Source organism: Pseudoalteromonas sp. L1 (genome assembly GCF_021728095.1).
GTDB lineage: Bacteria > Pseudomonadota > Gammaproteobacteria > Enterobacterales > Alteromonadaceae > Pseudoalteromonas.
Window position 1 is genome coordinate 1268771 of the sequence record NZ_JAKKCT010000001.1, and the last position, 57671, is coordinate 1326441.

Below are 57671 nucleotides of genomic sequence, written 5' to 3' on the forward strand. Positions count from 1 at the left end.
CCAATGGCTGGAAAACATTTGGCGGAGCACTTATCGGTGGAGTGGTCGGCAATCAATTTGGCGGCGGTAGTGGCCGTACAGTAGCGACTATTTTGGGCTCAATGATTGGTGGCTCTATCGCTCACAATCAACAACAATCAAGTCGTTATGTTCAATACCAACTGGTTGAATTGATGATCCAAGTAGAAAATGGTGAGCAATTTATGGTTGTACAAGATAAAGACAGCAGAATGCTCTTTAATCAAGGAGATAAGGTCCGCTTAGTCTACCTATCTGACAATACGGTGCGTATTGATAAAGCATATTGATTGGTAAAGAAATCAAAAAGCGAGCCGAAGCTCGCTTTTTTAAGTTTGCCTGTAGTCTGCAAAAAAACGCTGCATTTTACTCATTGCTTGTGTTAAATCATCTTTGTTAGGTAAAAACACCAATCTAAAATGATCAGGATCTGGCCAATTAAAAGCGCGGCCATGCACTAATAAGATTTTCTCAGCTTTGAGTAAATCTAAAATCATGCGCTCATCGTTTTTGATATTAAAGTGTGCCGTATCCACTTTCGCGAATGCATAGAGCGCCCCTTTTGGCTTTTTACAGCTAATACCATCAATAGCATTTAAACCACGCCATGCTATATCACGTTGCACATATAATCGTCCACCTGGGTTAATCAGGTTATCAATTGATTGTACCCCACCTAAGGCTTGTTGAATTGCATATTGTGCAGGCACATTGGCACATAAGCGCATAGATGCCAACATATCAAGACCACGGCTCAAATCTTCCATCATACTGGTGCGGCCGCTTAATACCATCCAACCCATACGAAGCCCCGCAGCACGGTATGTTTTAGCCAAACCATTAAATGTAATGATGGGAACATCATCACACAGCGCCCCAATAGAGCTATGGGTAACACCATCGTACAAAATTTTCTCGTAAATTTCGTCGCTCAATAACAGTAGCTTATGTTCACGAGCGATATTGATAAGCTCCAGTAAGAGATCGTCGCTGTATACGGCCCCTGTTGGGTTATTTGGATTAATTAACACCAATGCCTTTGTTTTTGACGTAATCTTACTTTTTATATCCGCAATATCAGGAAACCAATCTTGCTCTTCATCACAAAGATAATGCACGGGGTTGCCCCCTGCTAACTTAACTGATGCCGTCCATAGCGGATAATCCGGTGCCGGAATAAGCACTTCGTCGTCATTATCAAGTAATGCTTGCGTGGTCATTTGAATCAATTCGCTGACCCCATTGCCGATATAAATATTATCGACATCAAGATTAAACAAACCGCGTTGTTGATAGTGTTGATAAACAGCCACACGGGCTGAGTAGAGGCCTTTAGAGTCACAGTAGCCTTGGGCTGAATACAAATTACGGATGATGTCTTTATGCATATCCTCAGGCATATCAAAGCCAAAGGCAGCAGGGTTGCCAATGTTAAGCTTTAATACTTTTTGCCCTTCTTCTTCCATTTTTCGAGCTTGTGCAAGCACAGGCCCACGTATGTCATAACAGACACCGTTTAGTTTGTGACTCTTTTTTATTTGTGACATGGTTACCTCTACTAATTAATCTTTAGACTAACCTAGTAAAGGGCAACCATGCTAGTGGATTTTTGAGGTTATAACTGAAATAAATTCAAGTTTTTAGCGAGCAGCAAACCAAGCTTGTAATTTTTCTTGTGAGCCTTCAACTTGCGCTTGTAAGTTTTGTGAATTTGCTTTTGCTTTGCTCACTTGCCCCTCATTGAGATCATGCTCTATTTCACGGGCAAGTTCTGATAAACTCATAGCGCCAAATTGAGCAGCATTAGATTTTAAGCTATGTGCATGACGTGCCGCTGATTCGTTATCAACATCAATACAAGCGAGTGCCTCATTGCTCAGCCGTTGAAACTCACTGCAGCAAAAGGTCAAGGTGTCGGCAAATTGATCACCTAAAAGCGATTCCATACCTTCAAGTGCACTTTCGTCTATTGTGATCGTCGTCATCTTTTTCCCTTAATTAAAAACATAATCCTCTCTAGTCGCAACTTTAGTTGCTTACATCAAAAAAGCAAACTACTTCTTACTGATGTATACTAGGCAAAATTAGTAATTTACCTAAGTTTATATGGCTAGAGAACTCTGCCCACATTGTGGCTTTTCGATAAGAACATGTCTATGCGATGCGATAAACATAATTAATAATAAACTAAAAATCATTATATTACGTCATCCAAGTGAAGAAAAAGTCACTAAAAACACAGCGAGACTTTTGCTACTAGGGCTGAATAACTGTGAAATTATCCAAGGTGAGTCTGAGAATGATTTCTCTATACTGGCCAGTCTCCCTAAAACAACAACAGCCGTTTTATACCCAAGTGATGACTCTTTAAAGCTTGATGATTCAAGTCAAGCAATGCGCGACTTTAAAAGCTCATTGACTCATTTAATCGTGATTGACGGGACATGGAAAAAAGCATTTAAAATATTAAAACTCACCCCAACCCTAGAGACATTTAAAGCTGTCAGCTTCAACCGCTTACCTGCTAATAAGTACACAATACGTAAGGCACCTCGCGCTGATAGCTTATCAACTTTAGAAGCCGTAGCACATAGCTTGGCTTTAATTGAAAACTGTGATGTATCACTTTTATATCAACTACTTAACGCACTTATAGATAAACAAACTCAACATATGCCAGAACATGTAAAGGCACGTTACTTGTAATGCGAGTGTCTAAACGATTGAGTGCGGGCTTTTTCCGTCATGGCCCTAATTATCGATTTGATGATCAAGTCGACTTTGATGAAATTCGTGATACCTTTGGTTTTCGAACCATGGTTGTGGGTAACTGGGTTAACAAACAAGAGCGATTGTTAGCAGCTAACCTCATCTATGACGCACTTGCAGACCTTGCGCAAATTCTGCAATTACCGCCAGAAGCGATTGGACTGCGCAAAAAACTAAATTTTGCATTTGGTTATGGTGGTCAAAAAGGCGTACAAGCTCACTATAATGCTCATAGTCAAACTCTCGCTCTTGCTAAAAATGCAGGTGGTGGAGCACTTGCTCATGAGTGGTTTCATGCATTTGACCACCATATTTGTCAGCACATGTTTCCACAACGGCAAAGCATGCAGTTTTGCTCTGCTCTATGGTTGCAACAAACACCAGACTTATCTCATCAGTTAAATCGCTACTTAGATCAATTTTTCCATCATATTTTTTTAGATATTGATGGAAAAAATCCAAATGACTATGTAAACCAATCCATCAAGTTTGATAAAGCGATGCAGCAAATGTATATGAGCATGCCTGAAGAGCTAGCAGCACGTTGTTTTGAAAAATGTATTTCAACACATTCTAGGATAACTAACACCTTCTTAGTCAGTGGCTTGAATGATAGTGGTTTAATATACCCAAGTGATACGCATACAATACAATGTACTGAGATGATGCAGTTGTACTTTAATCAACTAGGTGCGCTTTTACATCGAGGCTGATATCGATTGATTTGAAATTTTGGATCCAACTCACATAGTCATCTGCAGACATTGGCTTTGCAAAATAATATCCCTGACCAACTTGGCAGCCATAACTTTTTAAAATAGCCAAACTCTGCTCATCCTCAATCCCTTCAGCAACCACCTCCGCACCAAGTGTCGTTGCAATATCGCACGTTGCTTTACAGATACTTTTATCATTATTAGAAAACTGCAGATTAAGTACAAACTGCTTATCTATTTTCACTTCATCAAAGCCTAGTTGGCTTAAATATGCCAAAGAAGAATAGCCAGTGCCAAAATCATCAATAGCCAATTTAACACCGATGAGTCTGTAGTCATTAAGTAATACTTTAATTTTTTTACTTTCTTCCAAAGTGGCAGATTCAGTCAGCTCAAGCATCACACTGCTTGGCTCAACACCTTGCTCATTCAACTTAGTGATAAATAACACTGGTAAATCTTTATTGAGCAGGTCCTTCGCCGATATATTAATAGAGATAACATGATTTGGGATGTGCTTAGTAAATATTGCTTGCCATTCAATTCCCCGTGTTACCACCCACTCAGTTAACTGATTAATAACCCCAGATGATTCAGCAATAGGAATAAACACTTCTGGACTAATCGCTCCTAAAGCGGGATGCTGCCAACGCAGTAACGCTTCACAACCGACAACATTCCCCGTTTTTAAGCAAACTTGTGGTTGAAAATACAGTGCAAGTTGGTCTTCCTCAATAGCACTCTTTAATGAGGCTGCAATGAGCAAACGCTGCTCAGACAAACGCGCACTCTCTAAGTCGAACATTCGCCAACGCTCCCCCTGCACCTGCTTTTCACTCATAGCTTGAATAGCACATTGCAGGATTTGTTTGGCGGTATTGCCATGCATTGGATAGTACGAAACACCAATATCAACCGAATCAACTAACTTAATATTATTATGCGAAATCCCCTCTTCAAACACCCCATGTATAACACAAGCAAACTGTTCAATGTGGCTGAGCTCAAGCTCCCCTAAAATGACACACGCGAAAATACTGTCATCGATCCGCGCAATCCACACACCTTCTTCCGAGCGCGTTTCTAATTTTAGGGCGTTAATTGACTGAAGCTGTTGAGTGAGGGCATTAAGCGTCGTATTTATACACTGGTTAGCATGGTCGTAACCAAATGTTGCTCGTGCATTGGTTAACACATGTGGTCTAAACAACATGATTGCAAAATGCTGCTTTTGTGAAACTTTTTTAACCATTTCATCGAGTAACAGTTGCTTGTTAGGTAATTGAGTATCAGCATCATGGGTGAGACTATAGTTAAATGACGCTATGCGATGTCTGTCTTTAAGCAATAAAACCGTACAAATTGACAGTGAACTGATCAACAACACAACATCTTGTATTATATGTTTTCCAACACCAAAGCCATTCCAAATAAGTAAGCTCACAACCTGACATGAAAGTATTATCAGCATACATTGACGCAGCAAGCTCGGATGGTTTTTCTGCTTGTGTAATATAACTGCCGTCGCAACCGACAACACAATAAAGCAGCTACAGCTGACAATATAAACCCAGCTTAAATTAAATGCAGGTAAAAATGATGTCATCAATGCAATAGCAAAAAACATAGCTATTGCCACTAACCATGTTTGATTCAGACCATTGCGGCTGTTTTTTATACTCAAAAATTCGTATAAAAAATAACTTACAAAGCCAAGGGAAAACTCATGAAAAGGCCACTTAGCAGACCAATCAAGACCTGCAACAAGATAGCCGCTTAAGCCGTTATCAATTAAAAAACTAATACTAACTAAAGTAAAATACATCCCTAGAAATAAGTACTTCACCCGTTTAGATACAACATAGTAGACAAGACAAACAAATATACTAATAAGTAGTACACCAATAATTGCACCGTAACTCAGTATTGTTTTATGTAAGTTAATTTCAAACTGTTCGGAATTTACGACCCCTAATTGTAAGTTCATGTCCCTATCGTGTTGAAAGTTTACCAATGCCCAACGGTTTTCAGGCCTATGCTCAATAAGCCAGTGGGGCCTTATATTTGATAAACTTGGTAAGGGGATTAACCGCGCATCATTTTTCGCTGTTGAGGCACTGTCTAAAATATAAAACTTCTTCCACATTAAATTAGGTTCAGCTAGATACGCAACATAAGTTTGCGCATGTGGTAGTTGATGTAAATCGATTACCATCCAATATGATTGGTTGGCTTTAATACGAAGAGTATCGGTATTGTTCGCGGGTAATTTTCTTTGTGTAATCAGCTTTTCATCAAGTTTATCTGCCAAAACACTCAGTGGCTGATTTGACTGAAACAACCACACAGGCAGTTGAGAGGAAAAACTTGAGAAGGATAAAACACACAGCAAGATAGCACATATCGCACAAGCTAGTTGTTTATAAAACCTGACTACGCGCATGTTATATGAATGCATCTTAGCTCCGTGCCACCAAACATAGATAAAAGTATGGGATCTAAGCGCTTAAATTGCCAATTTTATAGGAACTAATTATACAAATGAGGAGGGATTTGCGGCGGTCAAATAAACCACCGCATTAGACTTTACTTGCTATCGTCACTAATACGACTTGCTACAGCTGAGTTTTGATCTTTATATTTTGCATCTTTACGCGTGTTATATGGGTTCTCAGAAGGACTCGTCATTGTTTCAAAACTCATCGCCCCTATCTTCATCATTGGACGCAGTGCAAGTGGTAATTTACCAGAATTATAAAACTCGAGCACAATATTGCCAGACCAACCAGGATCAATACGGTGTGCTGTCACGTGCACCATCAAGCCAAGTCGCGCCAAAGATGAACGCCCATCAAGCCAACCAACAATATCAGCAGGTAGAGTCACTTTTTCGTAAGTAATTGCGAGTGCTAGTTCACCTGGGTGTAGGAAAAAAGCTTCATCCTCATTCAACACGATCTCATCACTCATTATTGATTCCATCGCTTTATTTAGCTGATCTTTTGGTCCACTCAAGTCGACATAGGCAGCGGTGTGATCCTGAAAAACACGAAACTTATTACCCAAGCGTAAATCGACTGTGACTCCTGAAATCATTTCCTTACTTGGCGAGGGCTCAATAACAATACGGCCATCATTAATGTATTGTTGAATATGGGTATCTGATAATCTCATTTATTAATCATCCGTTATAACAATCTCAACAGCGCTTTTCGCCTGCTGGTAATATAAACTGCTCGCGAGAACGCGTGCCGCTGTTTTGTATGTTTCGCTAATAGTTTCTGCGTTATTTTGCGCAATCAAGTGACCTTGCTCAGAGCTTTCACGAATTTCTGTCGCTAATGGAATTGTCGCAAGTACAGGCACCCCATGACGATGAGCTAAAGTAACTGCACCATCTTTACCAAACACATGGTTCGGCTGTCCACAGTGACCACACAAAAAGTAACTCATATTTTCGATGAGACCCAATACAGGCACATTTACTTTATTAAACATTGCGATACCTTTTTGTGCATCTGCTAATGCTAAATCTTGAGGTGTTGTGATGATCACAGTGCCGCTGGCTGGCACTTTTTGGCTCATAGTCAATTGAATATCGCCAGTGCCCGGGGGCATATCGACAATTAAATAATCTAGCTCTCCCCAATCGGTTTCATTTAACAACTGGTTAAGCGCCCCCGAAGCCATGGGGCCACGCCATACGGTCGCATCATCACTCGGAACTAAAAAACCTATTGATTGAGCTTTGAGGTTATGTGCTTCAAAAGGCAGTAGATGTTTATTGTCTGCTGTTTTTGGCTCAGCGCCCTGCAAGCCAAGCAACAGTGGAATAGATGGGCCATATATATCTGCATCCAATATCCCCACTTTAGCGCCTTCTTGCTGAAGTGCCGCTGCTAAATTGACCGCAGTCGTCGATTTACCAACTCCACCTTTACCGGAAGCTACGAGTATAATATGTTTAATCTGCTTAAACTTACTCGCTTCTGAGAGTTTAACTTGGGCTTCAATAGTTACCTCACAAGCCAACTTTTGGTTAATGAATGATTCAATATCATGAATTTCACCCAGCCCTGCAAAAGGTAAAACAAGCTTAACATGCCAACTTTTGTCATCATTTTGCTGGATATCTTTCACCCAGCTTTGTTCTATACCTATCGCAAAAGCACTACTTCGATAAGCAGCTAATGCCTCAAGCATAGGTGCTTTTTCAGTCGATTTTCCAGAGAATATTTTTGACAGTCCAAACATAGCAATAAAATAGCGTTTCTTTGATGAAAAGTGCCACGGAATTATGTAACATTCAAAGCATTAAAACCAGACAATTAATAAATATCATCTGCATGTTAGGCCTTAGCTGACAAATAGGTGGTTAAAATATGATAATCGCGTATTTTAAAGGCGGTTATCCTCAATTCGGAATGATTATGGCACAGCGAAAGATCCTCATAACTAGCGCATTACCTTATGCCAATGGCCCGACTCACTTAGGTCATTTATTAGAATATATACAAACTGATATTTGGGCACGTTTTCAGAAACAACAAGGTCATGAGACCTACTATGTTTGTGCAGACGATGCTCACGGCACTCCAATTATGCTTAATGCGCAAAAGCAAGGGATCACGCCTGAAGAGATGGTTAAAAATGTCAGCATCGAACGTCAACGCGACTTTGCTGATTTTAATATCGAATTTGATAATTATCACAGTACCCACAGTGACGAGAATAAAGCGCTTAGTGAACTTATCTATAACCGCTTAAATGACGCAGGTCACATCAAAAAGCACACTATTTCACAGCTTTTTGACCCGGAGAAAGGTATTTTCTTACCTGACCGATTTGTAACAGGTACATGCCCTACATGTAAATCTGAAGACCAAAATGGCGACAGCTGTGATGCATGTGGCGCAACCTATAGCCCTACAGAGCTTATTAATCCGCGTTCGGTAATGTCGGGCGCAGAGCCAGTATTAAAAGACTCTGAACACTACTTCTTTGACCTACCAGCATTTGAGGGCATGTTAAAAGAATGGTTGCATTCTGGTTCTATCCAACAAGAAATGGCCAATAAATTGGACGAATGGTTTGCTGATGGCCTGCAACAATGGGACATTAGCCGTGATGCGCCTTACTTTGGTTTTGAAATTCCAGGTGCGCCAGGCAAGTATTTCTATGTTTGGTTAGATGCACCAATTGGTTACATGGCGAGTTTCAAAAACTTATGTGATAAAAAAGGTATCGATTTTGATGCATTTTGGGCTGAAGATTCAGATGCTGAGCTTTACCACTTTATTGGCAAAGATATCATTTATTTCCATAGCTTGTTCTGGCCTGCAATGCTTGATGGCGCAAAATTTAGAAAACCAACAAACGTTTTCGCTCATGGTTTTGTGACTGTAAATGGCGCGAAAATGTCAAAATCTAAAGGCACTTTTGTTAAAGCTCGCACTTACCTTGATAACCTAGATCCAGAGTACTTACGTTACTACTATGCTGCAAAACTTAACGGTGGCATTACTGATCTTGATTTAAACCTTGAAGATTTCGCACTGCGTGTAAACTCAGATTTAGTAGGTAAAGTTGTTAATATCGCAAGCCGTTGTGCCAGCTTTATCACCAAGAAGTTTGACGGTAAATTAAGCGACACGGTTATGGACGAAGCATTACTAGGCGAATTCCAAAATGCCGCTGACAGTATCGCTAATCACTACGAAAATCGTGAATACAGCCGTGCTATTCGTGAAATTATGGCGCTTGCAGATAAAGCCAATCAGTTTATTGATGCTAAAGCTCCATGGGTGTTAATTAAAGACGAAACTAAACAACAAGAAGCGCATGATGTGTGCTCACTTGGTTTAAATATGTTCCGTGTACTTATCACTTACTTAAAACCTGTTCTGCCAGGTATGGCTGCTAATGTTGAAGCCTTCTTAAATGACGATTTAGCATGGCAAGGCGCTAAAACGGCACTTAAAGGTCACGCAATCAATAAATTTAAACCGTTAATGCAACGTGTAGAAATGGATAAAGTAAACAAAATGATTGAAGAATCTAAAGAAAGCCTTGTGGCTGAAAAAGATAAAATCGACCCAAACAGCCCATTGGCAAAAGAGCCAATTAGCCCAGAGATTGAGTTTGATGACTTTGCGAAAGTTGATTTACGCGTAGCGAAAATTGCCAAAGCAGAACACGTTGAAGGCGCAGATAAGTTATTAAAACTGACTTTAGATTTAGGTGGCGAAACTCGCCAAGTATTCGCAGGTATTAAATCTGCGTATGCACCAGAAGACATTGAAGGAAAGCTCACGGTAATGGTAGCAAACCTTAAGCCTCGTAAGATGCGCTTTGGTATGTCTGAGGGCATGGTATTAGCAGCAGGCCCTGGCGGTAAAGAAATTTATATTCTTAACCCTGATGAAGGCTCAGAGCCTGGCATGCGCGTAATGTAATCTTATCGCTCTTAATAAAACCGTTGTGTTTTTAGACACAACGGTTTTATTTTGTCTGAAAACTTTTACTGAAACTAAGGCGCTGAGTACAAATCCTTTAAAACACGTTCTTTGCGTGGTAAATAATTATTATCATAATCAAGTGATACTATGACTTTATTGGCTTTACCAAGTAGCTCATCTCGAGGTACAAAACCTATTACTCTGGAATCTGCACTGTTGTCACGGTTATCGCCCATTACTAAATACATATCCTTAGGAATAGTTACTTTAGAAAAATGCTGTAGCAAAGAAGGCGTTTTTGAGACCTGAATAACATGTGCCGCGCTAGGCAAGTTCTCTATTAAAGTTTGCTCAATATCATTCTCTTTTAACTTTGTGTAGTTGATTGCTTGGTCGTTAATGATCAGCTCATTATTAATCATACTGACGGTATCACCTGGTAAACCAATTACTCGCTTAATTAGGCGATTATTAGCTGCTTTAGAGTCAAAAACAATGATATCTCCCACTTCAGGTTCAGCTGTTCTGATTAAGGAAGTGTGAGTAAATGGAAGCCGCAAATCATAAGCCATTTTATCCGTTAGAATTCGATCGCCTTCAACAATTGTTGGATTCATTGAAGCGGTAGGTACTTCATACCAATCAGCCACAGCACTTCTAAATACGCTCATTAAACAAATAAAGATAATGAGCGAGCGGTTATTTTTCCAAAGTTTATATAATCTTTTCATCTTCCCTTTCCTAGAACCCGTTAATTTAAACTTGATTCGTCAATTAAGACGCCGCTGGCTAACTGCAAGTTCAGTGTAAAATGTAACAAAATAATAAGTATTAAAATCAAAAATTAATTTCACCATTTTGTAGTAGTGATTTTATGTTCCGAATAACAGATACTAAAGAAAATAATAATCACAAAATACCCGTAAATGGATGTTACAAAAGAAAAAACAACACCTCAGTTAGCAAACAAGTCACCCTTTTTCTTAGACCTATTGCCTGGCAAGCTAATTGATTTACAGTTTAGTAACCCTATTTCTATTCGATTTAAGTTAACACTTGTTGGCTATGAAACCGGAAAGTACTTAATTTTAAAGTGCCCTGCACAAGTTGGTAAAAATGATTTCAAAGATGTGTTAGTTGAAGGCAATGGTGCTATTGTGCGCTACATCGTTGAAGATCAACGCGGTGAGTGTGTCGCTTTCACAACCAATATCATTGCATTAACCGTTCGCCCTGAACGTTTGATGTATTTAGCTTACCCAAAAAATATTGAAAGTCGCCAACTACGTGAAGCAAGCAGGTTACAAACTCATATCCCTGCAAAAATTAGCGTAACCGAAAACCCATCAGATGATGATAAAACATTGTTGCATGGACTGATTATTGATATTTCGCCGACAGGTTGTCGCTTTGCTATCCATGTCAAAACAGGCTTTTTAGCTCTAAAACGTCGCCAAGTCTTTGTACATATCCTTTCCCCGCAAGATAGCTCAACGCAAGTTATTAGGGCATACATTAGAAACAATCAAATGAAAGGCGATCGATTAAATGTTGGTATTGAGTTTGCTGAAGATGAGCAATATAAATTGCACAAGCTACTAGAAGCTTATGCAATTGATATAGATTAAACTAATCTATTGATTTTTAAACTGTTGTTTAGCCTGCTCAACTTGCTCAGCATTAATACCGAGTGACTCGGCTGCATCTTTAATTAGATTCGGCTGTGTCATTACCAGCGCCATTAACTGCTGTAGTTTCTCTGGTGGGATACCAAGTTGTTGTATTTGCGCCATCGCCAACATTGGGTTCTCTAAGAAAGCACTGAACAACGCATGCACTTGTTCGTCACTTACATTATGTTCTTTTAGAGTTTCTATAATCGGGTTCATACTAACCTTTGCTTAGACTTCGAATGTAAAGGAATTATATGGGCGTTTTAGTGTTATTCAACTAATAACACTACTTTGCCTGCGTTTTCGTTGTTATCCAAAATTCGATGCGCTTCACTTGCCTGTGCCCAATTGAGCGTTTTATAGATATTATAATCAAAGCCACCAGCAGCTAATGTGTCATAAAAACGTGAAATAAACTGGTCGCGCAAGGTACGCTTAAATTCATTGCTGCGATTCCTCAGCGTAGAAGCATGAAAAGAAATTCGTTTACTAAGCAATCGAGCGAAATCAACCTCTGCAAAGCGGTTATCTAAAAATGCCAGCATAACTACTTGGCAATCCATGGCTGCAACATGGGCGTTTTTGTTCAAGTAGCTACCAGAGACTGGATCAACAATGGTATTCGCTGTGAGCTCATTGTTTTTCATATACTCGACAAAATCAGTTGTTTTATAATTGATAGCATGATCAGCACCCATTGCTTTTGCATGATGACACTTCTCTTCACTTCCTGCTGTCACCACAACATTCGCACCGATGCTTTTCGCCATTTGAATTGCTGCACCGCCTACCCCACTGGCTCCTGCATGAATAAGTGCAGTGTGTCCTTTTTTAAGACCGCCAAATTGAAACAAGGCAGAATAAGCCGTCAAATAGACCTCACTTATCGCAGCCCCTTGTGCCATGGTCATTGAATCAGCTAAGGGCATTAATTGAGCCGCATCTACCGCTACATATTCGCTATAAGCACCACCTGCACACAAAGTAAAAACCCGCTGATTTAACCAATCTTTAGTCACTTTGCTGCCTTGTTCAACAACCACCCCTGCACATTCAAGCCCCAGTATAGGGCTATCTCCAGCAGGAGCTGGATATTTCCCTTGTCGCTGCATACAGTCAGCACGATTAACACCAACAGCGGCGACCTTAACTAACACTTCGTGTGGTTTTATCTCTGGTGGGTTGATGTGTGCAAAGTGTAAGTTTGAATCTTCGTGCTTTATGTAGCGCATAGCAGCCCCTATTTTGTAATGCGTCGCCATGTTTCGGCTTCAATCAATTTGCCATTTTCGTACAAAGTATGGTGCCAAACATCGCCTTCAACTTTGTAATCAAATGCCATCGTTTTTCCTAATAATGAAGGTACATTACCATACGAAAATGTTTCGATAAATTGTTGCTCTTTAAGAATATATTCACCACCACCAGCATAATGAAACTTGCCATTTTTTTGTGTTATGTAACTAAAATGAGAGTCAGTGATTAATTTTACCGAGCTCAATTCGGGTGCTTTCGCTGTGACATAGCCATCTTCAACAGCGTATTTTCCTTCAATAAACTGCCAGCTGCCAAGTAATGGATTGGCATTCACATTAATACTAAGTAGCAAACTTGCAATAAGCGTTATTTTTTTCATTATCTCTATCCTTGTTTTATGAACTGCTTAGCTTACGCTAGTTCTTTGTTCCAATTAAGGATTTAAGGTTGAGATTTTCTCATCTGCGAGAAACGCCAAGACTGTTTATAAGGATACACATCAAATAGTTGACCATTTTTTATTGCTCTTTGAATATCTTGCCACATGGTTGCGGTAAAAATATCATTGTGGTGATGCTTAAAGAACGAAAACGCGGCTTCATTAGCACTAAAGAATACATTGAATTGACTAGGGAAAATGTCATTATCAGCAATATCAAAATAACTATCACTACTGAGCTCGTCTAACGCATCATCTGTTTGCGGTAATTCTCTAAAGTTACAATCAGTTAATGGGCAAATTTCGTCATAATCATAAAACACCACTCTCCCCCATCGCGTCACACCAAAGTTCTTCATCAACATATCTCCAGGGAAGATATTCGCACCGGCAAGCTCCTTAATTGCTTTCCCGTAATCGTTCATCACCTGTTCGAGCTTTCGCTCATCGCATTGTTTAATATATAAATTTAGCGGTGTCATTTTGCGCTCTACGTAAACATGACGAAGGATGAGTGCATTGCCTGACATGACTAAACTATCACCGATTTGCTGCTGCATTGTTTGTAATAGTTCATCACTAAAACGGCTTAAGTCAAAAGCAAGGTAACGAAATTCATGTGTATCAACCAGGCGACCCACACGATCTGCTTGTTTTACATAATCGTATTTCGCCATGACTTGCTTTTTAGTGGCTGTTTTTGGTGCATTGAACTTATCTTTTATTACTTTATAAACGTAATCTGAGCAAGGTGTTGTAAACACTAACATCACCATCCCAGGTGTGCCTGGGGCAATAACATATTTATCATCACTAGGACTGCTGCGAGTCGTATCCACTTTGTAACGATAGAACTCTGTTTTTGCGTGTTTAATAAATCCTATCGCATTGAACAGTTCAAAACGTTGCTTGTGAGGCATTAACACACTTAAGTAATCAACGTAACGAGCTGGCTGGTCCGTATCCACCATAAAATAAGTGCGTGCAAAACCAAAAAGTAAGCTCAGTTGGTCAGCTCCCATCATCACAGCATCAATCTCAAGGCCCCGCTCTGTATTCAATAGAGCAATGGCAAATGGCATGTTATCGCCATTTTTTGCAATGCATCGCCCTATTATGTAGCACGCTTTATTTCTGAAAAATAAGGAGTTGGCATACTCAATGTAACCATCGTTAAGAGTGAGTAATTGATATACTTGTGGGCATTGATGTTTGGCGCCTGCAATCAATGTGCGCTGCAAAAGCGCTACATCATCGTCAAAGTTTGCATAGCCAACTCGAAATACATGGCGCTTAATTAATGACGAAACAGCCTCATCGAAACCATCTTTGAGTGAGATGCGACTCACTAAAGAATCAAATGGTCTAGGCCCTAATCGATAACGAGCCTTTAAAACAAATAAATGAACATTACGGATCTTTCGAGAGTCCCAAATAGCGCCAAATGTCGAATTAAAAAATGTGTGAGCAATAGGTTGATTTTCATGGTTTTGTACCATCTCACCATAAATCTGTTTCGCTAAAAGCCAAAGTGCAGGGTCATCCACTTCACTGTATGCAATGATTTTTACCGCGCTGCTGACTTTACTCACTTGCCCTTCGTAGACTTGTAAGCGTAACTTCATCATCTGTTGAACTTGCTGCCATTGGCACTGCTCAAAACGACTTTGTGCACCTAATGTAATATTTAAAAACTCCGCAAACATAGCTTCAAAGCCAGCGAATACTGCACGTGCAAGCTTAGTGGCTATAACCTGTGTTAATTGCTCTGATTGCGCTTTTTGTTGTATAACTTCATTTGGCATTATTAATGTCGCTTATACTGATTATTTTAATGGTGCTGTTTACACACCATAGCAAGCACGCTTTAATTTAGATAATTAATAGCAAGAATAAATAAGATTGATCAGATGAATATTAGGCATGTTGACCTCAACCTTTTGGTATACCTAAATGTGCTCATCGACGAGCAAAGTGTGTCTAAGGCAGCAAATAAACTTGCCTTAACACAACCAGCGATGAGTAATGCACTTAAACGACTGCGTGATTTATTTGATGACCCACTATTAGTGCGAGCTGCAGGTACAATGACGCCAACAGCAAAAGCCCTAAGTCTTAAGCCTGAAATAGAGTCCTTGCTAAAAATGGCAGAAGAAATTACTCAACCAAGTGAACAGTTTGATCCAAGTAGCGCCACTATAACCTTTCGTATTATGGCCAATGATTATCTAGAATCAACATTAATAGCCCCATTTATTACAAACCAGTTAGCGCAGAATCCGGGGCTTAATTTCGATATTTTGAGCCCCAGTGACGTAACCCTACAAGACATGGAAAAAGGCACTATCGATTTAGCGATTAACCGCTTTAACGGCCTTCCTCGCTCTTTTCATCAAGCCAGTGTTTGGCGTGATAATTACTGCTGCTTGAGCCATCCCGAAAACCCTTATTTACTCACACAGTCACTTGAGAGCTACCTAAAACAAGAGCATATATGGGTAAACCGTGCAGGCTGGGGCGCAGAAACAGCAGTAACAAATAAATCAGGCAGCCAAAAACTAGGTTGGGTTGATGAAGCGTTATGGCAATTAGAACAAACTCGCAATATTCGTGTATTTACCCGCCATTACATGGTTGCAAGTTTATTGTGCCAATCAAAAAACCTCATCGCGACCCTGCCACGTCGACAAGCCATGTTATTAACAAAACATACTGATTTAGTAATAAGCCCTGTGCCATTTCAAATCGTACCAATTGAAGTGAAAATGCTGTGGAGCCCGCTACTACATCATTCAAACCCACATCAATGGCTGCGCAGAGAGCTTATTGCTTTTGCAAGCACAGTGGCAGATCGATAAAACCACCGCAATATTGATAAAATCAATATCAGTTATTGAAAACAACAATTTCATAAATAATGATTGAGCCGCTAGAGTGAAGTTAAGCACATAAACAAAGAGAAGATGATTATGGAAACTTCAGCGCAATTCACTCAACAGGACGGCCTTTACATTAATGGTCAATTACACGCATTCATCGAGCAGCAGCTTTGTAAGAAAAGTGACCTAGCTTGTGAAGATATATATCAAACACTTGCCACTATGGTTGATGAGTTTGGTTGTCAATGTCGTAAAACTAAGCATCAAGAAGATGATGCTTTACAAGCAGACACATTATTAAAAGCGTATAGCACAGTACATACACACCCACACTGCCATGTTGATGCACAAACAACGACGGCGGTTCTTGACGAATATTGCTGCCAAGTGCCTGCTATTTTAGTGGTTGCTTTAATGGACACACTAACAGGCATAACAAGCAATGAGCCAGGTGCTGAGCGTATTTATCAACGTGCAGCTGAACTCACAGGAAAACCCTGTGTCTATGCAGTTAAAAGCGCCAATGCCGCTTAATATGTTTATTTATTTGAATTACTTATTCGAGCGATGATGCTTTTTGCAAAGTCACTGCAACTAAGCATCGTCGCACCGGCCGAATGAGTCGCCAAATCAAAAGTCATTTCATTCGCAGCCAAAGTAGACTCTAATGCCAGCTCTATTTTATCTGCCGCTTCATGCCATTTCATAAACCGTAACATCATCACTGCACTCAAAATGCTGCTTGTCGGATTTGCACTATTCTCACCAGCAATACGATTAAAGGTACCATGGGTAGGTTCAAAAAATGCCACGTCGTTGTTTAAATTTGCCGCAGGCATAATGCCAACTCCCCCTACTTGTGCAGTTAACATATCTGCTAAGTAATCGCCGTTTTGATTCGTTGTAACAACCACATCAAATTGCTCTGGGGTCAGTAAGGCTTGTTGCAACATATTATCAGCAATTACTTCTTTAATAATTAAATCATTTGAGCCATCGCGTTTGATAACTAACCAACGACCATTTTCGTGAGGAAGCGCGTTAAATTCTTGCTCAGCAAGACCAAACGCCCATCGTTTAAAGGCACCATCGGTAAATTTAAGCACATTTCCTTTATGCACCACCGTCAATGAATCGCTTTTTTGTTGGAGTGCATAATTAACGGCATAACGCATCAAACGCTCAGCCCCGTCTTTTGAACTATTCTTGATACCAATGCCACACTGTGTGTCAAATCTCAGCCGAGTTACTCCCATTTCTTGACACAAAAAATCAAGCATGCGTTCGTTATCAACGCTTCCTGCCTGCCATTCAATTCCCGAATACACATCTTCAGAACTATCACGGATGACTGTTATGTTGGTTTTCTCAGGCTCTTTTAAGGGCGAAGGAAGACGTGAATAGCTGCGAATTGGCCGCATATTAACGAACAAATCCATTTCATGGCGAAGCGCCACATTTAAAGAGCGAAAACCTCCGCCAAGAGGCGTTGTTAAAGGGCCTTTAATCGCTATTTTGTATTGTCTAACGGCGTGCAAGGTTTCTTGGGGAAACCAATCGCCATCATACAGTGCAGCCGCTTTCTCACCATTAAACACTTCCATCCAATGAATTTTCTTTTCATTGTGATAAGCATGAGAAACCGCAGAATCAACAACTCTGCGCATCACAGGAGTAATATCCTGCCCCACTCCATCACCTTCTATATAAGCAACAATAGGATCTGAAGGAATATGCCATACACCAGATGAGTCAATCGTGATTTGCTCTCCCTGCTCGGGGATGGAAATGTGTTGATACGACATATTCGCTTTCTTTTTGATTATTATTTAAGGGTATTAATAGCAACGATTTACCTCACTGTCTGCGCCTGTGCGCGAATAGTCAATATTCAAGGCATTAATAATTCACTTTAGTGATTTCATCTTGCATGGCGCAAAACAAAGAGGTAAAGAGCTGCGCATCTAAAGTCACCGTGTCATTTTTAAGCGCCGTATCCACCGCCACGGCTTTCACATATAGTTGCTCACATTCAAACATATTAGCAGCGCCTTTTAACATGTGAACATTTTTACTCAAGCCATCAATATCCATAACTTTGTACTGCTCACGCATTTCTCGATACTGATCCTCAAGCCCTTTTATATAATCATCTTTTAAAACTTGAAACTCTTTATCTGGTAATTTGATATCGCTTAATTCGTCGCAGTCCAAATAGCTGGAAATTTGATGGCTAAAAGCATTTCGATCTATCGGCTTTGCGATTAAATCAACAAAACCTTGCTTCATATAACGCTCAATTTCATGTTTCATCGTATTTGCAGTCAGTGCAATAATAGGTGCTGTCACCCCTGTTGCTTGCATCATTTGTAATGCTTCTTGACCGTCCATTATTGGCATTTGTATATCCAATAAAATTAAATCAAAGGTATTTTCTAAGGTTTGTTGGACAGCATCTTTACCATTTTCTACCGTGGTTACTGTCAAGCCCATCCGCTCTAGAATTCGTGCAATTAAACGCCTATTATCTGGATGATCTTCAGCGAGAAGTACATGACCTTTTAAATTTTCTGGTTCATCTAATTTACAAAATGGCGATGTTTCTACCAGTCTGACTTCACTAATATTATTTAGCCAACGTGTTTTTTCTGTTTTGTAGACTGCCATCGACAATATAAATTCACTGCCTGAACCAACATGGCTCTTAACACTAATGTCGCCATCGAGTTTTGCTGCTAAACTTTTCGAAATATTTAAACCTAGCCCTGTCCCACCATACTGACGTGAGATAGACGAGTCAGCTTGGTAAAACGCACTAAATAGTGATTCTTGCTCTGCATCAGTCATACCAATACCTGTGTCTTTAACACTGATAGCAAGAATATCGTTATCACAACTTACCGACAGCGTAATACGCCCCACTTGCGTAAATTTGAGCGCATTAGTTGTTAGGTTTAACAAGATCTGTCTTAACCGGCTTGGATCAGTGACAATGTAATCAGGTAAGGGAAATTGATAATCAACGCTAAATTTAAGGCCTTTATCACGAATTTGTTTACCTATAAGGGATTCAATATTGGCAATTGTGGCAAATAAGTCCGTTTCTATCAGTTCAATCTCAAGTTTGTTAGCCTCAATTTTTGACATATCTAAAATATCATTAATTAAACCAAGTACATGCCGACTATTTTGTAAAATAACCCCAATACCATGGTTACGTTCATGGGGTTTTATATCACCGAGCATTATGCCGTCGGCATAACCAATAATAGAGGTCATGGGCGTACGAATTTCGTGGCTAATATTAGCGAGAAAACGGCTTTTCGCTTGGTTAGCATCGCGCAATTCATCAGCAAGTTGTTCAAGCTCTAATGTTCGAGAGTGCACTTTTTCTTCTAAGTTTTTGGTCAGTTCAACATTATCATCGTGCAGTAGCCTAAATTTATCAGCAACAGCAAAAGCCAGTAACATAGCATCCATCGCCGTGCCAATTAGGCCGATCAAATATAAGTTAACTGTTGTAGCAGGCAACAAGCCAAGGTTAGTTAAATTACCAACCATATTTGGTAGCATCATCGCAAGATAGGCCAACACAAAGTAACGTGCAGGTTTAAATCCTTTAAGCATACAGCGAACACCAATGTATAAACCCAAACACAGTGCAATACCCGTGACCACTGTAGACCAGTAGAAACCAAAGCTTGGCCATAAAATACAAAAAGGAATACCGAGTGTCGCAATAACACCCACAGTCATTGATAGCTGTGCAAGCTTTGGAAAAGTCTCTTTTAATTTCAGTAGGTTATTATAAAACAATATATTTGTGAGTGGCGTTAGTGCGAAACCGAGCCAATGCAAATGAGGGTTGTAATAGCCAAATAATTGGTCAGATATATGAAAAAAATGACTCCACGCGAACACCCACGAAGTAGTAAAGAGCGCATAATAAAGGTGAGTGATATCTCTGGAAACAAGGTAAATTAATAAATTATATAAGCCAAGCGCAATGCCCACTCCAAAGCACAGCATCATCACCATATTCTCTACAGTGATAGTATCAAAATAACTCTGGTACGGTGTTAACACAAGTTTAGCAGGCGTATAAAAATAATCACTTTCAAAGTAAGTAATCAATACATACTGCTTTCCCTTTTCTAGGGTTAGCCGATTACCATAATGGAATGCAAACTCATTTCTCTCGACACCTCCTGTAAGATAGTGCTGAACAGGTTTACTAGGATCCGTTAGGTCATAGACACGACTTTCAATTTTCGACACAAGCGTATTGTAAGGATAGAGCACCAAATCTTCTCGATTACTTTGGTTATCTATCTTAACGATTAGCCAATAACTTCCCCCCACCGAACTGATGCGAGATTGAGGTGTTTTACTTGCCTGCCATTCGTTAATGTTAGCCGCTGACTGAGGAAACATATTATCGTTTGCCATGAGCACTTGCCCAACATCATGCAAATTCTGCTCAGCTGAGTCATCTGTATAAACATAAATTTGCGCAGCATTGGCCGAAAACATCATGCAAAGAAGAAAAAGCAGACTGCCTACATAGAACTTAAATCTCATTCATCTATCTCAATTAAGCAAGAACAACTAGATTAAAAATGATAGGCAACATCGAAACCATAACGACGCCCCTCACCTTTGAAATCTTCTAACATGCCCAAGAACGAGCTTAAATCGAACTTCAGTTGGCTATGCTCAGTATCAAATAGGTTTTTCCCCCACAAGATAAATGACCAATTATCAACACCATATTTCAAGTTAGCATTTACGATACTAAAACCTTCTTGGTGCGCATAAGGATTCATATTCTGATCAAAGTAAAAGTCAGACTGATAATCGTAACTTAAAGAAGCCGTAAGTGGGTTGTTGGCTATATAAGTATCATATTGCAGGCTTGCGGCAACATTCCATTTAGATGTAAAAGGCAAGCGGTTATCAGTAATACTATTTCCGAGTGGATCAACATACTCTTCAAATTCAGCATGCGGAATATAGCCTATCGTTAAAACCAAGGCTAAATCATTGTGTGGCTGGTAATAAACTTCGCTTTCAAGACCATAAATAATTGAGTTACCGACGTTTTCAAGCAATTGCACGGGTGGCATTTGCGGTGTTTCTGACGGTTGATTCATAAATACTTGCTGATCATTGTAATCATAATAAAAACCAGCCCAGTTCATTCTCAAGTTCTGCTTCGGCCACCATGATTTTAAACCCACTTCATGGGCATTCAGTCGCTCTTTGCCATAATTAGCTAAAATAGCTTGCTCTTCTGACGATAAAAACCCGCCATTATAGCCACCACTTTTACTCCCATTGGCAAACCGATAATACATATTAGTTGCATCGCTGAGCGCATAGTTGATTGTAAGTTGCCCTGTTACACCGTTGTCAGATTGAGAGTCAGCAACCTCATAAAAAGGCACATTAACTCCCTCTAGATTGGTAGGGTCTATCACAGTATTTAAGGTTGCCACGGAGTTATAATCGAGTGATTCGTAGTCGTACCTCAGTCCTGCACTTATTGTCCAGCGTGTAGCAAACGGTACTTCTATCTGGCTAAAAAGCGCAAGGTTTTGCATACTAATTTCGTTATCGTAGATAAACGTTGCCGTTAAGTTGCTAGGTAAAATGCCGCGCAGATCGCGTAAAATATCGTTAAGATTGTCCTGTTCTATGTTTTCATCTGCAAAGTAGACACCACTGGTGAGCGTGTAGTTTTCAAATTCATTTAGTAGCCTAAACTCTTGGCTAAATAGCTGAGTATCTAAACCTAACACCCCTTCGCATAAACGAGCTGGGGAGCCATCACAGTTAAATGCATGGCTGCGTTCTAAATCGTTAAAACTAGACAGTGAAGTAAACGTACTTTGCTCACTAAGATGCCAATTCACTTCCCCAATAAAGCCATAACCATCCGAGCTGTGTGGTGAATCGTTATTTACACTCACAGTAAAAAAGTCGTCACTGCCATCATTAAAACCAAAACTATCAAAACAACGCGTTGAGCCTGCATCGCTAGGGGAACATAATTCACCAGTGAGTGGGTTAGCTACAATGCCAATATTACCAACAGGTTGTACAATTCCATCCCAATCTTCGATGTGTGCTTGTAAGTACACATCAACATTGTCCCATTGCGTTAAAAATGACACACGGGCATTTTTTTGCTCCATTCCCGCTTCGGGTGAATCACTGAAAATATTTTCTGTGGAATAGTCATAATCTTGATAATTAACAGCAAAGCGTAGCGCACTTGTATCACTAACTTGCTGATTCCAAATACCATCAATACTGGTCGCATTATTATTGGCTATGCCAAGCGTTAGTGCGCCGTAGCTATCAAACTCTGGGCGATTAGTACGGATCAGAATTGCCCCACCGGTGGAGTTACGTCCAAATAGCGTACCTTGTGGACCTCGAAGTATATCGAGCTGGTCTATGTCATATAAATTAATGATTTGGTTATTGGCAGACCCAACTGCTACGCCATCTAAATACATGCCCACAGGTGAGGTGTTGGCGGTATTATAATCAAGCAAACCCACCCCTCGTATACTTACAGCCGGTGGCGTGCCCTCAGCAGCGTTCTGAGTAATTTTTACATTGGGCGCAAATAAGGCGATTTCAGTCGAATCTTTAAAATGTTGATTCTTTAATTTTTGGCCACTCACTTGGCTAACAGCAACGCCCACGTCTTCAATTGCTTGAGGACGCTTTTGCGCATAAACACTGATAACTTCCATGTCTTTTTCAGTCTCAGACCCAAAAGCAACTACATTAGTTGCTCCACTACCTAGCAATAAAACGAGTAATTTAGGGCCAATAAGATAACGACGCTTCATATTGGTCAGACCTTAAAAGAGGGAAACTTGTTAAATTCTTGTAATTAACGTAAGTATAGACCATATAAAAGACTAAAGTCGCATAATTCACACATAATTTATGAAATATCAAACTATTTAGCCCTCATTTAATGTTCTTATCTGTTTTTTCAAATGCATACTCACCACTAATAGTTTCTGGATAACCGCATAACGACCTTGAGGTTTGCATTCCGGCCATCACAGCCGCTTCAACACAGCCCGCATTAACACCTGTTTTAATCCAGTCTCCTGTAATTCTTAAATTATTAAACACAGTGCCATCAGTGGCTAAGCGGTATTGGCTAGACCCTGTCACCGACAAAACATAACGCTCACTGGGGTCAATATTTGCCCGCCAGTACTGTTGCTCGAATACAGGTAAAATACTGCTTGGGTCATTAAAAAAGACTTGCCAATCAAACTGATTATTACTGTCGTATGCTTTTGGCCATAATGCTGACATATCAAGGTTGAATAAATTTTTCATATTCGCTTTAACAGCTTCTTTCATTTTAATTGGAAACTGATGATTTGTTGCTGCTGGGTAGCTGTGGCAGCTCAGTGCACTACAAAAGTAAGCGATATTTACAGGAGCGTTATTCTTTGGCCAGTCTTCTTTATCGATTAAATTAGCCATCGCTGCCCATGTATCGAATGGCTCAACAAAACCACTAAGAATCGGATTCTCTTTACTCGGTACGGTGTAATCAAACCCTAGCTGCTGGTCAGTTTTATTTAACCATACCTGACAAGCTTGTGTGGCGACACTTTTTACCTGCTGCGATTGCTTTGCTAAATTGCTATCTAACTCAATTAACTCACTTGCAATATGCTCAAGTGACGCAACTGACACGCCTAAAATAAGTGTATCGAAATCAACCCCATGAGTTAATTTAATACTAGGGAGTGGTTTCTTAAACTGCTCTTCATACACCTCAGGCCAAGGAGTCCAGAAAGACTCTAAGTTTATTTGGTGTTCCTGAAGCAAATGGGCCTGACTTGACTCTATTTGTGAAAAAATAGGTTCACTTGGCCAGCACGGTAAACCTTTAACGTCAACTAAAGGTTCATATTCTTCTACTGATAACTTAACTTGTTGGCATAACTCAACCTTTGAAACAACCGCCTTTCCCTGTGTGTCCTGACCAGCTTCAAGATTGGTGAGTTGGTGAAAAAATTTAAATTTCACACCTCGTTCTTTCAATAGCTCGTACACTGGTGCAAAAATCACATCCCCCATCCCAGCTTGCATCTTCCACATTACTCCGCCTTTATAACAAAGACCTATCCGCAACATGGCAAGTGCAGCCACACCAGCTTCAACATTGGGTTTATTAAAATCACCTTCTGGATAGGCAAAAACCAAATCGTAAAAGCCTCTAATTGGTGCTGAGTTCACACTATAGGTTTTATTGGCGCCATTTTTCTCAAGCCATTGTCGGAAGTCGTAACAATTAATAACGGCGAAACCATCGCGATAAACTTTGTCTTTTATAAGCCCTGTTAGCATTGCAATCGCTAAATCTGCACTAATAAAAAGTCGACGTAGTTCTGGGCTGTCATCCAATAAATCAATCACTTGGGCTTTAAACCAACGTTTCAGTTTTCGTACGATATACCAGATAACTAAACGATCGGCTTGTTTGTCGGTGTGCGTTGTTTGTTGCGAAGAAAATTGCAGTAAATGCGTCAATAGCGAGCGAGGACTTGAGATAATCTCGCCAGCACCTGACTCAATATCATTAATAAATTGCTCAGCACTACTTAGCGTATGGTCAATATTGGTTTTAATTTCCTGATACATGTATTTAAGTAATGATTGATCCCGCGATTTTTTTGTCACCAATCTTGTTTCAGCGTGATGTTGTTCGCATATCTCTTCAATGTCTTCAGTCCACTTTTTTAACCAAGCCAAAGTCATGGTTACAAAATCCCACACAGTGATGTCTAAACTTCCATCCGCAGGGTTGCCTGCAACTGTCGGAAAATCAATTGGCCACGTTTGCCACTCGTTATCAATGTACTCTTGCAGGGCAATAAAGCTATGGGGTTTAAATGCTTCTTGCCATGTAGCAAGTGGACGTGTAGCTGGCCTGTTTAATGAGTTATACACTCCTTGCAAAGTACGAAAACTATTTACATATGCACCAAACCAAACATGCAATCCATGCTCTTCAATACGCTCTGCAAAATGGCTATTGCGCCCACTCGCGCCCTTGCCACCTAATCGCCAACCTTGTTGATAAACTGTAATTTCACGCTTTTGTTGCCAATCAGCCTGCTCAGTTAGGTAAACTGCAGCTGTCATTGCAGCTACTCCTCCACCCACTATGGTAATTTTTTCTTTTTGCATACTCTTCCCTTACGCAGATAAAATTTCAGTTGCGCCAAGTTGATCAAAGTCCATGCTGACGTAAAACGGTAGGTGTACGGCTTGTTTACCAAGAGCAATACCAAACATATCGTTTAGTGGAAAGCTCGCTAAAAAATTAACATCGAGGCTGTAATCATTTTTTAAAAGCGTTAGCTGATGAATTTTTTTTATCACTGAAGGTGAGTGGACAACGGCTTTATAAACAGAATTTTCACCCTCACCATCAGGAAATTGTTTGTATAAAATTTGGTCCATTTGAGGGTGAATGAAACCATCAAGTAATTGCTTTAACAGGGATAAATCAATCCCTTTATAGTCATCACTTAAAACCGAGGCGACACGCTCTGCAAATTGCTCCACATTATCTAACAAACTCTCGGGCTTTTGCTTTATCACTCGCGTGATAGTGAGCAACTCATGCTGAGCTAACATGGAGTCACGCGAAAACTTCTCAAAACACTGCAAGGAAACCGAGAATCGCCCGCTATCATCAATGTTACTGGGCATTTCATAGTCACACAGATATTTATTGTATCCCCACGTTTCACGACCATTGATCAGCGCATAAACATTATTCACACTAATAAATGCAGGGTACCAATACAGGTAGCTAATATCGCCATCTAACATTTTAGCGACAGGCAACCAAATGATAATATCCGTTTCTTGCATCCAGCCATGTTCAGAAAACGGTGCTGCAAGTGACGATATTTTTTCTATATCGGTGAATGTGAGTAAGCAGGTTTCCCCTAAAACATTAAACGTTGTCGAGTCATTGGCAAGTGTATTAAGCGTGGCATCGACATACTGCTGCATTTTTTGCTCAGAAGCGGAAACAAAAAAGCCATACATGCTCGCATTGAGCATTCTGCATGGAGGTTTAGCTACAGGGTTAGATAAAAAGTGGCTGTATGTTTGATTTGTAGACATAGTAATTACTTTAATTATTATTTAGTAATGACTATAGACCAGATTTTCTAATTAGGTATTGATTGCGCTGAGCTTGTCTCAATTGCTAGCAAGTGCGAGGTAAAATACTTATAAGCATTTAAATCAAAATTTTCAGATAAAGCATTCATAAAACCATGAGCATATTGACTTACATTACACTCTACCCTGTCCTTTTCATTTAAAGCTGCAACCACTGGCGCAATATCAAAATGTGCTTCGCTATGAGGAAAAATAAATCGACAAGGTATATTCGCATTCAGTGAAAGGTGATGCCTCACTTGCGATGGGTAAAAAGCAATAAGCTGTTTTATAAAAGGGTTGTCTAATTCAGCTTGTGCTCGCCAGGCTGCTGATGCCCCTGCACTAAAAGCTATAATCGTTGTAGGACGTTTTATTGTTGTTAGTGTGAAATGGACACGCTCAAAATAGGTATCATGCCCACACTCATTCAAAAAGTGCTGATATTGTGCTGATTCATTTGTTGGCAACTGTATTTGCCCCATGTATGGGTCGCACATTCTAACTCGATTTTTAAGCTGCAAGGCAAGCTGTGTTAGGTGAGCAGTTTTACCAAAAATGTCTGTTACCAAGAGGTAATTCATGAATCTACTTCTTTCTTAAAACTATTATTTTTATTGTCCCGACTAGAATACGCCTGTTTCAAAAAAACATCCAGCTATATTAAACCTGAGCAAGCTATCCCCTTCAAATTGATATGGATTAACTTGAAAGACTGTAGAGACCTTTGCTGGCTACTGCATAAAACTAATTAATAAATAAAGATAATCCTGTTGCTTTTGACATATTGAACAATTACTCTAACTACCGATTTGTACCCAATAAATATAGTTTAAACACTTACAAGGAAGTTAAATATGAAATACTTACTTTTACTCTCTACATTAGCACTGGCTGCGTGCAGTTCATCACCATCACGTATAGATACCAGTAATACAATGGACGTGATTGCTTTAAGTGAAGCGAGTGCGCCAGACAGTGTTAAAGGCATATTTAAATTTCATATTAAAGCAGGCGGAAAACACAGAGGTGACGTTTTTTTAAATACTGAAGAAGATTACCGTGATAGAAGATCAATTACAGTTGCCTTAAACTACAAGGTTGTACCTGAGTTCACTAAAAAATTTGGTGAATCCCCTGAGACATTTTTTATTGATAAAGAGATAGAAGTTACGGGCGAAGCAAAGCGCGTCATAATAGACTTCATCTCACAAGGACGAGCTACAAATAAATACTATTACCAAACTCATGTAGACGTATCTTCAGTTGAGCAAATTAAAATACTTAACTAACAGCAAATACTTAAAAGACAAGTAAATACGTCTATTTGCTTGTCTTTTATAGCTTGAGTAAACGAGCTCTTCCCTTTAAAAATAACTCGGTTATAGCACTAGATTAAAAGCCAATACTTAAAGTAGATTTATTTAAAAATAAAACTTGCATAAAAAACATTCGTGAAGTAGTCTATCTGTCTGGTTTTTAGAAACCTCGCGGTTAACCCCTTACCTTGATCCAGTAATTCCCGCATATTCGTATAAATACTTGCGATGTCGTGTTACCAAATGACAATTTGATGAATTTCAAAATTATCACCAAACTGTCACAAACTTAGTCAACACTGTACGCAAGACAACAAATGTCAGACTGTATTTTTAACTGCCTTTAAAGCTCTACAGAATCTGACAAACAGAAAGAGTGAGTTTTATTATGTCATATAAATACAATGGGTCTCTGATCCAAATTGCACACCCAGTGCAGTCAATATCGGTTAACAAACAGCGTGTAATTTTTAGTGACACGCAAGGCTTGAAAAACGCCATTTTCCAAAAGGCCAGTGATGCCCGCCAATTTGTAAAATGGCTAAAAGCCAACTAAACCGAAAAACGCCAGCTCTGCTGGCGTTTTAGTTTTTACTTCTCTGCATTGAACTAAAACCCTGCTACACTTATATTTTTAACTATTAACAGGTAGTAAGATGCGCCGTACTAGTGTTCTTTTACTATTCTTTTTTTGCGCAGCCTCATTTGCCGAAAAACAAACCAAAACTATTCAATGGGTAGTCGTTGATTTTGCGCCTTATTACATCATGAATGACCGCTATGAAGGTAGCGGGCGTGATGAAAGTGTCATGAAAATGATTGAAAAAGCGTTACCAGGTTATCGATTCACACATACTCTTTATCCGTCAAGTAGAGCAATACACGAACTTTCGAATCCGCAAAATAATTATTGCATGTTGTCGTTATATCAGAATGAGCACCGTAAACAGCACATTGCTTTTAGCTCTCACACATCAACAATTGGATTATCTCCATCAATAGCCATAAGAAAAGAGCTAATTAAAGCGCTCGATTTAGACCCTAGTAAAGCAATTTCTTTAAAAGCTCTGTTAAATGAGAAGCACCTTGCACTTGGGGTATCTATGAGCCGCTCGTTTGGTAAAAGTATTGATGACGTTATAAACACCAATCATGATGCAAATATAATATTTCGCCCAGGCAGTGATACTTTAGCAAGCCTTACTTACATGTTAAGCAAAAAACGTATCGATATTCTATTGGGTTATCCCAGTGAGCACTATTATCTGGCTCACTCAATGGGCTTTGAAGACAAACTAACCCAGCTCACTCTGACAGAGGCACCTAAACTGAGTGAAGGGTTTATTGGTTGCACTAATAATGAACAAGGTCGCCAGATAATTAGTGAACTCGATATTGCGTTAGAAAAAATCGCACATACGCAAGATTATCACGACATTTTAGTGCGCTGGTTACCTGATAATTTAAAACCAATTTTAGAGAAAAGGCTCAAGGATAGAAATGAAAGTGCCGCCCATTAAGCGGCACTTTTAAAATAATGTTACTTACGAACACCTTCAATAAATAAACCAATATCCACATGTGTAGATGCAGGTCCAAGGTTGTAATCAATACCGTAGTCAGCAAGTTTTAGGCTTGTTTCACCTTCAAAACCAACACGGTAACCACCCCATGGATCTTTACCTTCACCTATTTTATCAATTTCAAAGGTAATCGTTTTAGTGACGCCATTTAAAGTGAATTCACCCGTTACATCAGCTTCATCACCCTCTTCATCAAATTTAATTGAAGTACTTTTAAACGTCGCTGTTGGGTACTTATCTACATTTAAAAAGTCTTTACCACGTAGATGCTTATCACGTTCAGCGTGGTTAGAATCAATACTCTTTGTTTCAATCGTTACATTGATTTTAGAGGTATCAGGTTTTTTATCATCGTAGCTAAAATCACCTGAAAAAGTGTTAAAGCGGCCATGCAGCCAGCTATAGCCTAAGTGTTTAATTTTAAAAGTAACGAATGCATGGGCACCGTCTGTATCAATCACATAGTCTGCTGCATTCACATTTGCAGTAGAAAATAACGCCGCACTTAATGCCGTGCTTAAAAGTAACTTTTTCATATTAATCATCCTTTAGTGGTTTGATCATTCTAGTTAAGGTTTTATCTTTGTCGATAAAATGATGTTTTAGTGCCCCTAATGCATGTAAAACAACAACACCTATTAGCCCGTATGTGGCATAAAAGTGAATTTCACCTGCAATATCTTCTTGATTAGCAATTGAACCTGGCAATGCGGGTACAGCAAATAAATTAAATACGTCAATAGCACGTCCATCTGCTGTCGAGATTAAATAACCGGTTATAACAATGACGATAAGTAATAAATAAATTATTTTATGTACTGAGTGAGCAATAAAGTTCATAGTTTTAGTATTAGATATCGGCTCAGGTTGTGTACCGAGTAACCGCCAACCAAAGCGAAAAAGTAAAACAGCAGCTAAGGTAATCCCTACACTTTTATGTAAATCAAGGGAGCCTTTATACCAAGCATCATAATAAGTTAGCTCAACCATATAGACACCCAAGCCAAACAGGCCAAACACCCCAAGAGCCATTAACCAATGAAGTGTAATTGCTACCCATCCGTAGCTGGTTTTAGTGTTGCTTAACATACTCTTTTCCGAAAATCGCTATTCCTACTGATAGAATAGCCTAGCTTATTTGCAATTAAAATAGCGTTAAACAAACATCATCTGTGCATTTACGCACATATTTACACAGCGATATAACTTCCCTTGCATAGAAAGTGTTAATGGTTTTTGTACCAAAGCGTTTTGTCTCTGCATTTACTACATTCACCAACTAAGTGATTTTTAAGTACATGCAACGACACCTTATTACATTTGCCACAGCTTAACTGCGCTTCAACCCATGCTCTTGTTCCTGGGTCAAACCTTAAACGTGCTATTGTTGCAGAATACACAGACACGAAAAATGGTACACAAAAGGTCAGTGCTAGTTTGAGCCAATGAACATCGGCTAATTTCATACTTAGAATGAGATCGCCTTGATTAATTATGTTTAAGAAAATACCCACAATAAGGGCAGTCTTAAAACCAGTAACTAAGGTTCTTTTGTTAAATGCGACCTTTAAAAATAGAATTGATTTGATCACGATATGCTCTTGTGAGTTTAAAGACTCATTAAATGACCTTAAAAACACAAAAACTATTCCTAGTGATTTATTAGAAAAGACTGACAGTGCTTATCTTTACACTATTATTAAAATTTTATTCGTATTTTAGTGTTATCTTTTTGCCATTGGGTGGTCTGGATTCAACTGAAGAAGGTCCCATAGGTTTCCATACAGATCTTCAAAAACAGCTACGGTTCCATAGTCCTGTTCAATTGGTTCTCGGACAAATTTAATGCCAATTGATTTCATGCGCTTAAAATCTCGCCAAAAATCGTCTGTATTTAAAAATAAAAATACTCTTCCTCCAGTCTGGTTGCCAATAAAGTCATGCTGTTCAGGCTTTGACGCTTTAGCAAGTAACAAGGTCACACCATGAGAATTTGGCGGGGCAACAACCACCCAACGTTTGTCTTGTTCTGGTTGATAGGTATCCTCCAGAAGCTCAAACTTAAGTTTATTTACATAAAAATCGATAGCTTCATCATAATCTTTCACGACCAAAGCAATATGAACAATATTCTGTTTCATTGTATTACCTACTAAAGGGCTTAGCTATTCGCTTTCTTCCACCAAACCAACATAAATCTGGCTATTGGCATCTACCTGAAAGCAGCTGATCAGGTTTTCTTTCACCAGCTCTAACATAGCGATAAAGCTAACGACAACACCACTTCTGCCTTCATCAATAGTAAAAAGAGTACTAAAAGGCAGCTGTGATTGGGCTTCTGAGAGTTTATCTAAGATTAAACTCATCCGTTCACGGGTTGATAAGGCCTCTGCGGTAATATGATGGTGTTCAAATGTTTTGGCCCTAGCCATAACGTCGCTTAGCGCAACTAACAAGTCTTTCATGTCAACGTCAGGTAACAGTACCTCACGCTCATTAAATTCTGGTACCAGTGCTTCGGCAACAAAGATATCGCGGCCTTCGCGAGGGATTTCATCAAGATTTTCGGCAGCTTTTTTAAATTGTTCGTATTCTTGTAAACGTCTGACAAGCTCAGCTCGAGGGTCTTCTTCCTCTTCAAGCTCTTCATGTTTTGGTAGTAATAATCGTGATTTAATTTGTGCTAGTAGTGCCGCCATCACAAGGTATTCGCCAGCCAGTTCAAGCTGAAACTCGCTCATCATTTCAACATAACTAACGTATTGCTCAGTAATACTAAAAATAGAGAGCTCTAGCACATCGAGTTTATGTTTTTTGATTAAATACAGAAGTAAATCGAGAGGACCTTCAAAGGTTTCTAAAATGATCTCTAGCGCATCAGGCGGAATGTATAAATCTTCAGGTTTATCAACCACTGCTTTGCCATGCAAAAAAGCCAGTGGCAGCTTTTGCTGTACTGGCTCTTGCAAATTATCTGGCGCGTCAAGCTCTGGGCTAGTCAATGAAGTCTCTACTCAAATGGTTTGGTATCACCACAACCGACACGTAAGATTTCGATGCTATCATCTGATAAGTCAATTACTGTGGTTGCCTGTTCAGGAAGATAACCACCATGAATAATTAAATCAACTTGCTTTTCAATGCGATCGCGAATTTCATCAGGATCAGCCTCAGTATATTGCTCACCTGGTAAAATTAAAGAACACGACATTAACGGTTCACCTAATTCAGCCAATAAAGCACAGGTGATTGGGTGTTCGATAACACGAATACCAATGGTTTTTTTCTTTTCGTTTAATAAACGCTTTGGTACTTCTTTAGTGCCTTTAAAGATGAACGTATAAGGCCCGGGGGTGTTATTTTTAATTAATCTGAATAACTGATTATCGACGCGAGCATAGGTGGATAGCTCTGATAAGTCGCGGCAAACTAAGGTAAAGTTATGGTGTTTTTCAATGCCACGAATACGTTCGATGCGCTCTTTTGCTTGCTTATTACCAATGTTGCAGCCAAGTGCATAACCCGAATCGGTTGGGTATACAATAACACCGCCTTGCTTAATAATATCAACCGCTTGGCTGATTAAGCGTGGTTGCGGATTATCTGGATGAATATGAAAAAACTGACTCATTACACGCTCCTATTGCCCTTCCCATGCTTGCCAAACCCCTTGGCAATCTTTTGGTAAGTATAAATTTTTACCTAACTCCAACCAACTGGTCGGAAAATGAAAATCTGACCCTTGCGACGCAAGTAAACCATATTCACGGCAAAGTTCACCTAAAAACTGGCGCTCACTCGGCGCTTGCTGTGGCTGTGCAACTTCCATCGCATCACCACCTGCGTCTTTAAACTCAATAATTAACTTACGTAGCCACTTATTCGACATTTGATAACGCCCAGGATGGGCAAGAACGGCAACCCCACCCGCTTGGTGAATGGCAGCAATTGCCGTTTTCATATCGCACCAACTACTTGGTACATAGCCTGTTTTTCCTCGCCCTAAGTATTTTTTAAATACCCCCGGGAAGTTTTTAGCTACACCACGTTCAATCAGTGCACGGGCGAAATGCGCGCGTGTGATCTGGGCGTTTTCGGCAAATGTTTTTGCTTGCTCGTAAATGCCTTCAAAACCATTTTTAGCGAGGCGACGACCTATCTCTAAAGCACGCTCTTCACGCTTGCCTTGTTGCGCTTGTAATAATGACAACAGTGCGTCATTTTCATCATCAACATTTAAGCCAACAATATGAATTTCAAAGCTTTCCCATTTTGTTGATACTTCAACGCCAGCAATTAATTTAAGCGGTAAATTATCATCTGCAATGACTTGGCGAGCTGGTTTTATCGCACTCAACGTGTCGTGATCGGTAATTGCAAACACATCTATGTTTTTCTCAACCGCGCGGTGTAACAATTGCTCGACTGATAGCTGACCATCTGAGTATGTGGTGTGGCTATGTAAATCGTATTTTATCAAAGGGAAAGACTGCTTTACGTAAGTTCTTGAATCAATGATGTGAGTATAACAAAAATTTACTGCGAGGGCGTGATTATCTTTTTAGGTTAGACATATATACCCACATAAATGGGCAATTACGAGAGGTAAATGCCGAACACGTATTAATATGTAAATTAATGCTTGACAGTATCGGCATAGGTACGCTTTACTGTATGCACTTTCAGACACGTTAAATAAGCAATAACAATGAACAAAACAATTCAAATCACAATTTGGTGGTGGCACTCGTAACTAGCGGGTGACGAATTGTCGTGTCTAACGATTTCAAAACCCGCTCAAGTAGCGGGTTTTTTTATATCTAAATTTTAAGGTTTTATAATGAATTACATAGCAACTCTTACACATCATTGGTGGTGGCGCCTGGCTTAGCGGGACGGTAAGGGTCTATCTAATTTATAGGCATCTTTATACGAACCCCGCCAAGCATCGCTTCGCGGGGTTTTGTTTTTTAAAGAGTTTTTGGGAATGAGGGAGAATGAGGTTTGATTTTTAGTCATATAACAACGACACCGGGTGAAGTAACCAGTATCACTCAAGTGCGCGACTACATCAGTAGCCCACTTGCGTTATACAGTTTACTCGATAAGCCTAATTCACTGCTGTTAGAGTCTGCTGAAATTGATTCTAAAGACAGTGTAAAAAGTCTAATTTTGGTTGACTCAGCGCTACGTATTGTTTGCCAAGGCAAACAGGTCACACTCACTGCACAGTCAAATAATGGCAAGCAATTACTGCCTTATTTACAAACTCATGTGCAAAACTGCTCTGCAGAGCTTGTAGAAGATACATTAACGTTAACCTACAACGAGGTCGCAAGCGATATTGATGAAGCCAGTAAATTAGTAGCAGATAATGCATTTAGTGCGCTACGTAGCTGCATTAACAGTATTAAAAGCACCACAGACAACCCATTCTCTGTGTTCTTAGGCGGTGTGTTTGCCTACGACATGGTTGCTAATTTTGAAACCCTTTCAGATGTACCTGACGGCGAGAACAGCTGCCCAGATTATGTTTTCTACCTAGCCGAAACGTTAGTTGTCATCGACCATCAAGCAAAAACAACCGAGCTAATTGGCAATGTATTTAACGGCCCTGAAGTCCATGCTAATTGCTTTGAGGTTGGTCAACAGTTAGAACGTTTAAATACCGTATGTGACAATGCACAAAGCTACCAAGGGCAAAAGCAAACAGGCTCAAACCCAATTTCTGTCGATGTTAGCGACGAGCAATACTGCGAACATGTCATCACGTTAAAAAACAACATCGTTGATGGCGATATTTTCCAAGTTGTTCCATCACGTACTTTTTCTCTCGCCTGCCCTGACTCACTTCATGCTTACAGCCAACTAAAACAACAAAACCCAAGCCCATATATGTTTTACATGCGCGATGAAGAGTTTGTGTTATTCGGCGCATCGCCCGAGTCAGCCCTCAAATACTGCCCAGAGAGCAAACAAGTTGAGGTATACCCAATTGCAGGTACTCGCCCTCGTGGCAAGTTTGCTAATGGGCAAATTAATCCAGACCTAGACAGCCGCATTGAGCTTGAACTTCGCAACGACCAAAAAGAACGTGCCGAGCACCTGATGTTAGTTGATTTAGCGCGAAATGATGTAGCCCGTATTAGCGTACCAGGCACACGTCACGCTAAAGAGTTATTAAAAGTAGACCGCTACTCACAAGTGATGCATTTAGTTTCACGCGTGGTTGGTACTTTAAAACCTGAACTCGATGCGCTACATGCTTACCAAGCTTGTATGAACATGGGCACCTTAGTGGGTGCCCCTAAAGTACGCGCTGCTGAGTTAGTTCGTCAAACCGAACAAAAACGTCGCGGCAGCTATGGAGGTGCAGTAGGTTATTTAACAGGTGATGGTGCCATGGATAGCTGTATTGTTATTCGCTCTGCCTTTGTTAAAAACGGCACAGCCTACGTGCAAGCAGGTGCAGGTGTGGTGTTTGATTCAGATCCACAATCAGAAGCCAATGAAACCCGCGCTAAAGCACAAGCTGTGATCACTGCGATTCAATCGACTTACGAGGCACAATAATGACGACAACATCAGCCTATAAAATCTACTTTTTAGATAACTTTGATTCATTTAGTTATAACTTAGTCGATGAACTTTCTATGTTAGGGTGCCAGTTAGTGGTATACCGTAATAACATCAGTGCACAAAGCATCTTCGACAAAATGTGCCAAGAGACAGTACCTGTACTATTAGTGCTATCACCTGGTCCTGGCGCACCATCTGATGCGGGTTGTTTAATGGAGCTCATTGAACTGTGTAAAGGCCGCTTCCCGATGCTGGGTATCTGTTTAGGGCAGCAAGCACTAACACAAAGCTACGGTGGGGTTATTGGTCATGCGGGCGAAACTGTGCATGGCAAGTCATCAATTATTACGTTGACTGAGCACCCAGTATTCGCGGGTATGGGCGATAAAATGCCGGTTGCTCGTTATCATTCATTAATGGCAACTAAAGTCCCTGACGACGTTGAAGTAATTGCTTGTTATGAAAATATTCCAATGGCAATTTACCACCAACAAGATAGTGCCCTTGGCTATCAGTTTCACCCTGAGTCAATTTTAACGCCAAATGGCGCATTGCTATTACAGCAAAGCATTGAATTTTTAACCACACGCGTGCAGTAGAGGAATAACATGGAAGCAACAACTCAAACCCAGTTAAACCAATTGTTAGCAAAGCAAGATTTATCATTTTCGCAAGCAACTGCATTGTTTGACGCCATCATGAATGGCCAGCTTAATGATATTGAATTAACTGCTGCACTTATCGCCCTAAAACTAAAAGGCGAAACAAGTGATGAAATCGCCGGTGCGGCGGCATCAATGCGCGCCAACGCAGTGCCATTTCAAACCAGCAAAACCTTACTTGCTGATAGCTGTGGTACCGGTGGCGATGGCTCAAACACAATTAATATTAGTACCACAGCTGCTATTGTTGCCGCCGCTGCGGGCATCAATATGGTCAAACATGGTAATCGCAGTGTGTCGAGTAATTCGGGCTCAGCGGATTTACTTAAAGCCTTGGGTATCAATATCGATATGAGCCCTGAGCAAGCAGCGCATTGTTTAGACAATACTGGGTTTACATTTTTATTTGCACCGCATTATCACAGTGGTGTACGCCATGCGATGGGCGTGCGTACGGCTCTTAAAAGCCGCACAATTTTTAATATCTTAGGGCCACTGGCCAATCCTGCTGCCCCTAAGGTGCAATTGCTTGGTGTTTATGACCCTTCACTGTGCTTACCAATGGCCGAAACCTTAAAAACCCTTGGCACAAAACGCGCTATGGTGGTTCACGGTGCAGGCACTGACGAAATTGCCTTACACGGGACAACCAAAGTGGTTGAGCTTAATAACGGTGAACTGAGCGAGTACACGCTAACAGCGAGCGATTTTGGTCTTGCAAACTATTCACTTGAACAACTAGCAGGCCAAGGCCCAGAATATAACGCAAAAGCAAGCTTAGCGATTTTACAAGGTCAAGGTGAAATGGCGCATAACGCTGCCATTATAGCCAACGTTGCCGCCCTTCTTTATTTAACCGATAAAGCAGGTGATTTAAAAGCAGCCGCAGATCAAGTAAGCGAATTATTAGCATCAGGCAAAGCGATGGACACATTGAACGCAATTATTGAGGTAAGTCATGGCTAACGTGTTAGACAAAATTGTTGCCGACAAACGCATTGAATTAGAACAAAGAAAAGCACAGCGCCCGCTTGAATCGTTCATTAGCGATGTTGTGCCAACCAAGCGAAACTTTGAAGCGGCATTAGCAGCAACCGGTACACAGTTTATTTTAGAATGTAAAAAAGCCTCGCCGTCAAAAGGGCTTATTCGCGAACCATTCAATTTAGACGAAATTACATCGGTTTATAAAAAGTACGCAACCTGTATGAGCGTATTAACTGACGAAAAATATTTTCAAGGTAGCTATCAGTACCTCGAACACGTGCGCAGCCAAGTTGAACAGCCGCTTATTTGTAAAGATTTCTTTATTGATGAGTACCAAGTTTATTTAGCACGCTTATCGGGTGGTGATGCGATTCTATTAATGCTCTCAGTCCTTGATGACGAGCAATATTTAGCGCTTCATAAAGTGGCTGATTCTTTAAATATGTCGGTACTCACTGAAGTTAGTAATGAACAAGAGGTAAGTCGTGCACTTGCACTTAATGCCAGCCTAATTGGTATTAATAACCGCGACCTTCGTGATTTAAGTACTGATCTTGCAACAACTGAGCGTTTACGTCAGCTTATCCCAAATGACAAAGTGGTGATTTCAGAATCGGGCATTTATACCCATAAAGATGTTAAACGCCTTGCGCCATTGTGTGATGGCTTTTTAATTGGCAGCTCACTGATGGCTGAGCGCGACTTAGAAGCCGCGTGTCGTAAAGTGATTTTAGGTGAGAACAAAGTGTGCGGTTTAACCCGTTCACAAGATGCGATGGCAGCCTACGCCAGTGGTGCTGTGTATGGTGGCTTAATTTTTTATCCTAAGTCACCGCGCTATGTCGATATCGACTGTGCCAAGCAAGTTACGCAAAGTGCCCCGCTCGCGTATGTGGGTGTGTTTGTCAATGCACCTCTTGAGCAAGTGGTCGATTATGCACAAAGCTTAAAATTAGCTGCAGTGCAATTACATGGTGACGAGAATAGCGAGTATATTCAAAGTCTCAGAAAGCAATTACCGCTTGGCTGTGAAATTTGGAAAGCCCAAGCTGTTAAAGGCGAATTACCCAAACCGCTTGAAGGGGTTGATCGCCATTTATACGACACTTACAGCAAAAGCCAAAAAGGCGGTACAGGCGAAGCATTTGATTGGTCAGTGCTAGAGACGGCAACCGTGCCGTTTATGTTAGCCGGGGGTTTAAACCCAGAAAATATTCACGCAGCGCTTTATCGCGGTGCTAATGGCCTTGACCTAAATTCTGGCGTTGAAGCGTCAGCGGGTAAAAAGTGCCAAACAAAATTACAAAATGCGTTTTCGCATATCAGAAATTATTGAGGTTAGAATGCAAAATCCAGCTTATTTCGGTGAATTCGGTGGTATGTTTGTACCACAGCTGCTTGTGCCTGCACTCAAGCAACTTGAAGCAGAGTTTAATAAATCACAAAACGATCCAGCTTTTCAGGCTGAGTTTGAAAAATTATTAAATGAATACGCAGGTCGCCCTACACCATTAACACTGACACGAAACTTAGTTAAAAATCCTAAGGTAAAACTGTATTTAAAGCGTGAAGATTTACTGCACGGTGGTGCACATAAAACCAACCAAGTACTTGGTCAAGCACTTCTGACCAAACGTATGGGTAAAAAAGAAGTGATTGCAGAAACAGGTGCCGGCCAACACGGTGTTGCAACAGCCCTAGCCTGTGCCCTACTTGGCTTAAAATGCCGTATTTACATGGGTGCAAAAGACGTAGAACGTCAACAACCAAATGTATTTCGTATGAAACTAATGGGCGCAGAGGTTATTCCTGTCACAGCGGGCTCTGGCACCTTAAAAGATGCCGTAAATGAAGCCCTGCGTGACTGGTCAGCAAATTATAAAGACGCTCACTATTTACTAGGCACTGCAGCAGGCCCTCACCCATTCCCAACCATGGTGCGAGAGTTCCAAAAAATGATTGGTGAAGAAGCAAAACAACAAGTGCTAAAAGCAGAAGGTCGCTTACCGGATGCTGTACTTGCTTGTGTGGGTGGTGGCTCTAACGCCATTGGTATGTTCACAGATTTTATTGATGAGCCAAGCGTAAAACTAATTGGTGTAGAGCCCGCTGGTAAAGGCTTAGATACCCACCAGCATGGTGCCACCTTATGTAAAGGCACAAAAGGCATTTTACACGGTACTTATACCTACATTATGCAAGATGATGATGGCCAAATTGAAGAGTCTTACTCTGTATCAGCTGGTCTTGATTACCCTGCTGTTGGCCCACAGCATGCTCACTTGCATGAAACAGGCCGTGCAGAGTACGTAGGTATTACCGATACAGAAGCACTTGAAGCGTTCCAACGACTGGCTAAGAACGAAGGGATTATTCCAGCGCTTGAATCAAGCCATGCCCTCGCATATGCCCTTAAATATGCCGAGCAACAAACCGAAGACACTATTTTAGTGGTTAATCTAAGCGGCCGAGGCGATAAAGATTTGGCTCACGTACACAGTGTTTTATCAGAAGGAGGCGCACTATGAGCCAGACTAACCGTTACGGACAACTGTTCGCCACATTAAATGAAACAAACCAAGGTGCCTTTGTACCCTTTGTTACTATTGGCGACCCTAATAAAGCACTGAGTGTAGAAATCATCAAAAGCTTAATTGATGGCGGCGCTGATGCCCTTGAGCTAGGTATTCCATTTTCAGATCCGATTGCAGATGGCCCAGTGATCCAAGCTGCCAACATTCGTGCACTTGATGAAAACATCAATACCCAAGATTGCTTTGATATCATTAAACAAGTGCGTCAGTACAATGCCGATATTCCAATTGGCCTATTATTATATTCAAACCTGGTGTTTAAGCGTGGCATCGAAAAATTTTATCAAGATGCTAAAGAAGCCGGTGTTGATTCAATTTTAGTGGCTGACGTGCCACTACATGAGTCAAAGCTATTTCGCCAAACAGCAATGAAAAATGGCATCGACCCAATTTTTATTGCAACGCCTAATGCTGATGATGACACCTTACGGGAGTGTGCGTCATATGGTCGTGGTTACACATACCTTCTTTCACGCGCAGGTGTGACAGGCACAGAAACCAAGGCACAAATGCCAGCAGATTCATTAGTTAAAAAACTAAAAGATTATCATGCTGCACCGGCTCTACTTGGCTTTGGTGTATCAACACCTGAAGATGTTAAATCAGCACTTGAGTCAGGGGCCGCTGGTGCCATTTCAGGCTCTGCGGTTGTTAAAATCATCGAGGCAAACCTTGATGACCAAGCAGCAATGCTCACTGGTTTAAAAGAGTTTGTAGCCAGTATGAAAGCTGCTACTAAGTAAGTTGTTTTATTACATAAAAAAGGGCCTTAAAGGCCCTTTTTTATGTCTAACTAATTATGAGAAATGATTAATGATGGCGGTGCTCGCCTTCTTTAATCTCTTCGATAAACTTACGATTAAAAGCCTCTAAATCAGCAGGGCTTCGGCTTGTGACTATGCCTTCATCAACACACACCTCTTGATCAACCCAATTAGCACCAGCATTGATCAAATCAGTTTTAATACTTGGGTATGATGTCACCTTGCGGTCGCGTAACTTGTTAATTTCGGCTAATAGCCATGGACCATGGCATATCGCGGCAATGGGTTTGTTTTTACCGGCAGTGAAAAAACCATCAACAAAGGCTTTTGCTTCGCTATTTTGACGTAACGTATCTGGGTTGAATAAACCACCAGGAAGCAGTAACGCGTCATACTCTGCAGAGTCTGCTTCGCTGACTACGCGGTCAACAGTGACTCGCTCACCCCATTGGTTTTCATCCCATGCGGTGATATCGCCACGCTCAAGTGACACAACTTCAACAAGTGCACCAGCTTCTAATAATGCGCTTCGTGGTGACAATAGCTCGCTTTGCTCAAAGCCGTTGGTTGCAAGAATGGCAATCTTTTTACCATTAAGTTGGCTATTTAAATCTGACATGTTATCTCCTTATTTGGGCAAACCTAAATCATTAGAAGCAGACAACATGCCAAGACTTAATGCATTGAAAATATTAAATTAATTTTTAAGTCACCAATTTTTACTCTGTAAATACTACAGCCGCTGTGCAAATCCTGCTTATAAAACGTCTTTGAGTGCTTTAGCAGGTTTGAATACTGGCTTATTAGCGCCTTCAATCTCAATTTCTTCACCGGTTTGCGGGTTGCGCCCTTTACGTGCTGGGTAATAACTTAGGGCAAATGTACCAAAGCCATTTATTTGCACTTGGTCGCCCTCAGATAATGATTTTTCGATAGCATTTAACATGCTCGTTAAGGCTGCTTGTGTGTCTTTTTTTGTTAATTCACTGTGGGCAGCCATTTGCGATACTAACGCGGCTTTATTCATAATATGCTCCAAAATACGCCGCTTAATCATCTGAGGTTAAGCGGAAAAAGATAAGGTAAAACATCCTAAACATTGGTTTAGGCCAGATTGGCTCGGGAGGCTAAGCTTTCAGGGCAACTAAGTCAACCTTGTATCTTGAGCTATAACTTGATACAACCCCGTATCTTTTTAAATTAGAGCATTTATAAATCTATGCGCGCAATTATTGAATACACTCCGCTGATTTTGTTTTTTGCGGTTTTCAAATTAGTTGATATTTATTGGGCAACAGCCTTGCTGATGCTAACTACCTTAATTCAGGTTGCTTATTGTTATTTTAAAGATGGCAAAGTACCAACCCGCCACTGGGTGTTTTTTGCAATCGCAGTCGTGCTAGGAACACTTACCTTAGTCTTCCACGATGAACAGTATGTGAAATGGAAGGCCACCATTGTCTATGCCATCTTAAGTGCTACCTTGTTAGTCAGCCGCTATGTGCTTGGCAAAAACCTAGTTAAAAAAGCACTTAGCTCTATTTTAGAAAATGCCTCTGAGAGTAAACAAGAAATCAAGGTACCGGAAACACTGTGGAACAAACTTAATCTCTTTTGGGTTGCAGTAACCGGTGGTATATCAGCGCTGAACATCTACATTGCCTATAATTTCTCACTCGATTTTTGGGTTAACTTTAAAGTATTTGGTTTAATGGGCATTACCTTTGTATGCGTGCTAGCCACCATCATTACTCTATTTAAATACTTACCTGAGGATGACGAAGAGGAAGATTCAAAGCAATCTTAATGTCATAAATCTGTCGTCTTAGCTTGTTAGCGTATACAAAAAACACGCTGAGACGACATTGAACGCTAACCAATACCGCTGGTTTGAATTTACCCTCATATTTGTTTCTTTGCCGCTATTAGGCTTCTTGCTACGCGCCCACCTCGCTAACTGGCTTATACCTGCCCTTATTATTTTAATGGCCGTGTGCAGCATGTTGCTTTTGTCTGACCCTCATTTCAAACGCTTTAGGCTAACCAGCTTAGGTGAATTTAGTGCAGTCAAACGTCGCTTGTTTAGCTTCTTCTTTTTAGGGGCGCTATTCTCAGGCATGTTTTACGGCATCATGAATCAAGAAAACTGGTTTTCGATGCCCAGAAATTCTTTTTATGATTGGCTGATGTTGTTATTGCTCTATCCCATTTTATCGGTGATGCCACAAGAGCTTATTTTTAGAACCTATTTTTTCCATCGTTATAAACACATTATGCCAAGTAAAACCGTGCGTATTATTGTCAGCGCATCGGTGTTTGCGTTGGCTCACATTGTCTATGCGAATATACTCGCCGTACTGCTGGCATTTTTAGGTGGGCTGCTTTTTTCTTACACCTATGCGCAAAGCCGCTCGACCTTTGTGTGTGTTATTGAACACAGTTTATGGGGACTTTGGATGTTTACTTTGGGGCTAGGTGATGTTTTAGATGCAGGGGCTATTTAGCGAATATAAAAAAGCCGCGCAAAAGTGCGCGGCTAAATATTGAGTTGGCTTTTAAAATCCGAAAATACTAAATGCAAAAAACTTCGTTGCGACCGTATTTACAAAAATAAGTAATAAAATGGCAGGGATAAACGTTGATAGCGAAAAGTTCACATACTTCTCTGTAAAGCTGCCGATATAGCCGTCACAGCCTTGGCTTAGCTCTGCTGATAAGTTTGCTTTTTTCCAGCGGTACATAACGAATAAACACACCATTAAACCATTAAGCGGTAAAATTGTGTCGTAAAACACATCATAAACAATATCAAATAAGCTCTTATCTGCGCCGCCATAATTAACAAACTGAGTAAGTGAGTCAACCATACCAAACGACATGGTACACAACACAGTTAATACGCCTGTTGATAAAGTTAGGATAGCCAATGCTTTTTTACGGCTGATACCCTTACGGTCACTTAATGTTGCTGTTGGTACTTCTACAATTGATACAAGCGACGTAATTGCAGCAAAAAAGACGAGTAAGAAGAATACAAACGCAACAATTGATGCACCCACGTAACCAATGTCAGCTTGAAGTGCTAATAAAATTTTTGGTAGGTATACAAAAATCATCGACACCGATGAGTCTGATAAAGTACTCGGATCAGTATTCGGATTAAAACTAAAAATAGCTGGAAGCACCATAAGACCGGCAATAAATGCAACCAATGAATCGGTTACCGCAACCATTTTTGCACTGCCAACAATGTCGTCTTTCTTAGAAATATACGATGCATAGGTCATTAAAATACCCATACCTAACGACAGTGAGAAGAACGCTTGAGCCAGCGCACCATTAAGTACACTTGCACTCATTTTACTGAAATCAGGAACGATATAGTACTTAACACCCGCCATCGCGTTATCAAGTGTTAATACATAAACCACCAGCGCGGTAAGTAGCACAAATAAAGCCGGCATCATAAACTTAGCTGCTTTCTCGATGCCCTCTTTAACACCACCAACCAAGATCAAGTTAACGATGATTGCAACTACAGCCATATAACCAAACACGGTATAGCTATTGATAAAGGTACCAAAGTTATCAGGCTGAGCTAAAGCATCTAAATTACCAAATGCGGTTTGCGATAAATAACCAAAAATCCACACAGTGATCACCATGTAAAAAACAGCAATCATAAATGGCGTTAGTACCGCTAAAAAGCCTGCAAAGTTCCATTTTGGATCATTGCTCGCCAATAATTTGTAAGAACCGAGAGGATCTTTTTGCGCTTTACGACCCATTGCCATTTCGGCCATCATTACAGGCAAACAGATAAAAATGACAAACAATGCATAGACTAAAAGGAAAGCACCACCACCATTTTTTGTAGCGGAAACAGGAAAACCCACTAAGTTTCCGATACCTACAGCAGAACCGGCTGCCGCTAAAATAAAACCGAGGCGGGAGCTAAAATGCTCGCGTTTTTCGCTCATTTAAAAACCTTATTATTATTTTCTCAATCAAGCGACTCTACCAGTGTTATACCGCGTATTTCAAGCTTTATAAGTTAAAGTTATATGGGTTTGTGTAAAGATTATTACGCAAATAATCTCTCGTCTACTCAGCAGAATATGCTACTATTTTTTCAAAATAACATTGAGAACACATTATGCTATATATGATTTATTCAACAGACGTTGAGAATAGTTTGGAAGCACGTAAATCTGCTCGCCCTGCTCACTTAGCTCGCCTTCAGGAATTAGACGATCAAAATCGTTTATTTACAGCAGGCCCGCTACCAGCCGTTGATAGTGAAGACCCTGCTGAAGCCGGTTTTACAGGCTCATTAGTGGTTGCTGAGTTTGATTCATTAGAAGCAGCAAGGGAATGGGCAGCAAACGACCCTTATATTGCTGCTGGCGTTTACGATAACTCAGTTGTAAAGCCATTTAAAAAAGTCTTTGGTTAATTTTTAATTAGAGTGAACTTTCCTGCTGCAATAATTCAGTGTTTGTTCACTGCTTGTTAACTAAGATCATCTCGTTAAATCACATAATTTAACGTTTTTACTTGAGTTTTAGTTACTTGGTTAATTAAACTAAATGGGTCTGGTTTAGGAGTTTCCCGTCATGCGCGTATTATTAGCCTTCAGTTTTAGCCTACTATTTGCACTTTCGAGCTTTCAAGCAGCTGCAAGTAACAAGCAAGCTGATGAGGTCAGTAAAAAGCAAGCAGTGTTGATTGCAAAAAAAGCGGAAGACGGTAGAACCCTCAAAATCACAGAGCAAGAAAAAGTATATACCGTTAGAATATTAAAAACGAACGGACACGTGGTCGATATCCATGTGAACAAAAAGACTGGCGAAGTGAAAAAGGATTAAAAATGCGAATTTTAGTAATTGAAGATGATTTACACTTAGCAGACAATTTACGTAATGCCCTTGAGAAAGAGCGCTACAGTGTAGATCTTTGTCACGATGGCGAAGCTGGTTTATTTCATATTACAGAATACCCTCTTGATATGGCAGTAGTCGATTTAGGCTTACCAAAAGTAGATGGTATAGAACTGATCACAAAAGCACGTGCACAAGGTATTACTATTCCTATCTTAATTTTAACGGCGCGTGACCGTTGGCAAGATAAAGTTGAAGGTTTAGATGCAGGCGCTGATGATTACCTTACTAAACCGTTTCATGTTGAAGAGTTAATTGCGCGCTGTAACGCACTTATTCGCCGTAGTGCGGGTAAAGCAAACCCTGAAATGACAGCAGGTCCAATCAAAATTCATACTCGCTCTCAGCAAGTATGGGTAGATGACAGAGAGCTTAGCCTGACAGCATATGAATACAAAGTACTTGAGTACTTAATGGTTAACCCACAAAAAGTGATCTCTAAGTCAGAGCTAACTGAGCATATTTACGACCAAGACTTTGATCTTGACTCAAACGTAATTGAAGTATTCGTGCTTCGTTTACGTAAAAAGCTAGACCCTGACGGTACACTAAACCCTGTAGAAACGTTACGTGGCCGTGGTTACAGGCTTAAAAGTCAGTGGTAGCATCGCAAATACCGCTTAAAGTAAGGCAAGGATTTATCCTTGTCTTTGTTTTATTAGTTGCTTTACCAATTTTGTTTTTCTCAATTGGTAAGGCTTACTACGCCTCCTTAGTCGAAGCGACCGAAAAAACGCTCGAAGCCCACTTATATTCTCTTATCTCTGAAGTTGACTTTACTGAACGTGGCATTGTGATGCCAAGCACCATTCTCACCCCCGAACTAAACAGACTAAACTCAGACACCTACGCTATGATTTATCGTGGCGATCTACCTGTTTGGTACTCTGAGTCAGCAACGAATATAAATTTTATTCCTGACGAATTCGAAGCCCCTGCTGGTTCAGCCGATTTCCGTCGTGTTGAATATAATAATGTGGTTTATTGGCAGCTTACCCTTACCGTTATCCTAGAAAATATAGATCAATCCGAGCATGCACGGTTTATTTTGTTAAAACGTAATGATGCTCTACTCAGGTTGATGGATGGCTTTAAACAAACCTTAGTAAATTGGATGTATGTTATGGGTGTTGCAATCGCCGCATTGATGGCGATTGGTTTTGTTTGGAGCGCAAGACCCCTACAACGTTTAGACAAAGAAATAAAATCCATTGAGTCTGGCGATAATCAACAAATTAAGGGTCTTTACCCTGTTGAGCTACAAACAATTAAGGCAGATTTAAACTTATTACTTGAATCACAGCAGCGCCAAAAAGAGCGTTATCGGGCGTCATTAAGCGATTTAGCGCACGCATTGAAAACCCCATTAGCTGTACTTAAGTCAAGCCCTTTAGCCAATGATGCAGATGCACAAGAGCAGTTAGACCGTATTAATGTGATGATCGAGCATCAATTAAAGCGAGCCGCCACTGGTGCGTCTGATACATGGAAAAAACAAACGCTTGTTAAACCTGTTATTGATTCAATTTTAAGTGCCATGACGAAGGTTTATCGTGACAAAGATATTATCTTTACTTGTGAAGTAACAGAGAAAGATTACTTCTTAGGTGATAAAACCGACTTAATGGAATTGTTAGGTAATCTAATAGACAATGCTTGTAAAGCTTGCCGCTCGCAAGTTGACATTAACGTTAAGCAAGGCAAATCATTAACAATTAATATCTGTGATGATGGACCTGGCGTGCCCGTTGACAAGCGTGAATCATTATTAACAAGAGGCACCCGATTGGACACTTATGAAAGTGGTCATGGTGTTGGTATGGCTATCGTGTCGGACTTAGTAAACTCTTATAATGGCCACTTAACAATTGGTGACTCCGAAAAACTTGGTGGCGCTGAGTTTATTTTAGAGTTTAACTATCGTGATAAAAAATAATATGAAACACCCGATATTTACAGTTTTTTTAGGATTTATATCATTTCAAGCATTCTCTATCGATGCTCAACAGCAATGCACATTAAACGGCAATACACCTGCTGAAACAAAGCAATATATTCGCTGCTTAGATAAAGTCATTGCAGATTTGGAACGCGAACAAAAAATGTGGGTGAATAAACTGACTCTAGATCTGGAAAAGATAAAAGAAGATACGGGGAACAGCCAACTATTACCTATATTTTTACGCAGTGTAAAAAACCAAGCCAGCTATCAAGAGGACAGTTGTCGTTGGCGATATTTGCAAAAAATGCCAAATGCAACCAAGGCAGCTATTACCTACAAGCAATGTGAAATTGCTATACTCAATCAGCACCTGAGTGTGTTAAAGCAACCATTAAAGTAAAAAGGCGCATCAGCGCCTTTTAATCATCTAATTTAAGCTCTTCGCCGTTTCCCAGCAAAGTTGCGAGCCAACGCCCTTCTTGGCTTGTTTCAAGAGCTATTTTAACTATCATAGTTAATGGTACGGATAACAGCATTCCAACTGTTCCCATCAACCAACCCCAAAAGATTAAAGATAAGAATACAACTAACGTTGATAAACCCAAACCTTTACCCATAAATTTAGGCTCAACTATGTTACCCATCACTGTATTTATTACTAGGTAACCACCCGCAATAACCCCAGCAACAAGCGGGCCTTGTGTAATTAAAGCTAATAATACCGCCGGTACGGCCGCAATAATCGACCCAATATTAGGGATATAATTGAGCATGAATGCCACAACCCCCCACAGCACAAAGTAATCAACACCAAGTGCCCATAGCATAAAACCAGCAAGCAGGCCGGTACCTAAACTTACTAACGTTTTTATCGCAAGATAAGAGTTAATAGAGTCTAAAAAGCGGTCAATTTGCTTCATTTTCATTTCGGGGTCATCTAATGCCATATGTACTTTTTTGCTTAGCATTGGCCCTTCAAACAGCATAAATACTACCGTTAAAATAATAAGAAACATATTTGCCATTACGCCGCCAAGGCCTGTAAGCATATTTGTAGCCACATCAATCATTTTTCCTGGGTCAAATAAAGAAATAATCTGTTCTTTATCAATCAAGATGTTATAACTAGCAGCAACATTAACAACCCACACAAACTCTTCTTGTAGTTGCGCTTTGTACTCAGGTAGTTTTTCAGAGAAATCGGTCATAGATTGCCCTACCAAACCGGCAAGGCTTACCCCTACACCAACTATCATCATCATGACAAAAACCACTGCAATTGCTTTAGGAATTCCATATTTAGCAAAAAAGCGGATCAGGGGATTACATATAATGGCAATAAAAGCTGCCAAAACAAAAGGGATCACAATTACACTTGCAGCTTTAATACCTGCTAAAACAATAACTAAAGCGGCAAAGATAACTAAACTTTTATTTACACCAGTCAAACTCGACAAAATAAAATCCTTGTGAATTATTTTCTCCAGTGTAAGTCAAATAAACACTAAAAGAAATCTCTGTGCAACTGGCACAGTTAATGCCTGTTTTGTACACATTATTTGAACAAACTATGACCTTAAGTTACTATTACCCAGTCGTACTTAAAAGGAGCTAGGGATGACACATTTATCAGAGCAAGAGTTGTCTTTTTTTAATAGCTTATTTGAGGCTGAACAAAGTGTTGATGACCCTATCAACACTAAAATGTCATTAAATCTCAACCTACCAGACAAGCTAAGTGGATTACTCAAGAATGCAAAATTAACGCTATTGGCAGAAGTGGGTATCTATCAGTTGTGGTTTCCATTAGAGTTCACCACAGATGAAAGCGGTCAATTAACGCCGGTTCTTAGTGCGCCTGAAGTAATCGACACCAAAGGAATTGAAAGAAGTTGGCGAACACCCGATCTTGACCTACAAACAGAAAAATACGTTATTTTATCACTCTCGAGTACTGGAATACTCCTACAACCAAAACATGCCGAAGCCGTTTTAGAGCAAGAAATTACGCTTGCTTTTAAGTTACCCAACCAAGAGCATGTGATGATCAGAGCCAAACCTGTCAGAGCGACAAGTAAAGGTATTGCTGCAAAAATAATTAAGGTCTGTGAAGGCGAAGATGCAATGCGCCAATACTTATTCGACATTCACAAACATCATCACGCAAAGTTATATGAACAAGGAAACATAACGACTGAACTTATCTAGTTGCATGACATGCTACGCTTCGATAAGCTCGCTTTTTTGCAGCAAATCCAAATAAGGTATTTTATGAGTTATCCTATCGGAACCCCTGGTAAACCTTGGAATGATGAAGACAAAAAAGCATGGCTTGCGCTTCAATCAGTAAAGCGTAGCTACTCAGATGACGTCGTATCACAGCTTGATTCATTATCAGAAAAGTTCGATGTTGAACGCTATGGTACGCTTGACTATGACATTAACAGCTACCCGCTTTTCATTTTAAAAAGCAAAAATTGGCAAAATAATAAACCATGCGTGTTAGTAACAGGTGGTGTACACGGTTATGAAACGAGTGGCGTGCACGGCGCATTAGCCTTTGCCAAAAAATCAGCTACCGATTACCTTTCACACTTTAATATTTTGATTGCACCCTGTATTAGCCCTTGGGGTTACGAAACCATAAACCGTTGGAATCCAACTGCAACTGATCCAAACCGCTCCTTTTATCAAAATAGTCCTGCGCAAGAATCGGCAGCAATCATGCAGTACCTAGCTGATAATTCAATTGCACCGTACGCACATATTGATCTCCATGAAACAACCGACACTGATAATAGCGAGTTTCGTCCAGCGCTTGCAGCGCGCGATGCCAAAACACACGATAATTGGAATATACCAGATGGATTTTATCTTGTAGCTGACAGCGAACGTCCTGAACATGAATTCCAAACCGCAATTATAAAATCAGTTGAAAAAGTTACCCACATCGCCCCAAGTGATGAAAATAACCAGTTGATTGGTGTGCCGCAAACTCAGTTTGGAGTAATTAATTACGAAGCGAAAAAGCTCGGTTTATGTATGGGCTTAACAGATGCAGAATTTGTAACAACAACAGAGGTCTACCCTGATAGCCCACAAGCAAGTGACGAAATTTGTATTCACGCTCAAGTAGCGGCAATTACAGGCGCTCTTGACTATATTGTTAATAAATAGTTATCTATACTTTAAATGCCAGATGAATAAGCTATCTGCACAACACCCATAAAAGCAATTAAAAACCAATAAAAAGCATAAATTTAGAATATTTATGCTTTTTTATAATTGTACAATAAATAGCTAGACACGCTCTGTGAATTGTATAAAATTCGCGCTCTTTTTAATTCGAAAGGGAAGCAAATTGGAATTTAAGAATCACTATGGCAGTGTCAGTATCATCACTGAGGGTCCAATAATTATTGGACAATTTTCTGGTAATATTAACGCACGATTAGTCAACGACTTCGCGACTGGTTTAAAAAAGCATATCAGTGCTTTGGCTGGGCGCCCGTGGGCTTATATTAGTCATTCTACACACCTACTTGCAACGACTCCTGATGCAGAACGAGGTTTTGCTAATTTATTCCGTGCTTTACAGGGCACAAACTGTATTGCCACAGCATATATGTTCAGCTCTTCAATCGTGCTTAATCAAATGAAACGTATCATCGCAGAAGCTGAGTCTCCGATTCAAATTCTTGATTGTTTATTTGATGATTTGCAAAGCGCCAAAGCTTATGTTTTAAAACAACTTGAATTTGCTGAAATGGCTTGTTAACAAGCCATTTCAATACCAATCGTTATTAGTTTTTATAAAACTTTGTTTCTTTCGTTATCGCTATATCTGCATCTTCAAGCGCTTGAATATGGAAACTAATTGGCGTTACTTTTGATTTTAATTCATAACCATCAGCAACCACGGTAACAGGCACCCTCTTCATTTGACCTGCATCAATCGTTATTGTTTCTGGCACCTGAAGACTAGCCTCTTCGATACCAGTTATACCAATTGAATAGCTCAAACTATGCTGAGTTTTATTGATAATTGATAAAGTGTATGGGTTTTCAACCAGCCCTTCAAAGTTAACACGATACAAAGCATTACGGTCACGAATAACTGATGCTTCTATTGGCGTACGCATAGCTACCCAAACGACCATAGCAACCACAAATAAGGCCGTTAAACCGCCATACCCAAGCAGTTTTAACCTAAATGGGTTTGTTGTTTTTCCTTCCATTTGTTTTTCTGAGGCATATTTTATTAGCCCCTTTGGATAATTAAATTTTTCCATGGTATCGTCACATGCATCGATACATAAGCCGCAGTTTATGCATTCATATTGCAAGCCATTTCGTATATCAATACCTGCAGGGCATACTTCAACACACAGGTTACAATCTACACAGTCACCTAAACCTAACTCTTTAGGATCGGCTTTACGCTTACGCGCACCACGAGATTCCCCTCGTTCTTGATCGTAGGTAACGACTAACGTGTCTTTATCAAACATTACTGATTGAAAACGTGAATATGGACACGCAACAGTACACATTTTTTCACGTAAGAACCCCGCATTGCCATAGGTACAAAAAGCGAACAAGAAAACCCAAAAGCTAACAAGCCCTGACATTTCAAGTGTGAATAAGCTCATGTATAAAAACTTAGCAGGTATAAAATAAGCCATAAATGACATTGATGTGAGTAAAGAGATGACAAGCCAAACTGCATGTTTGGTTATTTTCTTTTGCCACTTACTTGCTGACCAAGGAGATTTATCAAGTTTGATTCGTTGGTTACGGTTCCCTTCGACTTTATGTTCGACCCAAGTGAACATAAGCATCCAAATTGTTTGCGGGCAGGTATAACCACACCAAACTCGGCCTAACCAGTTCGTCACAAAAAACAATGCAAAAGCACCTGTCATAAATAACATGGCTAAAATCATAAAATCTTGAGGTAACAGTGTTAACCCAAACAAGCTAAATTTTTGTGTTGCTACGTCGAGTAAGACGGCTTGACGACCATCATACTGAATCCACGGAATGGCGATAAACGTCAACATCAGTACCCAGCCTAAGTAACGGCGGATACGTTGGAAGTGCCCCTTTTGCTCTCGGATATAAATCGGCCCATCTTGGTTGTAGGGCTTGATGATTAAGTCTTGCTCTTTAATATCAAATTTCATTTTGCTACTTACTTCTGTGTCGGTAATAACCTTACAGAGCAACTATCAGGCCAACTCAAAATAAAATTAAATAATTGATATTAATGACTATTTTCTCACTTAAAATAACCAAAATCGCGAAATAACGCGAACAGCCACGCTATTTCGCGAAATTACGTTTTATAGCCAGCTTTTTCATTTTTGATCTAAGAGTACTTTCTGGTAAACCAAGCAAGGTAGCAGCGCCATTTTCACCTGATATTTGGCCGTTACACCGTTTTAGTACCTCGCAAATATGCTGCTTTTGTACAGCAGCAAGCGAGACAACTTGCTCATTTGTTTGCTCGTTATTCAAAGGTGCAGAGAGTTGTAGCAAAGCTTGTTTTGATAAAATAGCTTCACGCTCGAGGATATTTTGTAGCTCGCGAATATTGCCTGGCCAATCATAATTAGACAACTTAGTGAGCGTTGCTTTGCTAAGCCCCTTTAGCTGCTTACCTAACCGCTTGTTAAGCTGAGTGATTATGTTTGCCGCGAGAAGTGGAATGTCTTCTTTGCGCTCACGCAGCGCAGGAACACGAATGGGAAACACATTTAAGCGATAATATAAGTCCATGCGAAAGCTGCCCTGCTCAACCATTTGCCATAAGTTTCGATTAGTTGCGGCTAATACTCGAATATCGACTTTTAAGGTTTGGCTACCTCCTACGCGCTCAAACTCTTGCTCTTGTAGCACGCGCAATAACTTACTTTGCGCTTCTAATGGTAACTCTGCCACTTCATCTAAAAATAGAGTGCCTTTATCAGCCAGTTCAAAACGCCCTTTTCTGCGCTCATTAGCGCCGGTAAACGCTCCTTTTTCATGACCGAATAACTCTGATTCTATTAAATTTGCAGAAAATGCCGCGCAATTTACTTTAATGAATGGTTGCTCAGCGCGGCTACTTAAACGGTGTAAGTTTCTCGCCACCAGTTCTTTACCTGTGCCATTTTCACCTAAAATCAAAACGGTACTGTTCGTTTGACTCACTAGGGTTATTTGCTCAAGCATACTTTGAAACGAATGACTTTGCCCGACTAAACCCGACCCCTGCCAATCTTCATTTAACTCAGAAATAAGATAGGCGTTCTCAGCTTGTAACTGCTCAGACAAGTGCTGAACTTGGGCCAGAGCATCGCGCAATGCAACTTCAGTTTGCTGCTGCTTTGAGACATCGCGAAAAATCGCGACTGCTCCAATCAAGGCGCCATTTTTGTAAACGGGTGTTGAGGTATACTCAACAGCAAAATAACTACCATCTTTACGCCAGAATACCTCATCATTTACGTGACGATGTTTACCATCGAACATAGTGCAATATATTTGGCATTCATCTGCAGGATATGGTGAGCCATCTTTTCGAGTATGGTGATGATATTGGTGAATTTTTTTACCGAGGAGTTCTTCTGCTTTCCAGCCAGTCATACGCTCAGCTGCTGGGTTGACGAATACAGCATTACCCGATAAATCAAAGCCGTATATCCCTTCTCCTACAGCATTTAATAAAAGTGTTGGATCATTTAAAAATTCTTTAATCATAGCAAAATGTCTATTCGCGAAATATCACGACACATTATCGCAACGAATAATCATTAAAACAAGCTATGAAAAAAGCCAAAGAGCGCTATAAAAGCGCTCTTACTAGTTAAAAAGTTACATGGCAGGAACTAAGCGGATTTCACCTTGTGCTACTTGCAGATCGAGTGGCAACTTACTAAGTAAAGCTATTTTCGGGTCGCTTGTATTAAGTTTGTAAACTGGATTGACCGCTAAAAACCCATTAATTACTTGCATAGCTTGATCATCAAGTAAACTTAAGTTCCCTTTAAAGCCAGCGGTATCTACCTGCGTATCTAACAATTTTACATTACGTAAGAACACGGCTTTTTTCTCACTGTCATAAAAAGGGCTACCTTCTATTTCAAGCTTTAGTCGTACAGGGTATTTAAGTGCAAACGCATTAACAACAGCGCTTGAATCAGCACCTAACACGATAACATCACGTTTTTCTGGACCGACATTAACACTCAAATCGTTAACTGCAAATTCTACAGGTAACCCCATTAATTTTATTTGTTCTTTAAATTTGGGTAGTTGATTTGATAAAGCCGCTTCAATTTCTGAATTCGTGAATGAATAAACCGAAATGCCTTGCTCTGTACTTTTACATGCGCCTAACAGTAAGCAAGTTAATAATAGTAAAATTCTCATGGTCTTCCTCAAAAAAGCCGCTAATTAAGCGGCTTCTAAATAGTCGTTATTGTGCAAATATTGCTTTAAGCCTTGCTAGTGTGTCAGGTGAAACTGAACCTTCACTGACCGCTAAAAGCTGTTTCAAGTAGTAATAAACATCGGCTTGTTCTCCACGGTGCTTATCATCAAGCATCGCAACTTGCTCAGTCATACGTAATTGACTATCGGCAGACTCTACACCAGCTAAAATTTCAATACGTGTTAGTAATTGCTGCGCGTTTAATACGGTTGTCAATGGCGTTTGGAACTGAGCAGGAATATCAGTATTACTCTCAAGCGCTGTAAATAAAGCATTGAGCTTAGAGAGCTCTGCTTGCTTACTAATTTGCGCTGTTTTTGCACTAATCGCCGCTTCTAACTGAGTAACCCGAGTTGATAACGCTTTCGAATACTCAAGCTCTGCAAGCTTCGCAGCTAAGTCTTTGAGCTGAGCAAGATGAACCACTGTTTCTAGTGCAGATTCAAGCTCAGTTAACTGCTCTGCTATAACTTCGTCATTTTGCTGTTGTGCTTGTTTTTGCTGTTCAAACTCGGCACTTCGCTTGGCAAATGTCTCATCATTAACACGTCTAAATTGCTGCCATAAAGTGTTCTCTGCTTTCATCCCTGCAAAGCCTATTGTTTGCCAAGTTTGTTGAAGTGCTTTTAGCTCTTGGCACGCAGCAGCTAAATCATCGCTTTGCGATAACTGTGTTGCTTGCTCAACAAGTGCAGCTTTTTGCTCAGCATTTGCTTTATGAAATGCAGCAAGTTGAGCTTGAACTTGTGATTGTGCAGCTTTGAATTGCGCTTGTAGTTCACGGTATGTTTTAGGATCTACATTACCAGCAGAACGCCATGCTTTAGCAATCCGATTAAATTTACTTTCAAACTGCTTCCAATCAAACTCATCAGACTGAGTATCCAATTCATTTAGCTGTTGCATTTGTGAGATAATATCAACACGCTGTGATTTAGCTTGCTCACGCTGTTGCTCTTGCTCAGCAAAGTACTCACGGCACGGCGCAAACAGTAACTCTACTTGCTGATCAAATTGCTCACCTTGGCGTTTCTCTTGTTCTGTATCAAGACGCCCTAATTCATTCCAACGTCGACGCAACTGTTTAACTTGCTCTGCACGTTGTTTAGGGTCAGTACATTCTGCTGTCGCTAATTCACTCACTTCTTTAAGTAGTGCTTCACGCTTTGGTGCAGATGCGTATTTTTGCCAATCTTTTGCTTCCGCTAATTGCGACTCAAGGTCAGATTTAAGTGAATCAAGTGGTTGCTTATAAGACTCGGTTAGCGTGTTATATAGTTCTTCAAATCCTTTAAAAACACCAAATGCAATATTAAAACGACCTTGCTCAATCAATCGTTTAACATCTCGTGCTTTTCGCTTAGCGGCTTGCTGATTTTTAGTCAATTTTGTCGTAAGTGGCGCCATTGCTTCTTGCCACATGTTAACACGCGCTGTTAAGGCTGCTTTTAAACTACCCTGTAATCGCGAAGGGATCTTAGATAATTTTTGACGAGCATTTTTTTGCTGTGTTTTAAACTCTCGCTGACGCTCATCAAACAGTGCTTCATCATCACTTGGTTCAATCGCAGATAACGTTTCAAACGCTTGTTTGTATTCAGCTATCGAGGTAACAAGTGTTGGTAATTGCTCTACCTGCTCAAACAAACTCTCTAAGCGCTTTTTAACATCACGAACAGTTTGATTATCAGTTAGTTTTGTTTCAGTAAGTGCTTCTTTTGCTTGTGCTACTTTCGCTTCTAACCAATCTTGTTGGATTTGCTCAGGCGCTTCCATCCCAAGCTGTAGAGCATTCTCAATCTCTTCTGATAACGCTTCAAGTGTTGCCAGTGCGAGTACTTGGCGCTGTTGCTCCAATAATAATTGTTGAGCAATTTCATATTCATTACGAAGCGAAGCAAGGTGAACATCTAACTTTTGAGTGATCGCTATGTATTTTTTATCAAGCGCTTTAACTTGTTCTTCATTCAACCACTTAAGTTCAATCGCCTGCCATTGCTGTAACAAATCAGCATGTTGTTGAGATACCAGTTGAAAATCAGTTTTATCACGTAATGCATTTAATTTGGCCAACACAACGCGTGTATCTGCCTCAACTTTAGCTGGCATTTCAATAGCTAAACGTTCGTTTTCAAGGTGAGTGGCTAGCTGCTGTTGAGCTTTCCCTTTGGCATGCTTTAATAATGATTTTGCTAACTGGTGATTGATAACCAACTCAACAAGCTGAGCTTGTAGTTCTTCACTGCCTTCTTTAAATGCTTTATCAATCAAGTTAGCATTGGCTAAACGCTTTAATAATTTAACGCGAACTTGCACTTCTTTTTCTGCAAATGCTAACTTCTCTAGTGTTTTAACAGGCGCATAACGCTCGATAAATTCATTTTT

The 57671-nt window shown here is 40.2% G+C and carries 57 protein-coding genes (2 of these 57 running past the window's edge); 26 read left to right on the forward strand and 31 right to left on the reverse strand.

What is annotated here, in order from left to right; translation table 11 throughout:
• On the forward strand, positions 1-308 hold the 3' portion of the coding sequence (locus L3V38_RS05900) for a glycine zipper 2TM domain-containing protein (protein WP_237118698.1). The gene continues 160 nt to the left of window position 1, outside the view; 308 of the gene's 468 nt are visible here — the last part of the coding sequence; the start codon falls outside the window, past its left edge; it ends in the stop codon at positions 306-308.
• Positions 309-347: 39 nt separating this feature from the next.
• On the opposite strand, the gene L3V38_RS05905 is transcribed toward L3V38_RS05900, so the two are convergent.
• Together L3V38_RS05905 and L3V38_RS05910 are read right to left on the reverse strand one after the other, a co-directional pair.
• The gene (locus L3V38_RS05905) at positions 348-1565 is read right to left on the reverse strand and encodes a pyridoxal phosphate-dependent aminotransferase (RefSeq protein ID WP_237118699.1); all 1218 of its coding nucleotides are present in this window, start codon (positions 1563-1565) and stop codon (positions 348-350) included.
• 93 nt (positions 1566-1658) lie between these two features.
• Positions 1659-2003 carry an Hpt domain-containing protein gene (locus tag L3V38_RS05910; RefSeq protein ID WP_237118700.1) on the reverse strand — a complete coding sequence of 115 codons (345 nt, stop codon included), beginning with the start codon at positions 2001-2003 and terminating at the stop codon, positions 1659-1661.
• A 121-nt stretch (positions 2004-2124) separates the two neighbouring features.
• On the opposite strand from L3V38_RS05910, the gene L3V38_RS05915 reads away from it, so the two are divergent.
• The gene (locus L3V38_RS05915) at positions 2125-2724 is read left to right on the forward strand and encodes a tRNA-uridine aminocarboxypropyltransferase (protein WP_237118701.1); all 600 of its coding nucleotides are present in this window, start codon (positions 2125-2127) and stop codon (positions 2722-2724) included.
• Positions 2724-3500 carry a CLCA_X family protein gene (locus tag L3V38_RS05920; RefSeq protein ID WP_237118702.1) on the forward strand — a complete coding sequence of 259 codons (777 nt, stop codon included), beginning with the start codon at positions 2724-2726 and terminating at the stop codon, positions 3498-3500. Before L3V38_RS05915 ends, L3V38_RS05920 begins: the two co-directional genes overlap by 1 nt.
• Here L3V38_RS05920 and L3V38_RS05925 read toward each other — a convergent pair.
• The 3 genes from L3V38_RS05925 to apbC form a co-directional block, all read right to left on the reverse strand.
• Entirely contained in the window at positions 3466-5961 is a 2496-nt protein-coding gene (locus L3V38_RS05925; protein ID WP_237118703.1) for an EAL domain-containing protein, read from the reverse strand. The genes L3V38_RS05920 and L3V38_RS05925 overlap by 35 nt on opposite strands.
• Before the next feature lie 128 nt (positions 5962-6089).
• Positions 6090-6677 (reverse strand): dCTP deaminase, encoded by a 588-nt coding sequence (dcd, locus tag L3V38_RS05930; RefSeq protein ID WP_130149696.1) that lies wholly within the window; start codon positions 6675-6677, stop codon positions 6090-6092.
• 3 nt (positions 6678-6680) lie between these two features.
• Complete coding sequence (gene apbC, locus L3V38_RS05935) at positions 6681-7757, reverse strand: iron-sulfur cluster carrier protein ApbC (RefSeq protein WP_237118704.1); 1077 nt, start codon at positions 7755-7757, stop codon at positions 6681-6683.
• 176 nt (positions 7758-7933) lie between these two features.
• On the opposite strand from apbC, the gene metG reads away from it, so the two are divergent.
• Positions 7934-9958, forward strand: coding sequence for a methionine--tRNA ligase (metG, locus tag L3V38_RS05940; RefSeq protein WP_130149694.1), 2025 nt, complete (start codon positions 7934-7936; stop codon positions 9956-9958).
• Positions 9959-10032: 74 nt separating this feature from the next.
• Here the strand turns inward: metG and lepB are convergent, their stop codons facing one another.
• Positions 10033-10692, reverse strand: a complete 660-nt coding sequence (lepB, locus tag L3V38_RS05945; protein ID WP_237118705.1) for a signal peptidase I — start codon at positions 10690-10692, stop codon at positions 10033-10035.
• 195 nt (positions 10693-10887) lie between these two features.
• On the opposite strand from lepB, the gene L3V38_RS05950 reads away from it, so the two are divergent.
• Positions 10888-11589, forward strand: coding sequence for a PilZ domain-containing protein (locus L3V38_RS05950; protein ID WP_237118706.1), 702 nt, complete (start codon positions 10888-10890; stop codon positions 11587-11589).
• Between the two features lie 6 nt (positions 11590-11595).
• Here L3V38_RS05950 and L3V38_RS05955 read toward each other — a convergent pair whose 3' ends face one another.
• The 4 genes from L3V38_RS05955 to aceK all read right to left on the reverse strand — a co-directional run bounded on the left by L3V38_RS05955 (position 11596) and on the right by aceK (position 15135).
• Complete coding sequence (locus tag L3V38_RS05955) at positions 11596-11850, reverse strand: DUF2999 family protein (protein WP_130149691.1); 255 nt, start codon at positions 11848-11850, stop codon at positions 11596-11598.
• Between the two features lie 53 nt (positions 11851-11903).
• Positions 11904-12866 carry a zinc-binding dehydrogenase gene (locus tag L3V38_RS05960; RefSeq protein ID WP_237118707.1) on the reverse strand — a complete coding sequence of 321 codons (963 nt, stop codon included), beginning with the start codon at positions 12864-12866 and terminating at the stop codon, positions 11904-11906.
• A gap of 8 nt (positions 12867-12874) precedes the next feature.
• Positions 12875-13270 carry a hypothetical protein gene (locus L3V38_RS05965; RefSeq protein WP_165381453.1) on the reverse strand — a complete coding sequence of 132 codons (396 nt, stop codon included), beginning with the start codon at positions 13268-13270 and terminating at the stop codon, positions 12875-12877.
• Between the two features lie 62 nt (positions 13271-13332).
• A complete protein-coding gene (gene aceK / locus L3V38_RS05970; RefSeq protein ID WP_237118708.1) occupies positions 13333-15135 on the reverse strand; it encodes a bifunctional isocitrate dehydrogenase kinase/phosphatase in 1803 nt (600 codons plus the stop codon).
• 105 nt (positions 15136-15240) lie between these two features.
• Between aceK and L3V38_RS05975 the strand changes: the two genes are divergently transcribed.
• Positions 15241-16188 carry a LysR family transcriptional regulator gene (locus L3V38_RS05975; protein WP_130149688.1) on the forward strand — a complete coding sequence of 316 codons (948 nt, stop codon included), beginning with the start codon at positions 15241-15243 and terminating at the stop codon, positions 16186-16188.
• Between the two features lie 111 nt (positions 16189-16299).
• Positions 16300-16743, forward strand: a complete 444-nt coding sequence (locus tag L3V38_RS05980) for a hypothetical protein (RefSeq protein WP_237118709.1) — start codon at positions 16300-16302, stop codon at positions 16741-16743.
• A 5-nt stretch (positions 16744-16748) separates the two neighbouring features.
• Here the strand turns inward: L3V38_RS05980 and icd are convergent, their stop codons facing one another.
• The 6 genes from icd to L3V38_RS06010 all read right to left on the reverse strand — a co-directional run bounded on the left by icd (position 16749) and on the right by L3V38_RS06010 (position 27023).
• Positions 16749-18014: an NADP-dependent isocitrate dehydrogenase gene (gene icd / locus L3V38_RS05985; RefSeq protein ID WP_237118710.1), complete on the reverse strand. Its 1266-nt coding sequence runs from the start codon at positions 18012-18014 to the stop codon at positions 16749-16751.
• Positions 18015-18108: 94 nt separating this feature from the next.
• Entirely contained in the window at positions 18109-20745 is a 2637-nt protein-coding gene (locus tag L3V38_RS05990; protein WP_237118772.1) for a 7TM diverse intracellular signaling domain-containing protein, read from the reverse strand.
• A 77-nt stretch (positions 20746-20822) separates the two neighbouring features.
• Positions 20823-23075 (reverse strand): TonB-dependent receptor, encoded by a 2253-nt coding sequence (locus tag L3V38_RS05995; RefSeq protein WP_237118711.1) that lies wholly within the window; start codon positions 23073-23075, stop codon positions 20823-20825.
• A 124-nt stretch (positions 23076-23199) separates the two neighbouring features.
• Positions 23200-25449 carry an NAD(P)-binding protein gene (locus tag L3V38_RS06000; protein ID WP_237118712.1) on the reverse strand — a complete coding sequence of 750 codons (2250 nt, stop codon included), beginning with the start codon at positions 25447-25449 and terminating at the stop codon, positions 23200-23202.
• 9 nt (positions 25450-25458) lie between these two features.
• Positions 25459-26400 (reverse strand): acetoacetate decarboxylase family protein, encoded by a 942-nt coding sequence (locus L3V38_RS06005; protein ID WP_237118713.1) that lies wholly within the window; start codon positions 26398-26400, stop codon positions 25459-25461.
• Between the two features lie 47 nt (positions 26401-26447).
• Entirely contained in the window at positions 26448-27023 is a 576-nt protein-coding gene (locus L3V38_RS06010) for a hypothetical protein (RefSeq protein WP_130149682.1), read from the reverse strand.
• Between the two features lie 273 nt (positions 27024-27296).
• On the opposite strand from L3V38_RS06010, the gene L3V38_RS06015 reads away from it, so the two are divergent.
• The 3 genes from L3V38_RS06015 (at position 27297) to L3V38_RS06025 (ending at position 29278) form a co-directional block, all read left to right on the forward strand.
• Positions 27297-27731, forward strand: a complete 435-nt coding sequence (locus tag L3V38_RS06015; RefSeq protein WP_237118714.1) for a hypothetical protein — start codon at positions 27297-27299, stop codon at positions 27729-27731.
• A gap of 415 nt (positions 27732-28146) precedes the next feature.
• A complete protein-coding gene (locus L3V38_RS06020) occupies positions 28147-28314 on the forward strand; it encodes a hypothetical protein (protein ID WP_165381452.1) in 168 nt (55 codons plus the stop codon).
• Between the two features lie 100 nt (positions 28315-28414).
• Positions 28415-29278 carry a TIGR02285 family protein gene (locus L3V38_RS06025; RefSeq protein WP_237118715.1) on the forward strand — a complete coding sequence of 288 codons (864 nt, stop codon included), beginning with the start codon at positions 28415-28417 and terminating at the stop codon, positions 29276-29278.
• Between the two features lie 20 nt (positions 29279-29298).
• On the opposite strand, the gene L3V38_RS06030 is transcribed toward L3V38_RS06025, so the two are convergent.
• From L3V38_RS06030 to L3V38_RS06060, 7 genes are all read right to left on the reverse strand, one after another.
• The gene (locus L3V38_RS06030; RefSeq protein ID WP_237118716.1) at positions 29299-29877 is read right to left on the reverse strand and encodes a YceI family protein; all 579 of its coding nucleotides are present in this window, start codon (positions 29875-29877) and stop codon (positions 29299-29301) included.
• A 1-nt stretch (position 29878) separates the two neighbouring features.
• Positions 29879-30430: a cytochrome b gene (locus L3V38_RS06035; RefSeq protein WP_237118717.1), complete on the reverse strand. Its 552-nt coding sequence runs from the start codon at positions 30428-30430 to the stop codon at positions 29879-29881.
• A gap of 137 nt (positions 30431-30567) precedes the next feature.
• Positions 30568-30933: a nitrate/nitrite transporter NrtS gene (gene nrtS / locus L3V38_RS06040; protein ID WP_237118718.1), complete on the reverse strand. Its 366-nt coding sequence runs from the start codon at positions 30931-30933 to the stop codon at positions 30568-30570.
• 132 nt (positions 30934-31065) lie between these two features.
• Positions 31066-31482, reverse strand: a complete 417-nt coding sequence (locus L3V38_RS06045; RefSeq protein WP_237118719.1) for a VOC family protein — start codon at positions 31480-31482, stop codon at positions 31066-31068.
• Between the two features lie 24 nt (positions 31483-31506).
• Positions 31507-32310: a ScpA family protein gene (locus L3V38_RS06050; RefSeq protein ID WP_237118773.1), complete on the reverse strand. Its 804-nt coding sequence runs from the start codon at positions 32308-32310 to the stop codon at positions 31507-31509.
• 41 nt (positions 32311-32351) lie between these two features.
• Positions 32352-32972 carry an L-threonylcarbamoyladenylate synthase gene (locus tag L3V38_RS06055; RefSeq protein WP_237118720.1) on the reverse strand — a complete coding sequence of 207 codons (621 nt, stop codon included), beginning with the start codon at positions 32970-32972 and terminating at the stop codon, positions 32352-32354.
• Positions 32973-32981: 9 nt separating this feature from the next.
• Positions 32982-33821, reverse strand: coding sequence for a PHP domain-containing protein (locus L3V38_RS06060; RefSeq protein WP_237118721.1), 840 nt, complete (start codon positions 33819-33821; stop codon positions 32982-32984).
• Between the two features lie 524 nt (positions 33822-34345).
• Here L3V38_RS06060 and L3V38_RS06065 point away from each other — a divergent pair.
• The 6 genes from L3V38_RS06065 to trpA are packed head-to-tail and all read left to right on the forward strand — an operon-like array spanning position 34346 to position 40906.
• Complete coding sequence (locus L3V38_RS06065) at positions 34346-35914, forward strand: anthranilate synthase component 1 (RefSeq protein ID WP_237118722.1); 1569 nt, start codon at positions 34346-34348, stop codon at positions 35912-35914.
• Positions 35914-36519 carry an aminodeoxychorismate/anthranilate synthase component II gene (locus L3V38_RS06070; RefSeq protein ID WP_237118723.1) on the forward strand — a complete coding sequence of 202 codons (606 nt, stop codon included), beginning with the start codon at positions 35914-35916 and terminating at the stop codon, positions 36517-36519. The genes L3V38_RS06065 and L3V38_RS06070 overlap by 1 nt, the downstream gene beginning before the upstream one ends.
• 9 nt (positions 36520-36528) lie before the next feature.
• Positions 36529-37548, forward strand: coding sequence for an anthranilate phosphoribosyltransferase (gene trpD / locus L3V38_RS06075; RefSeq protein WP_237118724.1), 1020 nt, complete (start codon positions 36529-36531; stop codon positions 37546-37548).
• Positions 37541-38905: a bifunctional indole-3-glycerol-phosphate synthase TrpC/phosphoribosylanthranilate isomerase TrpF gene (gene trpCF / locus L3V38_RS06080; protein ID WP_237118725.1), complete on the forward strand. Its 1365-nt coding sequence runs from the start codon at positions 37541-37543 to the stop codon at positions 38903-38905. Before trpD ends, trpCF begins: the two co-directional genes overlap by 8 nt.
• A gap of 7 nt (positions 38906-38912) precedes the next feature.
• The gene (trpB, locus tag L3V38_RS06085; protein WP_237118726.1) at positions 38913-40097 is read left to right on the forward strand and encodes a tryptophan synthase subunit beta; all 1185 of its coding nucleotides are present in this window, start codon (positions 38913-38915) and stop codon (positions 40095-40097) included.
• Positions 40094-40906 (forward strand): tryptophan synthase subunit alpha, encoded by an 813-nt coding sequence (gene trpA / locus L3V38_RS06090; RefSeq protein WP_055021153.1) that lies wholly within the window; start codon positions 40094-40096, stop codon positions 40904-40906. The genes trpB and trpA overlap by 4 nt, the downstream gene beginning before the upstream one ends.
• 67 nt (positions 40907-40973) lie before the next feature.
• Here the strand turns inward: trpA and L3V38_RS06095 are convergent, their stop codons facing one another.
• A complete protein-coding gene (locus L3V38_RS06095) occupies positions 40974-41546 on the reverse strand; it encodes a type 1 glutamine amidotransferase domain-containing protein (RefSeq protein WP_237118727.1) in 573 nt (190 codons plus the stop codon).
• Between the two features lie 138 nt (positions 41547-41684).
• Complete coding sequence (locus L3V38_RS06100) at positions 41685-41984, reverse strand: HU family DNA-binding protein (RefSeq protein ID WP_346729895.1); 300 nt, start codon at positions 41982-41984, stop codon at positions 41685-41687.
• A 162-nt stretch (positions 41985-42146) separates the two neighbouring features.
• On the opposite strand from L3V38_RS06100, the gene L3V38_RS06105 reads away from it, so the two are divergent.
• A complete protein-coding gene (locus tag L3V38_RS06105) occupies positions 42147-42734 on the forward strand; it encodes an inner membrane-spanning protein YciB (RefSeq protein WP_237118729.1) in 588 nt (195 codons plus the stop codon).
• A gap of 58 nt (positions 42735-42792) precedes the next feature.
• Positions 42793-43431 (forward strand): CPBP family glutamic-type intramembrane protease, encoded by a 639-nt coding sequence (locus tag L3V38_RS06110; RefSeq protein ID WP_237118730.1) that lies wholly within the window; start codon positions 42793-42795, stop codon positions 43429-43431.
• Between the two features lie 51 nt (positions 43432-43482).
• Here the strand turns inward: L3V38_RS06110 and L3V38_RS06115 are convergent, their stop codons facing one another.
• Complete coding sequence (locus L3V38_RS06115) at positions 43483-44907, reverse strand: sodium-dependent transporter (RefSeq protein WP_130149666.1); 1425 nt, start codon at positions 44905-44907, stop codon at positions 43483-43485.
• A 176-nt stretch (positions 44908-45083) separates the two neighbouring features.
• On the opposite strand from L3V38_RS06115, the gene L3V38_RS06120 reads away from it, so the two are divergent.
• From L3V38_RS06120 to L3V38_RS06140, 5 genes are all read left to right on the forward strand, one after another.
• Positions 45084-45383: a YciI family protein gene (locus tag L3V38_RS06120; RefSeq protein ID WP_205989496.1), complete on the forward strand. Its 300-nt coding sequence runs from the start codon at positions 45084-45086 to the stop codon at positions 45381-45383.
• Between the two features lie 160 nt (positions 45384-45543).
• Entirely contained in the window at positions 45544-45795 is a 252-nt protein-coding gene (locus tag L3V38_RS06125; RefSeq protein ID WP_062568852.1) for a PepSY domain-containing protein, read from the forward strand.
• A 2-nt stretch (positions 45796-45797) separates the two neighbouring features.
• On the forward strand, positions 45798-46472 hold the full coding sequence (locus tag L3V38_RS06130) for a response regulator transcription factor (protein ID WP_062568851.1): 675 nt from the start codon (positions 45798-45800) through the stop codon (positions 46470-46472).
• Positions 46466-47803 (forward strand): ATP-binding protein, encoded by a 1338-nt coding sequence (locus L3V38_RS06135; RefSeq protein WP_237118731.1) that lies wholly within the window; start codon positions 46466-46468, stop codon positions 47801-47803. The genes L3V38_RS06130 and L3V38_RS06135 overlap by 7 nt, the downstream gene beginning before the upstream one ends.
• Positions 47790-48209 (forward strand): hypothetical protein, encoded by a 420-nt coding sequence (locus L3V38_RS06140; RefSeq protein WP_237118732.1) that lies wholly within the window; start codon positions 47790-47792, stop codon positions 48207-48209. Before L3V38_RS06135 ends, L3V38_RS06140 begins: the two co-directional genes overlap by 14 nt.
• A gap of 19 nt (positions 48210-48228) precedes the next feature.
• On the opposite strand, the gene L3V38_RS06145 is transcribed toward L3V38_RS06140, so the two are convergent.
• Complete coding sequence (locus tag L3V38_RS06145; protein WP_130149664.1) at positions 48229-49266, reverse strand: AI-2E family transporter; 1038 nt, start codon at positions 49264-49266, stop codon at positions 48229-48231.
• A gap of 160 nt (positions 49267-49426) precedes the next feature.
• Here L3V38_RS06145 and L3V38_RS06150 point away from each other — a divergent pair, with 160 nt between their 5' ends.
• The 3 genes from L3V38_RS06150 (at position 49427) to L3V38_RS06160 (ending at position 51587) form a co-directional block, all read left to right on the forward strand.
• Positions 49427-50017 (forward strand): hypothetical protein, encoded by a 591-nt coding sequence (locus L3V38_RS06150; protein WP_237118733.1) that lies wholly within the window; start codon positions 49427-49429, stop codon positions 50015-50017.
• Between the two features lie 63 nt (positions 50018-50080).
• The gene (locus tag L3V38_RS06155; protein ID WP_237118734.1) at positions 50081-50986 is read left to right on the forward strand and encodes a M14 family metallocarboxypeptidase; all 906 of its coding nucleotides are present in this window, start codon (positions 50081-50083) and stop codon (positions 50984-50986) included.
• A gap of 184 nt (positions 50987-51170) precedes the next feature.
• The gene (locus L3V38_RS06160; protein ID WP_130149661.1) at positions 51171-51587 is read left to right on the forward strand and encodes a hypothetical protein; all 417 of its coding nucleotides are present in this window, start codon (positions 51171-51173) and stop codon (positions 51585-51587) included.
• Between the two features lie 25 nt (positions 51588-51612).
• Here L3V38_RS06160 and ccoG read toward each other — a convergent pair whose 3' ends face one another.
• The 4 genes from ccoG to L3V38_RS06180 form a co-directional block, all read right to left on the reverse strand.
• Entirely contained in the window at positions 51613-52995 is a 1383-nt protein-coding gene (gene ccoG, locus L3V38_RS06165; protein ID WP_237118735.1) for a cytochrome c oxidase accessory protein CcoG, read from the reverse strand.
• Between the two features lie 139 nt (positions 52996-53134).
• Positions 53135-54553, reverse strand: coding sequence for a sigma 54-interacting transcriptional regulator (locus tag L3V38_RS06170; protein ID WP_237118736.1), 1419 nt, complete (start codon positions 54551-54553; stop codon positions 53135-53137).
• Between the two features lie 114 nt (positions 54554-54667).
• On the reverse strand, positions 54668-55225 hold the full coding sequence (locus tag L3V38_RS06175) for a DUF1439 domain-containing protein (RefSeq protein WP_237118737.1): 558 nt from the start codon (positions 55223-55225) through the stop codon (positions 54668-54670).
• A 46-nt stretch (positions 55226-55271) separates the two neighbouring features.
• Positions 55272-57671, reverse strand: the 3' portion of a protein-coding gene (locus L3V38_RS06180) for a DUF349 domain-containing protein (RefSeq protein WP_237118738.1). 282 nt of this gene lie beyond the right edge of the window; the window shows 2400 of its 2682 coding nt (coding positions 283-2682); its start codon lies beyond the right edge, outside the window; it ends in the stop codon at positions 55272-55274.

Excerpts from the sequence above, each read along its gene's own strand:
- L3V38_RS05905 (WP_237118699.1), bottom strand. The coding sequence starts at position 1,565 with ATGTCACAAATAAAAAAGAGTCACAAACTAAACGGTGTCTGTTATGAC.
- L3V38_RS05910 (WP_237118700.1), bottom strand. The coding sequence starts at position 2,003 with ATGACGACGATCACAATAGACGAAAGTGCACTTGAAGGTATGGAATCG.
- L3V38_RS05915 (WP_237118701.1), top strand. The coding sequence starts at position 2,125 with ATGGCTAGAGAACTCTGCCCACATTGTGGCTTTTCGATAAGAACATGT.
- L3V38_RS05920 (WP_237118702.1), top strand. The coding sequence starts at position 2,724 with ATGCGAGTGTCTAAACGATTGAGTGCGGGCTTTTTCCGTCATGGCCCT.
- L3V38_RS05925 (WP_237118703.1), bottom strand. The coding sequence starts at position 5,961 with ATGCATTCATATAACATGCGCGTAGTCAGGTTTTATAAACAACTAGCT.
- dcd (WP_130149696.1), bottom strand. The coding sequence starts at position 6,677 with ATGAGATTATCAGATACCCATATTCAACAATACATTAATGATGGCCGT.
- apbC (WP_237118704.1), bottom strand. The coding sequence starts at position 7,757 with ATGTTTGGACTGTCAAAAATATTCTCTGGAAAATCGACTGAAAAAGCA.
- metG (WP_130149694.1), top strand. The coding sequence starts at position 7,934 with ATGGCACAGCGAAAGATCCTCATAACTAGCGCATTACCTTATGCCAAT.
- lepB (WP_237118705.1), bottom strand. The coding sequence starts at position 10,692 with ATGAAAAGATTATATAAACTTTGGAAAAATAACCGCTCGCTCATTATC.
- L3V38_RS05950 (WP_237118706.1), top strand. The coding sequence starts at position 10,888 with ATGGATGTTACAAAAGAAAAAACAACACCTCAGTTAGCAAACAAGTCA.
- L3V38_RS05955 (WP_130149691.1), bottom strand. The coding sequence starts at position 11,850 with ATGAACCCGATTATAGAAACTCTAAAAGAACATAATGTAAGTGACGAA.
- L3V38_RS05960 (WP_237118707.1), bottom strand. The coding sequence starts at position 12,866 with ATGCGCTACATAAAGCACGAAGATTCAAACTTACACTTTGCACACATC.
- L3V38_RS05965 (WP_165381453.1), bottom strand. The coding sequence starts at position 13,270 with ATGAAAAAAATAACGCTTATTGCAAGTTTGCTACTTAGTATTAATGTG.
- aceK (WP_237118708.1), bottom strand. The coding sequence starts at position 15,135 with ATGCCAAATGAAGTTATACAACAAAAAGCGCAATCAGAGCAATTAACA.
- L3V38_RS05975 (WP_130149688.1), top strand. The coding sequence starts at position 15,241 with ATGAATATTAGGCATGTTGACCTCAACCTTTTGGTATACCTAAATGTG.
- L3V38_RS05980 (WP_237118709.1), top strand. The coding sequence starts at position 16,300 with ATGGAAACTTCAGCGCAATTCACTCAACAGGACGGCCTTTACATTAAT.
- icd (WP_237118710.1), bottom strand. The coding sequence starts at position 18,014 with ATGTCGTATCAACACATTTCCATCCCCGAGCAGGGAGAGCAAATCACG.
- L3V38_RS05990 (WP_237118772.1), bottom strand. The coding sequence starts at position 20,745 with ATGATGTTTTCGGCCAATGCTGCGCAAATTTATGTTTATACAGATGAC.
- L3V38_RS05995 (WP_237118711.1), bottom strand. The coding sequence starts at position 23,075 with ATGAAGCGTCGTTATCTTATTGGCCCTAAATTACTCGTTTTATTGCTA.
- L3V38_RS06000 (WP_237118712.1), bottom strand. The coding sequence starts at position 25,449 with ATGCAAAAAGAAAAAATTACCATAGTGGGTGGAGGAGTAGCTGCAATG.
- L3V38_RS06005 (WP_237118713.1), bottom strand. The coding sequence starts at position 26,400 with ATGTCTACAAATCAAACATACAGCCACTTTTTATCTAACCCTGTAGCT.
- L3V38_RS06010 (WP_130149682.1), bottom strand. The coding sequence starts at position 27,023 with ATGAATTACCTCTTGGTAACAGACATTTTTGGTAAAACTGCTCACCTA.
- L3V38_RS06015 (WP_237118714.1), top strand. The coding sequence starts at position 27,297 with ATGAAATACTTACTTTTACTCTCTACATTAGCACTGGCTGCGTGCAGT.
- L3V38_RS06020 (WP_165381452.1), top strand. The coding sequence starts at position 28,147 with ATGTCATATAAATACAATGGGTCTCTGATCCAAATTGCACACCCAGTG.
- L3V38_RS06025 (WP_237118715.1), top strand. The coding sequence starts at position 28,415 with ATGCGCCGTACTAGTGTTCTTTTACTATTCTTTTTTTGCGCAGCCTCA.
- L3V38_RS06030 (WP_237118716.1), bottom strand. The coding sequence starts at position 29,877 with ATGAAAAAGTTACTTTTAAGCACGGCATTAAGTGCGGCGTTATTTTCT.
- L3V38_RS06035 (WP_237118717.1), bottom strand. The coding sequence starts at position 30,430 with ATGTTAAGCAACACTAAAACCAGCTACGGATGGGTAGCAATTACACTT.
- L3V38_RS06045 (WP_237118719.1), bottom strand. The coding sequence starts at position 31,482 with ATGAAACAGAATATTGTTCATATTGCTTTGGTCGTGAAAGATTATGAT.
- L3V38_RS06055 (WP_237118720.1), bottom strand. The coding sequence starts at position 32,972 with ATGAGTCAGTTTTTTCATATTCATCCAGATAATCCGCAACCACGCTTA.
- L3V38_RS06070 (WP_237118723.1), top strand. The coding sequence starts at position 35,914 with ATGACGACAACATCAGCCTATAAAATCTACTTTTTAGATAACTTTGAT.
- trpD (WP_237118724.1), top strand. The coding sequence starts at position 36,529 with ATGGAAGCAACAACTCAAACCCAGTTAAACCAATTGTTAGCAAAGCAA.
- trpCF (WP_237118725.1), top strand. The coding sequence starts at position 37,541 with ATGGCTAACGTGTTAGACAAAATTGTTGCCGACAAACGCATTGAATTA.
- trpB (WP_237118726.1), top strand. The coding sequence starts at position 38,913 with ATGCAAAATCCAGCTTATTTCGGTGAATTCGGTGGTATGTTTGTACCA.
- trpA (WP_055021153.1), top strand. The coding sequence starts at position 40,094 with ATGAGCCAGACTAACCGTTACGGACAACTGTTCGCCACATTAAATGAA.
- L3V38_RS06095 (WP_237118727.1), bottom strand. The coding sequence starts at position 41,546 with ATGTCAGATTTAAATAGCCAACTTAATGGTAAAAAGATTGCCATTCTT.
- L3V38_RS06100 (WP_346729895.1), bottom strand. The coding sequence starts at position 41,984 with ATGATTAAGCGGCGTATTTTGGAGCATATTATGAATAAAGCCGCGTTA.
- L3V38_RS06105 (WP_237118729.1), top strand. The coding sequence starts at position 42,147 with ATGCGCGCAATTATTGAATACACTCCGCTGATTTTGTTTTTTGCGGTT.
- L3V38_RS06115 (WP_130149666.1), bottom strand. The coding sequence starts at position 44,907 with ATGAGCGAAAAACGCGAGCATTTTAGCTCCCGCCTCGGTTTTATTTTA.
- L3V38_RS06120 (WP_205989496.1), top strand. The coding sequence starts at position 45,084 with ATGCTATATATGATTTATTCAACAGACGTTGAGAATAGTTTGGAAGCA.
- L3V38_RS06125 (WP_062568852.1), top strand. The coding sequence starts at position 45,544 with ATGCGCGTATTATTAGCCTTCAGTTTTAGCCTACTATTTGCACTTTCG.
- L3V38_RS06130 (WP_062568851.1), top strand. The coding sequence starts at position 45,798 with ATGCGAATTTTAGTAATTGAAGATGATTTACACTTAGCAGACAATTTA.
- L3V38_RS06150 (WP_237118733.1), top strand. The coding sequence starts at position 49,427 with ATGACACATTTATCAGAGCAAGAGTTGTCTTTTTTTAATAGCTTATTT.
- L3V38_RS06155 (WP_237118734.1), top strand. The coding sequence starts at position 50,081 with ATGAGTTATCCTATCGGAACCCCTGGTAAACCTTGGAATGATGAAGAC.
- ccoG (WP_237118735.1), bottom strand. The coding sequence starts at position 52,995 with ATGAAATTTGATATTAAAGAGCAAGACTTAATCATCAAGCCCTACAAC.
- L3V38_RS06170 (WP_237118736.1), bottom strand. The coding sequence starts at position 54,553 with ATGATTAAAGAATTTTTAAATGATCCAACACTTTTATTAAATGCTGTA.
- L3V38_RS06175 (WP_237118737.1), bottom strand. The coding sequence starts at position 55,225 with ATGAGAATTTTACTATTATTAACTTGCTTACTGTTAGGCGCATGTAAA.